Source organism: Achromobacter sp. GD03932 (genome assembly GCF_029839485.1).
GTDB lineage: Bacteria > Pseudomonadota > Gammaproteobacteria > Burkholderiales > Burkholderiaceae_B > Achromobacter > Achromobacter bronchisepticus_A.
In genome coordinates this window covers 1-55,792 of sequence record NZ_JAOCAT010000026.1, presented here as the reverse complement: position 1 = coordinate 55,792, position 55,792 = coordinate 1, and the positions used below count along the sequence as shown (strand labels likewise).

At 67.6% G+C, this 55,792-nt stretch carries 51 protein-coding genes (1 of these 51 cut by a window edge); 22 read left to right on the top strand and 29 right to left on the bottom strand.

What is annotated here, in order from left to right; all coding sequences use genetic code 11:
* Nucleotides 1–2,885 carry the 5' portion of a monovalent cation/H+ antiporter subunit A gene (locus N5C88_RS22550; RefSeq protein WP_251879934.1) on the bottom strand. Its footprint begins 31 nt before the window's first position, so only the first 2,885 of its 2,916 coding nucleotides appear in the window; its start codon is at nt 2,883–2,885; its stop codon lies beyond the left edge, outside the window.
* Between the two features lie 559 nt (nt 2,886–3,444).
* Here N5C88_RS22550 and N5C88_RS22545 point away from each other — a divergent pair.
* Nucleotides 3,445–4,425, top strand: coding sequence for a tripartite tricarboxylate transporter substrate binding protein BugE (locus N5C88_RS22545; protein ID WP_059380100.1), 981 nt, complete (start codon nt 3,445–3,447; stop codon nt 4,423–4,425).
* Nucleotides 4,426–4,881: 456 nt separating this feature from the next.
* Nucleotides 4,882–5,763 (top strand): hypothetical protein, encoded by an 882-nt coding sequence (locus N5C88_RS22540; RefSeq protein WP_059380064.1) that lies wholly within the window; start codon nt 4,882–4,884, stop codon nt 5,761–5,763.
* 34 nt (nt 5,764–5,797) lie between these two features.
* Here N5C88_RS22540 and N5C88_RS22535 read toward each other — a convergent pair whose 3' ends face one another.
* The 11 genes from N5C88_RS22535 to N5C88_RS22485 form a co-directional block, all read right to left on the bottom strand.
* Entirely contained in the window at nt 5,798–6,763 is a 966-nt protein-coding gene (locus tag N5C88_RS22535; RefSeq protein WP_059380063.1) for a tripartite tricarboxylate transporter substrate binding protein, read from the bottom strand.
* Between the two features lie 41 nt (nt 6,764–6,804).
* Complete coding sequence (locus N5C88_RS22530; RefSeq protein WP_280016290.1) at nt 6,805–7,947, bottom strand: CoA transferase; 1,143 nt, start codon at nt 7,945–7,947, stop codon at nt 6,805–6,807.
* Between the two features lie 24 nt (nt 7,948–7,971).
* Entirely contained in the window at nt 7,972–9,027 is a 1,056-nt protein-coding gene (locus N5C88_RS22525; RefSeq protein ID WP_251879929.1) for a hypothetical protein, read from the bottom strand.
* Nucleotides 9,020–9,703, bottom strand: a complete 684-nt coding sequence (locus tag N5C88_RS22520; RefSeq protein WP_280016289.1) for a TetR/AcrR family transcriptional regulator — start codon at nt 9,701–9,703, stop codon at nt 9,020–9,022. The genes N5C88_RS22525 and N5C88_RS22520 overlap by 8 nt, the downstream gene beginning before the upstream one ends.
* Nucleotides 9,700–10,881 (bottom strand): acyl-CoA dehydrogenase family protein, encoded by a 1,182-nt coding sequence (locus tag N5C88_RS22515; RefSeq protein ID WP_059380059.1) that lies wholly within the window; start codon nt 10,879–10,881, stop codon nt 9,700–9,702. The genes N5C88_RS22520 and N5C88_RS22515 overlap by 4 nt, the downstream gene beginning before the upstream one ends.
* A gap of 159 nt (nt 10,882–11,040) precedes the next feature.
* Nucleotides 11,041–11,922: a DMT family transporter gene (locus tag N5C88_RS22510; RefSeq protein WP_118932061.1), complete on the bottom strand. Its 882-nt coding sequence runs from the start codon at nt 11,920–11,922 to the stop codon at nt 11,041–11,043.
* Between the two features lie 373 nt (nt 11,923–12,295).
* Nucleotides 12,296–14,920: an AAA family ATPase gene (locus N5C88_RS22505; RefSeq protein ID WP_280016288.1), complete on the bottom strand. Its 2,625-nt coding sequence runs from the start codon at nt 14,918–14,920 to the stop codon at nt 12,296–12,298.
* Complete coding sequence (locus tag N5C88_RS22500) at nt 14,917–16,044, bottom strand: DNA repair exonuclease (protein ID WP_280016287.1); 1,128 nt, start codon at nt 16,042–16,044, stop codon at nt 14,917–14,919. Before N5C88_RS22500 ends, N5C88_RS22505 begins: the two co-directional genes overlap by 4 nt.
* A 40-nt stretch (nt 16,045–16,084) precedes the next feature.
* Nucleotides 16,085–17,878, bottom strand: a complete 1,794-nt coding sequence (locus N5C88_RS22495; RefSeq protein ID WP_280016286.1) for an acyl-CoA dehydrogenase family protein — start codon at nt 17,876–17,878, stop codon at nt 16,085–16,087.
* Nucleotides 17,879–17,950: 72 nt separating this feature from the next.
* Nucleotides 17,951–19,177 (bottom strand): CaiB/BaiF CoA-transferase family protein, encoded by a 1,227-nt coding sequence (locus N5C88_RS22490; RefSeq protein WP_280016285.1) that lies wholly within the window; start codon nt 19,175–19,177, stop codon nt 17,951–17,953.
* 31 nt (nt 19,178–19,208) lie between these two features.
* Nucleotides 19,209–20,177 (bottom strand): tripartite tricarboxylate transporter substrate binding protein, encoded by a 969-nt coding sequence (locus tag N5C88_RS22485; protein ID WP_059380053.1) that lies wholly within the window; start codon nt 20,175–20,177, stop codon nt 19,209–19,211.
* Between the two features lie 183 nt (nt 20,178–20,360).
* Here N5C88_RS22485 and N5C88_RS22480 point away from each other — a divergent pair, with 183 nt between their 5' ends.
* Nucleotides 20,361–21,245 carry a LysR family transcriptional regulator gene (locus N5C88_RS22480; protein WP_251879921.1) on the top strand — a complete coding sequence of 295 codons (885 nt, stop codon included), beginning with the start codon at nt 20,361–20,363 and terminating at the stop codon, nt 21,243–21,245.
* Between the two features lie 84 nt (nt 21,246–21,329).
* Here N5C88_RS22480 and N5C88_RS22475 read toward each other — a convergent pair whose 3' ends face one another.
* Nucleotides 21,330–22,631, bottom strand: a complete 1,302-nt coding sequence (locus N5C88_RS22475; protein ID WP_251879919.1) for a D-amino acid dehydrogenase — start codon at nt 22,629–22,631, stop codon at nt 21,330–21,332.
* 135 nt (nt 22,632–22,766) lie between these two features.
* Between N5C88_RS22475 and N5C88_RS22470 the strand changes: the two genes are divergently transcribed.
* From N5C88_RS22470 to N5C88_RS22450, 5 genes are all read left to right on the top strand, one after another.
* Nucleotides 22,767–23,234 (top strand): winged helix-turn-helix transcriptional regulator, encoded by a 468-nt coding sequence (locus N5C88_RS22470; RefSeq protein WP_013394098.1) that lies wholly within the window; start codon nt 22,767–22,769, stop codon nt 23,232–23,234.
* Between the two features lie 127 nt (nt 23,235–23,361).
* On the top strand, nt 23,362–24,021 hold the full coding sequence (locus N5C88_RS22465; RefSeq protein WP_059380050.1) for a DUF502 domain-containing protein: 660 nt from the start codon (nt 23,362–23,364) through the stop codon (nt 24,019–24,021).
* A 35-nt stretch (nt 24,022–24,056) separates the two neighbouring features.
* Nucleotides 24,057–24,302 (top strand): RNA-binding S4 domain-containing protein, encoded by a 246-nt coding sequence (locus tag N5C88_RS22460; protein ID WP_059380049.1) that lies wholly within the window; start codon nt 24,057–24,059, stop codon nt 24,300–24,302.
* Nucleotides 24,303–24,334: 32 nt separating this feature from the next.
* Nucleotides 24,335–24,910 (top strand): restriction endonuclease, encoded by a 576-nt coding sequence (locus N5C88_RS22455; protein WP_280016284.1) that lies wholly within the window; start codon nt 24,335–24,337, stop codon nt 24,908–24,910.
* 13 nt (nt 24,911–24,923) lie between these two features.
* On the top strand, nt 24,924–25,295 hold the full coding sequence (locus N5C88_RS22450; RefSeq protein ID WP_251879915.1) for a DUF2784 domain-containing protein: 372 nt from the start codon (nt 24,924–24,926) through the stop codon (nt 25,293–25,295).
* A gap of 8 nt (nt 25,296–25,303) precedes the next feature.
* Here N5C88_RS22450 and N5C88_RS22445 read toward each other — a convergent pair whose 3' ends face one another.
* From N5C88_RS22445 to N5C88_RS22435, 3 genes are all read right to left on the bottom strand, one after another.
* Nucleotides 25,304–26,431 (bottom strand): acyl-CoA dehydrogenase family protein, encoded by a 1,128-nt coding sequence (locus N5C88_RS22445; RefSeq protein WP_059380046.1) that lies wholly within the window; start codon nt 26,429–26,431, stop codon nt 25,304–25,306.
* Nucleotides 26,432–26,561: 130 nt separating this feature from the next.
* Nucleotides 26,562–28,379 (bottom strand): glycoside hydrolase family 15 protein, encoded by a 1,818-nt coding sequence (locus tag N5C88_RS22440; RefSeq protein WP_118932067.1) that lies wholly within the window; start codon nt 28,377–28,379, stop codon nt 26,562–26,564.
* Nucleotides 28,380–28,382: 3 nt separating this feature from the next.
* The gene (locus N5C88_RS22435; protein ID WP_251879911.1) at nt 28,383–29,204 is read right to left on the bottom strand and encodes a glucose 1-dehydrogenase; all 822 of its coding nucleotides are present in this window, start codon (nt 29,202–29,204) and stop codon (nt 28,383–28,385) included.
* 125 nt (nt 29,205–29,329) lie between these two features.
* On the opposite strand from N5C88_RS22435, the gene N5C88_RS22430 reads away from it, so the two are divergent.
* Nucleotides 29,330–30,406: a sensor domain-containing diguanylate cyclase gene (locus N5C88_RS22430; RefSeq protein ID WP_280016283.1), complete on the top strand. Its 1,077-nt coding sequence runs from the start codon at nt 29,330–29,332 to the stop codon at nt 30,404–30,406.
* 60 nt (nt 30,407–30,466) lie between these two features.
* Here the strand turns inward: N5C88_RS22430 and N5C88_RS22425 are convergent, their stop codons facing one another.
* The 6 genes from N5C88_RS22425 to N5C88_RS22400 all read right to left on the bottom strand — a co-directional run bounded on the left by N5C88_RS22425 (nt 30,467) and on the right by N5C88_RS22400 (nt 36,507).
* On the bottom strand, nt 30,467–32,197 hold the full coding sequence (locus tag N5C88_RS22425) for an ABC transporter substrate-binding protein (protein WP_280016282.1): 1,731 nt from the start codon (nt 32,195–32,197) through the stop codon (nt 30,467–30,469).
* Between the two features lie 116 nt (nt 32,198–32,313).
* A complete protein-coding gene (locus N5C88_RS22420) occupies nt 32,314–32,622 on the bottom strand; it encodes a DUF2160 domain-containing protein (protein ID WP_059380042.1) in 309 nt (102 codons plus the stop codon).
* 19 nt (nt 32,623–32,641) lie between these two features.
* Nucleotides 32,642–33,454: a carbohydrate ABC transporter permease gene (locus tag N5C88_RS22415; protein WP_280016281.1), complete on the bottom strand. Its 813-nt coding sequence runs from the start codon at nt 33,452–33,454 to the stop codon at nt 32,642–32,644.
* A complete protein-coding gene (locus tag N5C88_RS22410; protein WP_118932070.1) occupies nt 33,447–34,337 on the bottom strand; it encodes a sugar ABC transporter permease in 891 nt (296 codons plus the stop codon). Before N5C88_RS22410 ends, N5C88_RS22415 begins: the two co-directional genes overlap by 8 nt.
* The gene (locus N5C88_RS22405; protein ID WP_059380039.1) at nt 34,334–35,422 is read right to left on the bottom strand and encodes an ABC transporter ATP-binding protein; all 1,089 of its coding nucleotides are present in this window, start codon (nt 35,420–35,422) and stop codon (nt 34,334–34,336) included. Before N5C88_RS22405 ends, N5C88_RS22410 begins: the two co-directional genes overlap by 4 nt.
* A complete protein-coding gene (locus tag N5C88_RS22400) occupies nt 35,422–36,507 on the bottom strand; it encodes an ABC transporter ATP-binding protein (RefSeq protein WP_280016280.1) in 1,086 nt (361 codons plus the stop codon). Before N5C88_RS22400 ends, N5C88_RS22405 begins: the two co-directional genes overlap by 1 nt.
* A gap of 189 nt (nt 36,508–36,696) precedes the next feature.
* Between N5C88_RS22400 and N5C88_RS22395 the strand changes: the two genes are divergently transcribed.
* Nucleotides 36,697–37,509: a DeoR/GlpR family DNA-binding transcription regulator gene (locus N5C88_RS22395; protein ID WP_041653853.1), complete on the top strand. Its 813-nt coding sequence runs from the start codon at nt 36,697–36,699 to the stop codon at nt 37,507–37,509.
* 5 nt (nt 37,510–37,514) lie between these two features.
* Nucleotides 37,515–39,113: a glycerol-3-phosphate dehydrogenase/oxidase gene (locus tag N5C88_RS22390; protein ID WP_118932072.1), complete on the top strand. Its 1,599-nt coding sequence runs from the start codon at nt 37,515–37,517 to the stop codon at nt 39,111–39,113.
* A gap of 49 nt (nt 39,114–39,162) precedes the next feature.
* On the opposite strand, the gene N5C88_RS22385 is transcribed toward N5C88_RS22390, so the two are convergent.
* The 3 genes from N5C88_RS22385 to N5C88_RS22375 all read right to left on the bottom strand — a co-directional run bounded on the left by N5C88_RS22385 (nt 39,163) and on the right by N5C88_RS22375 (nt 41,655).
* Complete coding sequence (locus N5C88_RS22385; protein WP_059380037.1) at nt 39,163–39,762, bottom strand: HD domain-containing phosphohydrolase; 600 nt, start codon at nt 39,760–39,762, stop codon at nt 39,163–39,165.
* A gap of 166 nt (nt 39,763–39,928) precedes the next feature.
* Nucleotides 39,929–40,609, bottom strand: coding sequence for a type 1 glutamine amidotransferase domain-containing protein (locus N5C88_RS22380; RefSeq protein WP_059380036.1), 681 nt, complete (start codon nt 40,607–40,609; stop codon nt 39,929–39,931).
* Nucleotides 40,606–41,655: an NADP-dependent oxidoreductase gene (locus N5C88_RS22375; RefSeq protein ID WP_280016279.1), complete on the bottom strand. Its 1,050-nt coding sequence runs from the start codon at nt 41,653–41,655 to the stop codon at nt 40,606–40,608. The genes N5C88_RS22380 and N5C88_RS22375 overlap by 4 nt, the downstream gene beginning before the upstream one ends.
* A gap of 165 nt (nt 41,656–41,820) precedes the next feature.
* Here N5C88_RS22375 and N5C88_RS22370 point away from each other — a divergent pair, with 165 nt between their 5' ends.
* The 10 genes from N5C88_RS22370 to N5C88_RS22325 all read left to right on the top strand — a co-directional run bounded on the left by N5C88_RS22370 (nt 41,821) and on the right by N5C88_RS22325 (nt 51,906).
* Nucleotides 41,821–42,537: a TetR/AcrR family transcriptional regulator gene (locus tag N5C88_RS22370; protein WP_059380098.1), complete on the top strand. Its 717-nt coding sequence runs from the start codon at nt 41,821–41,823 to the stop codon at nt 42,535–42,537.
* Between the two features lie 2 nt (nt 42,538–42,539).
* Nucleotides 42,540–43,508, top strand: a complete 969-nt coding sequence (locus N5C88_RS22365) for an HlyD family efflux transporter periplasmic adaptor subunit (RefSeq protein WP_280016278.1) — start codon at nt 42,540–42,542, stop codon at nt 43,506–43,508.
* Entirely contained in the window at nt 43,505–44,470 is a 966-nt protein-coding gene (locus tag N5C88_RS22360; protein WP_118932074.1) for an ABC transporter ATP-binding protein, read from the top strand. The genes N5C88_RS22365 and N5C88_RS22360 overlap by 4 nt, the downstream gene beginning before the upstream one ends.
* Nucleotides 44,467–45,612: an ABC transporter permease gene (locus N5C88_RS22355; protein WP_059380032.1), complete on the top strand. Its 1,146-nt coding sequence runs from the start codon at nt 44,467–44,469 to the stop codon at nt 45,610–45,612. Before N5C88_RS22360 ends, N5C88_RS22355 begins: the two co-directional genes overlap by 4 nt.
* Before the next feature lie 6 nt (nt 45,613–45,618).
* Nucleotides 45,619–47,100, top strand: coding sequence for an efflux transporter outer membrane subunit (locus tag N5C88_RS22350; RefSeq protein ID WP_251879881.1), 1,482 nt, complete (start codon nt 45,619–45,621; stop codon nt 47,098–47,100).
* 131 nt (nt 47,101–47,231) lie between these two features.
* Complete coding sequence (locus tag N5C88_RS22345; RefSeq protein ID WP_118932077.1) at nt 47,232–47,954, top strand: response regulator transcription factor; 723 nt, start codon at nt 47,232–47,234, stop codon at nt 47,952–47,954.
* 118 nt (nt 47,955–48,072) lie between these two features.
* Nucleotides 48,073–48,555, top strand: coding sequence for a YbaK/prolyl-tRNA synthetase associated domain-containing protein (locus N5C88_RS22340; protein ID WP_059380030.1), 483 nt, complete (start codon nt 48,073–48,075; stop codon nt 48,553–48,555).
* 25 nt (nt 48,556–48,580) lie between these two features.
* Nucleotides 48,581–50,560 carry an FUSC family protein gene (locus N5C88_RS22335; protein WP_251879878.1) on the top strand — a complete coding sequence of 660 codons (1,980 nt, stop codon included), beginning with the start codon at nt 48,581–48,583 and terminating at the stop codon, nt 50,558–50,560.
* Between the two features lie 3 nt (nt 50,561–50,563).
* The gene (locus tag N5C88_RS22330) at nt 50,564–51,352 is read left to right on the top strand and encodes an NRDE family protein (protein WP_059380028.1); all 789 of its coding nucleotides are present in this window, start codon (nt 50,564–50,566) and stop codon (nt 51,350–51,352) included.
* Between the two features lie 119 nt (nt 51,353–51,471).
* On the top strand, nt 51,472–51,906 hold the full coding sequence (locus N5C88_RS22325) for a carboxypeptidase-like regulatory domain-containing protein (protein WP_059380027.1): 435 nt from the start codon (nt 51,472–51,474) through the stop codon (nt 51,904–51,906).
* Nucleotides 51,907–51,912: 6 nt separating this feature from the next.
* Here the strand turns inward: N5C88_RS22325 and N5C88_RS22320 are convergent, their stop codons facing one another.
* Together N5C88_RS22320 and N5C88_RS22315 are read right to left on the bottom strand one after the other, a co-directional pair.
* Nucleotides 51,913–52,890 carry a glycerophosphodiester phosphodiesterase family protein gene (locus N5C88_RS22320; RefSeq protein ID WP_280016277.1) on the bottom strand — a complete coding sequence of 326 codons (978 nt, stop codon included), beginning with the start codon at nt 52,888–52,890 and terminating at the stop codon, nt 51,913–51,915.
* Between the two features lie 11 nt (nt 52,891–52,901).
* Nucleotides 52,902–53,276: an MAPEG family protein gene (locus tag N5C88_RS22315; protein ID WP_280016276.1), complete on the bottom strand. Its 375-nt coding sequence runs from the start codon at nt 53,274–53,276 to the stop codon at nt 52,902–52,904.
* Nucleotides 53,277–53,471: 195 nt separating this feature from the next.
* Here N5C88_RS22315 and N5C88_RS22310 point away from each other — a divergent pair, with 195 nt between their 5' ends.
* Nucleotides 53,472–54,275 carry a CPBP family intramembrane metalloprotease gene (locus N5C88_RS22310; RefSeq protein ID WP_280016307.1) on the top strand — a complete coding sequence of 268 codons (804 nt, stop codon included), beginning with the start codon at nt 53,472–53,474 and terminating at the stop codon, nt 54,273–54,275.
* Between the two features lie 16 nt (nt 54,276–54,291).
* Here N5C88_RS22310 and N5C88_RS22305 read toward each other — a convergent pair whose 3' ends face one another.
* Both N5C88_RS22305 and N5C88_RS22300 read right to left on the bottom strand, forming a co-directional pair.
* Nucleotides 54,292–55,344, bottom strand: coding sequence for an alkene reductase (locus tag N5C88_RS22305; protein WP_280016275.1), 1,053 nt, complete (start codon nt 55,342–55,344; stop codon nt 54,292–54,294).
* A gap of 49 nt (nt 55,345–55,393) precedes the next feature.
* Nucleotides 55,394–55,741, bottom strand: a complete 348-nt coding sequence (locus N5C88_RS22300) for a metalloregulator ArsR/SmtB family transcription factor (protein ID WP_059380022.1) — start codon at nt 55,739–55,741, stop codon at nt 55,394–55,396.
* Between the last annotated feature and the right edge of the window lie 51 nt (nt 55,742–55,792).

Genomic DNA, 55,792 nt, shown 5'->3' with positions numbered 1-55,792 from the left:
TGGATTTCGGCGGCGGCCTTGCGTTGCGCGCGCAGCGATTGGTGAGCCAGCGCCACCAGCACCAGCACGGTGGATCCCACGACCAGCATGTAGACGCCCAGGTCGAACAGCAGCACGCTGGACAGGTGCACGTGGCCGATCAGCGGCAACGCCAGATCCCAGGACAGCGCCGCCAGGAAGGGCTTGTAGGCCAGCCACGCGGTCACCGCCGCGGCGCCGGCGAACAATAGGCCCAGGCCGATCCAATGCTGCGGGTTGAGCCGGCTGCGCGACTCCACCCAGTACACGCCGCCGACCATGTATTGCAGGATGACGGCGGTGGCGAAGATCAATCCGCCGACGAAGCCGCCGCCCGGCTCGTTGTGGCCGCGCAGCAGGAAGTACACGGAAATCAGCGCGGCGGTGGGCAGCAAGAGGCGCACCAGCACGGTGGGCACCATCATGGAACCGGCGGGCACCAGCGACTTGATGTCCGGCGCGTCGGGCACGCCGCCATCCTGGTCGAGCTGCTGGCGCGGCAGGTCCGCGCTTTCGGCGGCCGGACGGAAGCGGCGCAGCAGCGCGTAGACGGTCAGCGCCACGATGCCCAGCACCGTGATCTCGCCGAAGGTATCGAAACCGCGGAAGTCCACCAGGATCACGTTGACCACATTGGTGCCGCCGCCGTCCGGCAGCGCGCGGTCGACGAAGTACGAAGAAATGGTGTCGCCCTGCGGCCGCACCAGCACCGCGTAGGCCAGCGCGGCCATGCCGGTGCCGGCGGCGCCCGCCAGCAGCAGGTCGCGCAGGCGGCGTCCGCGGGCCCGCAGCGTGACCTTCAGGCTTTCGTCTTCATCCTGCGCGATGCGCCGCGGCAGCCAGCGCAGGCCCAGCAGCAACAGCACCAGGGTCACGACTTCGACCGACAGCTGGGTCAGCGCCAGGTCGGGCGCCGAGAACCAGACGAAGGTCAGGCAGGTGATCAGCCCTGCGCCCCCGGCCAGCGCCAGCGACGCCAGGCGGTGGTACTTGGCCTGGAAGGCGGCGGCCAGCGCGCAGCCCGCGCCCACCAGCCACAACAGCGCGAAGGCCGGATCGATCGGCGTCATGCGGCCGGCGCCATCCAGCCAGCCGCCCGCGCGCAGCGGCAGCCAGGCCACGAACAGCGTGCCCAGCACGATCAGCAGCATCTGCACCTGCAGGCGCGACGACGCCAGCCAGCGCAGCAGCCAGGCCGCGGCCACGCTGGAGCCGTCCAGCAGCGCCTCGAAGCTGCGGCGGCCGTCCAGGCGGTAGATGAACGGCACCCGGCCCGGATTGGCGCGCTGGTGGGCGCGCAGGGCCAGATAGAGCAGGACGCCGGCCGTGGTCGCGACCAGGCTCATGACCAGGGGCAGGTTCAGGCCGTGCCAGACGGCCAGGCTGTACTCCGGCATGTCCTGCCCCAGGATGCTCTGGGCCGCGGTCGCCAGGAACGGGCCGACCGTCAGGCCAGGCACCACGCCCACCAGCAGGCAGATCGCCACCAGCAGCGCGCTGGGGAACAGCATCCAGCGCGGCGGCTCGTGCGGGGCGCGCGGCAGGTCGGTGGCCGGCGGGCCGAAGAACACTTGCAGGATGAAGCGCAGCGAATAGGCCACGCTGAACGCACCCGCGATGGTGGCCACCAGCGGCAGGCCGATCTCGGTGATACGGTCGCCGCTGACGAAGGTGGTCTCGGCGAAGAACATTTCCTTGGACAGGAAGCCATTGAGCAGCGGCACCCCCGCCATCGAGGCGGCCGCCACCATGGCCAGCGTGGCGGTGATCGGCATGGCCTTGTAGAGGCCGGACAAACGGCTCAGGTCGCGCGTGCCGGTCTCGTGGTCCACAATGCCCGCCGCCATGAACAGCGAGGCCTTGAAGGTGGCGTGGTTGATCATGTGGAAGATGGCGGCCACCAGCGCCAGCGTGCTGTTCAGGCCCAGCAGCAGCGTGATCAGGCCCAGATGGCTGATGGTGGAGTACGCCAGCACCCCTTTCATGTCCTGCTGGAAGATGGCGGCATAGGCGCCCAGCACCAGCGTGATCAGCCCCGCCCCGCCGATGATCCAGAACCATTCGTCGGTGCCCGACAGCACCGGCCAGAAACGCGCCAGCAGGAACACCCCGGCCTTCACCATGGTGGCCGAGTGCAGGTACGCGGATACCGGCGTGGGCGCCGCCATGGCATTGGGCAGCCAGAAATGGAAGGGAAACTGGGCGCTCTTGGTAAGCGCGCCCAGCGCCACCAGGATCAGGACGGCCGGATACCAGGGGTCGGCCCGCACCAGGTCGCCCGCGGCCAGCACCCGGTCCAGGTCATAGCTGCCGACGATATGGCCCAGGATGAGCACCCCGGCCAGGAGGCACAGCCCGCCCCCGCCCGTGACCGTCAGCGCCATGCGCGCGCCGCGGCGCGCGTCCAGGCGGTGATGCCAGTAGGCGATCAGCATGAAGGACGCCAGGCTGGTCATTTCCCAGAACATGACCAGCTGGATCAGGTTGCCCGACAGCACCACGCCCAACATGGCGGCCATGAAGGCCTGGAAGAAGGAGAAAAAGCGCGGCACCGGATCTTCCGGCGACATGTAATAGCGCGCATACAGCACCACCAGCGCGCCCATGCCGGAGACGATCAGCGCGAACAGCCAGGCGTAGCCGTCCATGCGCAGGGTGAACTGCAGGCCCAGCGCGGGCGCCCAGGGCATGTCGAAGCGGACCACGCCGCCGTTGGCGACGTCCGGATAGAGGCTGATGACCAGCACCACACAGACCAGTGCGATGAGGCCCGCCAGCCACGCCTCGGCATTGCGGGCGTTGGATGGCAGAAGCGCGGCGCACAGGCTGCCGGCGAACGGCAGAGCGAGGATCAGGATCAGCGACATGGCGTTCCGAGAGTGTCCGGGCCCCCTCCCGCCAGCGCAAGGCAGCGAAAGACGAACAGACCGGGGATTGAAAAACGGACGGAACCCTGGCCCGGTGCGTCGCTGCACTACACGTTGCCCCGCGGGGGACATCAACCAACGCCATTGAACGGCGCAGACAGAAACAAACGCAATAGCTTTCTTGCAAGACCGGCCAAGAATCTCATACGAAAAATATCAGATTCTTGTAAGTTATGCAGAGATTTATGTGTTTACGATGCGGATGACGGCAAGATCGATGCGCAATCCTTGCGCAATTGAAATATTCCCGAAGCTGTTCATATCTTTGTCAGCATTGGATTTTTTGGTCTATTCCCGTCTTCTTCGGGCAACGGCGCCATAAAAAAATAACCCTGGACAAGCCAGGGTCTATCCGGGTTGACCGGCGGAAATTTACTGTGTGGAATGGCGCCCACGAGGCTCCGCCAAGCCAGCATCCCGGCGCGGCAGGCTTCACCGACGCCGGCCCAAGAAGCCGGCCGGGTCGGAAATTCAAATAATCTGGAGAAGACTCTTGACCATGCTGTCCCAAGCCAAGGCCGTCCTGGCCGCCGCCATCGCCGGCCTCTGCCTCACCACCGCCGCGCAAGCAGCCGACCCCTACCCCAACAAGCCCATCCGCCTGATCGTACCTTTCGCCGCGGGCGGCACTACCGACATCGTGGCGCGCATCGTCGCCGAAGGCCTGACCCGTGAGCTCGGCCAGGCCGTGGTGGTCGAAAACCGCGGCGGCGGCGGCGGCTCGATCGGCGCCGACGCCGTGGCGCGCTCCACGCCTGACGGCTACACCCTGGGCGTGGCCACCGTCAGCACCATGGCCACCAACCCGGCCACCAACCCCAAGAACCCGTACAACCCGTTGAAGGACTTCGTCCCCATCACCAATATGGTGAACGTCCCCAACGTGCTGACGGTGAACCCGGCGGTGCCGGCCAAGACCCTGGCCGAATTCATCGCCCTGCTCAAGGCCAATCCCGGCAAGTACGCCTACGCATCCTCGGGCGCGGGCGGCATCGGCCACCTGGACGGCGAACTCTTCAAGTCGCTGACCAAGACGGATATGGTGCATGTGCCTTACCGCGGTTCGGGCCCGGCCCTCAACGACGTGATCGCCGGCCAGGTCAACGCGCAGTTCGACAACCTGCCCTCGTCCATGCCCCACATCCAGGCCGGCAAGCTGCGCGCCCTGGCCGTGGCCGCGCCCAAGCGCCTGCCGGCGCTTCCGGACGTTCCGACCTTCTCCGAAGGCGGCCTGCCGGAAATGGATAACATGGCCTGGTACGGCCTGGTCGCGCCCGCCGGCACGCCGCAGGCCGTGATCGACCGCATCCATGACGCCACCGTCAAGGCGCTCAAGGATCCGAAGATCGTGCAGCGCCTGGCCGACGGCGGCTCGCTGGTGGACGGCAACACGCCCGCCGAATACGCCGCCCAGATCAAGCGCGAGCTGGAACTGCGCCAGCGCATCGCCAAGGAACGCAACATCCAGTCGACCAACTGATCGTTAGCGCACAACGCGCCGACCCAATCCGGCGCCCCGAGGCCGGCCTGTTTCCCAGGCCGGTTTTTTTTGCTTCTTCCACCGCCATCGTTCCAAGGGCCGCGCTTGACTGCAATCGTCCCGGTGGTAGCATGTGCGACCGTGCGATCCCATCTTTCTCCCCCTCCCTGCGCCGCCTGCGCGCTTTGCGCCCTGCGCTCGACCCTGTTGAGCTCGCAGGAAGTCGCCGCGCGCTCCGCCTACGCCCGCTCCAAGCCCGGCTAATCGCCCGCTTTCCCCCTTTCTGATTCCTGCACCGGCCCGCCGCCGGCTGCCTGCGCACATCCGCGCATCCGGCAGCCTTGCTGCCGGCCGGCGGACGCCCTGCCGCGTGGCCGGGCTCCGCGTCTCGTCCCTCTATCCGCAACGCCAACGGAGGCTTGCGGCCAGGCCACGCACCGACCTATTCCAAGCGCCATGCAACTCACCAAGAACTTCGTCAAAGCCAAGAACCCCTGCGCGGGCGGCTACAAATGGTTCATCCGCGACCACAACGGCCAGGGAGACTACCAGGCCGTGCTTGACGCCTTGGTCGCTGACGGCCGCGTCAGCGACGCCTGCTGGCTGCTGGACCAGTTCGGCCCCACCGACGCGGTGCTGCGGCTGGATTCGGTCGATGCCAATGCCATCGTCTTCGCCGGCACGCTGGAAGTGCGCATGGGCATCAACGTGGACAGCGTGGTGCGCGCCGGCCGCAGCATAGTCACCGGCGGCGGCATCCGCGCCGGCGAAACCATCCAGGCGGGCGAGAACATCACCGCCAGCGCCAACATCGCCTGCGGCGGCAATCTGCGCGCGGGCGGCGACGTCAGCGCCGACTGGGGCATCGAAACCGCCACGCGCCTGGATTGCGGCGGCAACGTGCGCGCCAAATGGGACATCTGCGCCGGCCAGGACCTGGCCGTGACCGGCCACCTGCATGCCGGACAGGACATCCAGACGCAAGGCGCCATCAAATGCGGCCAGGGCATCAAGGCCGGCGGCGACGTGCGCGCCGAAAAGGAAATCGACGCCGCCTGCGGCATCCAGGCCGGCGGCTCCATCCAGTGCGGCGAGCACCTTGCTTCCGGCTGGGGCCTGATCGCCGGCGAGGACATCCGCGCCGAAGGCGCGATCCGGGCAGGCGAAGGCGTACAGGCCGAAGGCGTGATCGAAGCCGGCGCGGGCCACGGCATCTACGCCGGCCTGAGCGTCCGCCTGGACGCCTGGGCCGCCTGCGCGCGGGTCGTCGCGCAGAGCCGGCCCGAGCAATTGGTCAGCGGGCATTGGGACGGCCAGGACAGCGCCGTCTACGCATAGCGGCAGCCCCGGCGCAGCCAGGGCGCAATGCCGCCTATTCCGGCTTGATGTTCGCTTCCTGCATGCGGCGGCCCCAGGTGCCCAGCTGCGCCTCGACGAACGCCTGCTGTTGCGCCTGCGTGTTCGGCGCGGCCGTCATGCCCAGGGTGGCGAACTTCTGCTGTACCTCGGGACGCGCCAGCGCCTCGTTCACCGCCTTGTTCAAGCGCTCCAGGATCGGCTGGGGGATGCCGGCGGGACCGGCCAGGCCCACCCACACCACCAGGTCGAAATCCTGATATCCCGTTTCGGCAAAGGTCGGCACATCCGGCAGGTCCGGCAGCCGGCGCTCGGTGCTGATGGCCAGCGCCCGCAGCTTGCCGCCTCGCAGCAACGGCGTCGCGACCGACAGGTCCGCCATCACGTAATCGACCTGCCCGCCCGCCAGATCCGTCAGCGCCGGGGGCTGGCTCTTGTACGGCACGCCTTCCGCCCGCACGCCGGCAATGCGGTTGAACGCCGCCGCGCCGACCTGCCCGCCCGGGGAACCGTAGCCGTAGTTCAAGGAGCCCGAGGCCGCTTTCTTCACGAACGTGGCCAAGTCCTTGTACGGGCCATCCGCGCGAACCAGCAGCAGCATGGGCATGGTGGTCAAGCGCGACACGTGGCTGAAGTCCTTCTGCGCATCGTAGGGCAGCTTCTTGAACAGCCCCGGATTGATCGAGTTCAACGAACTGCTGGAGATCGTCAGCGTGTAGCCATCGCCGGGAGAACGCACCGCGTATTCGGTGCCTATCAGGCCTTGGGCGCCGGGCTTGTTCTCGACGATCACGTTGGCGTTCAGATCACGGCGCAGTTCTTCCGCAATGATGCGGGCGCTGGTGTCGGTGGCGCTTCCCGGCGAGAAGGCCGCGACGATCTTGATGGGTTTGTCGCCCGGATAGGGTTCGGCCTGCGCCGCGCCCTGCGCGGACAGGCTCAGCAAGGCGCACGTCAACAGCGCGAATCGAATCGTTTTCATGGGTGTAGTCTCCTGGTTTTATGGGTACTGCCTGGTTTGCCTTACCGCTCTGACGGCGGTGTCGTGGCATTCATTTCGCCCAGGCGCGGCGGGCCTCGGCGTATGGCCGCCGGCGTGCCGGACAGCTTTATCGGTATGCCCGGACCGTGATAATCGTCGCGCCGGACCACCATCTGGCGATGTTCGGTATGGGCGGCCGCGGCCACCGATGCCATGTCCAGGATCGGTGCGGCGGGCACGTTCTGCGCCAGCAACTGCTTGCCGAACGCCTCGCCATCGACCTGCGCGAACGCCTGGGCCAGCGCCGCATCCACGGCTTCGCGGTTGACGACTCTTTGCCCGTTGGACTTATAGCGCTCGTCCTGCGCCATGCCGGCAATGCCCAGCTGCGCGCACAGCTTGGTGAAGAGGCGATCGTTGGCGACCGCGATGAACAAGGGGCAGGTCCGGGTCTGGTAGACGTTGTAGGGCACGATGTTGGGATGCCCGTTGCCGCTGGGCCGCGGCGTATTGCCCGACGCCAGGTAATTGGCCAGGAACGGATGCGCCACCGACACGGCGGAATCGTAGAGGCACACGTCCGCCATCTGCCCGCGCCCCGTGCGGTGCCGGGCCTGCAGGGCCAACAGCACGGCAATCGCGGCGTTCATGCCGGTAGTGAGGTCCACCACCGGCACGCCCAGCCTCAGGGGTTCGCCGCCCGCCTCGCCGTTGATGCTGAGCAGGCCGGCCATGGATTGCACGGCGGCGTCGTAGCCTGGCAATTCGCCCAGCGGGCCATCGTCGCCGAAACCCGTGATGCGGCAATGCACCAGCCGCGGAAAGCGCTCGGTGATGGCGGATGGTTCGGCCACGCCCCAACTGCGCAGCGTGCTGGCCTTGAAGTTTTCGATCAGCACGTCGGCCGTTTCCAGCAATTGCCAGAACGTCTCCCGTCCGGCCTCGCTGTTCAAGTCCAGCACCATGCTGCGCTTGTTGCGGTTCACGGCGCGGAAATAAGCCGAACTGCCATCCACGAACGGCGGGCCGAAGCCGCGGCATTCGTCGCCTTCCGGCGACTCGATCTTGATCACGTCGGCGCCGTGGTCGCCCAGCATCTGGCCGCAGAATGGCCCTGCCAGGACGCGCGACGCGTCGATGACGCGCAGGCCGGCGAGCGCGCCGCAGGCATCGCTGCTATGCATAGTCTGTCTCCTTCGAATCCAAGGTCAGGCCGAGGCGCGGGCGATCAGCCAGTTGAATTCCCTGCCCTGCGCGCCCGCTTGCGTGCTCATGCGCAGCGCAAGCCGGTGGTTATGCGCATCCAGCGCGCCTTCCAGCAGGCCGTTCCAGGCTTGCGCCACGCAAGGGTGCGCATCGGCCACGGCGTCCATCAGGTTCCAGCCTTTTTGCGTCACGCGCACGCCTTCCGGCGTTTCGCTCAACTCGCACGCGTCGCCCTGCGCTTGCGCCAGCGCCGCCATGAAGCGCCCGAACTGCAGCGCGGAGCCATCCTGCTCCACGCCCAGCGCCCGCGCCGTCTCGTGATAGAACTGCATGCCTATCATTCGTCCGGTCAGGTGCAATAGCCCGGTCGCTTCCTCCGGCCCCCACAGGTTCACCGCCACGGGCAAGGCGCTGCGCACGTACTCCATGGCGTAGTTGCGGCTGGCCTTGGCCAGGCGCGTCGCGGGCCAATCCACGGTGGGCAGCGTCGGCGCGGCCGCGGCGTCGAAATCGGGCGCGTCCTCATTGCGGCTAAAGCGCAGGCGTTCGTGCGGCTGCAGGTCGCGGTCGTATTCGTAGTAGTAGCCCTCCAGTCCCGACTGGCCGTCGACCGCCTGCTTGGTGCACACGAAACCCAGCCGCGGATTGTTGAGCGACACGCCGTTCTGCGCATGCCAGCCCGCCAGCATGGCGCGCGACACCTCCGACGGTATCGCGCACAGCGCGGTGCCCGACCAGATCCAGCGCGGCGCGGAATAGCGTATCCAGGCCTTGCGGTCGGACTCGTGCATGTACTGCACCGCCACGCCGCCAATATGGTTGGACAGATAGTGGTACTGAGCCGCCGCGACCGCGGGCGGCAGATGCGCGATGCCCAGCTTCTTCAGGCCTGGCAGGAAGCGCTCGTTGCGCTGGCGGCAGAAGATCTCGTAGACCAGTTCAGCCGCGCGCGCCGTGCCGCGGCGCGTCACGGCCGACAGGACGATGCCGGTGAAGAACGCGTGATACCACTCGGAAACCGCGCGCCAGCCGCGTTCCTCGGATTGCATTTCATGCATGGCCATTCACTCCAGTAGGAACCGCCACGGAACCGGGCAGCAGGGATTGCATGGACGCGACGGCGAAATCCGCAATGTCGCGCGCAATCGCCTCGCGATCCCCGTCGGATTCCCCGGCCCTGGGGCGATACCACATGGTGGTCCAGTTCAAGGCGCCCAGCAGCGGCTTGACCTGCAAGGCCGGCGGGCCTCGCCGGAAGTCTCCGGTCGCCATGCCCGCCTCGACCACGCTGCGGAACAGCGACTCGTAGCGGTCGCGCTGCCGCACCAATTCTTCCAGTTCGGCGCGCTGGCCCGCCGTGGTGCGTCCGGCCAGGTGCAGTTCGACGCCCTGCACGGTGACGCGCTGGTATGGCAGATGCGCCATCATCAGATGCGTGTGGGCATGGGCCATGTTCCAGAGCCGCTGGGGCGGCGACGTGGCGGCGTCCTCCGCCAGCGGCGTCACCGTGTCCAGGTTCAACTGCATCGCGCGCCGGTGCACGGCGAAGAATAGGTCGGTCTTGCTGCGGTAGTAGTAATAGACGCTGCCTTTCGTGACGCCGATCAGGTCGGCGACCGAATCGATCGTGGTCGCCGCGAATCCCATCTCGGTGAAGGCATGCGCGGCAGCGTCCAGCAACTCCACTTGCCGCAGCGGCATCTCGTCATAAGGAATGGCAGTCTTGGCTTTCATGCGAACTCCCGGCGCTGCGCCGCGGCGCCTGCGCTTTTCTTGATGGCGCGGGCCAGGACCACGCGCTGGATTTCGGAGGTGCCTTCGTAGATTTCAGTGATGCGCTGGTCCCGGTAGCAGCGTTCCACCGCGCTGGGCTTCACGTAGCCGCGTCCGGCCAGGATCTGCATCGCGTCGTCCACCACGCTGTGCGAGGTTTCGCTGGCCAGCAGCTTGGCCATCGCGCCCAGCGTGCCGATGTCCTGCCCGGCGTCGTAGGCGCGCGCCGCCTCGTAGGTCATCATCCGCGACGACGACAACGCGGTGGCGGCGTCGGCCAACTTGAAGCCCACGCCCTGGTGGTCGATGATGCTGCGCCCGAAAGTCTGGCGCCCCACCGCGAAGTCCCGCGCCTCGGCATAGCTGCACAGGGCGATGCCATTGGCCTGGGCAGCCACCACCACGCGGCCGATGCTCAGGGTCGCCAAGGCGAGCTTCAGCCCTTCTCCCAGCGTTCCGACCACGCTCTCCGCGCCGACCCAGGTGTCCAGTTTCAGGTTGGTCGTGGTGGTGCCGCGTATGCCCATCTTGTCTTCGTAGTGGTCCACCACTACGCCGCTGGCATCGCGGTCGACCACGAACGCGCTGATGTTGTTGCGCGCGCCAGGCTCGCCTGTACGGGCGAACACGATGAAATGGCGCGAATGCCCGCCATTGCCCAGCCAGCATTTTTCACCCCGGATGCGCCACCCGTCGCCTTCAGGCACGGCAGTGGTCAACAGGGCTGCCGCATCCGAACCCGCGCCGCGCTCGCTCAGGGCAAAGTTGACAGCGTGGCCGTCCCGCGCCAAGCCGCCCAGCAACACCATCTTCTGTTCGGCGGAGCCTCCCAGGATGACCGGAAACGCGCCCAGCGACAGCGCCGCCAGGATGGCGGCCGTGGAGGCGCAGCCCTGCGCCACTGCTTCCACCACCGCCACCAGCGAGGTCAGCGATGCCCCTGCGCCACCGTATTCGGCCGGGATGAAGAGTCCCGAGATTCCGCTTTCCCGCAACGGCGCCAGATGCTCCACGGGATAGCGCTGTTCCCGGTCTATGGCGGCGGCGGCCGGCGCAAACGCCTGCGCGGTCAAGTCTGCGGCCTTGTCGCGCCACGCGCTTGCTTGCGGGTCGAGCGAGGGATTCCAGATCACGGACATCATTGTCTCCAGCAACATACTAACGAGTATTTAATTGACTGGATGAGAACATACTACTTGGTATTTTTCTCCGATACCCAGGGAAAACCCGCAACACAAGAAGTTGTCCCGCGGGTGCACCGGAGTCCGCCCGCGGGGTCATGCCTCAATAGGCAACAGTCAGGTCTGCGCCGCTTTCGCCGCCGGCGCCGGACTGCGCAACACCAGCATCAGCCCCAGCAGGATCGCCGCCATCCCGCCCAGACTCAACGCCGACAACCGGTTGCCCAGGATGAGGTAATCCAGCGCCGCCGTGCCGGCCGGAACCAGATAGAACAAGCTGGTGACGTTGACCAGGTTGCCGGCCTGGATCATGCGGTAGAACAGCAGGGTCGCGCCCACCGAAATCACCAGGCCCATCCAGATCAGCGGCAGGATGAAGCCTGTCACCCACTCCACCCGGATGGGCTGGAACGGCACGAACAGCAGGCACAGCGCCAGGCTGACCAGGTACTGCAGCGGCATGACGTTCATGGGCGTCTGGCGCACGCGCTTCTGCAGCATGGCGCCGCTGGTCATGCAGAGCAGCGCGGCCAGCGCGTAGACCATGCCGGCCGCGGAGAAGCGCGCCATGCCTATGCTCTGGTAGACCACCATCACCAGCCCGCACAAGGCGAGGCCGAGGCCCGCCAGGCGCGGCAATGAATAGCGCCTTTCCATCACGGCCAGCGTCAGGATGGGCTGCGCGCCCAGCAGCGTGGCCAGCACGCCGGGCGTGATGCCGTGGTCCAGCGCCAGCAGATAGCAGATGGAATAGCCGCCGATGAGCAGCAGGCCCGTGGCCGCCACCGTCAAGCGCGTGCCCGGCGCTGGCAGCCAACGCCGCCGCCATGCGCACAACAGCAGCAGCACGGCCAACGCCAGGATGAAACGCAACAGCAGGAAGCCGAAGGCGGAGGCATGGGACAACCCCCATTTGGCGAAAATCGCGCCGCCGCTCCACAGCAGCACGAACAAGGAAGTGGAGCCATAGGAGGTCCACGCGGATCTATCGAAAGACATGAGGTTTCTACCTGTCGGGGTATGAACAGGCTCCAGCCCCGCCCGCGCGAGCGGGCATAGGCATGCGCTAGACGGATGCAATACGCATCAGGACGTCTGGCGCAGCTTTTGAAAAGAGGACTGGAGTCGCGTTGCGGACGGCGTCAGCCGACGACGACCGCGCAAGGCGGGTAAGCGCCCGAGACCACGCCGCAAGGCGGCGCGACCGGCGGCGATACCACCGTGGACACGACAGGAGAAAAACCGGGGGAAACTGCGGAGCGCCGGGACAGCACACGCGCACGCGTATCCGCTGCGCAGGCAGCGGACGCGAAATCGGCGAAGGACGTGTGGTCAGGCATGGGGCGTAGCCTACCGGCTGCGCGCGGCGCGGTCAAGCGATGCGCCGCTGCTCCACGCCCATGTCGCGCCATGCTTCGCCATGGCAGGTGAACATCAGGATCTGATGCCGCGTGGCCGCGTCGAATAGCGCGCGCTTCATGAAGTCGCGCCGCATGTCGTCCGTGTGGACCAGCGCGTCGTCGAGCAGCAGCAGCGTCGGCCGCCCTGCTTCGCGCAGCAGGTCGGCATAGGCGAAGCGGGCCAGGATGCCCAGCTGTTCACGCGTGCCGAAGCTGAGCGCGGACAGCTGGTCCTCGCCACCGGCGCGGCGCAACGCCATGGGCAACAAGGCATCGTCCAGCCGCAGGTCGGCTTCGGGGAACAGCAGCGCCAGGTAGTGGTTCAGCCGGCGCGCCAGCGGCGCCTGCAGGCGTTGCGTGGCTGCGGCGCGCTTGTCCGCCAGCAGCTTTTGCAGGAGTTCCAGCGCAGCGGCGCGGCGGGCAAAGTCGGCGCGCCGCCGTTCCAGGCGTTCGCAGGCGGCCTCGGCCTCGGACAGGCGTTCGCCCAGCCCCTGGGCGCCCGCCTGGTCCAGCTTGCCTTGCAACTGCAGGATTTCGCCGTGACGCTTGTGCTGCGCCTCGCGCTCGATGGCGGCGGACTTCTCGTAGCGCTGCACATCCTGTTCGACCAGTTCGGGGCGGTGGCCAGCCAATGCCGCCTGCGCGTCGCGCACGCGGCGCTCCAGCTCGTCGTGGCTGCTGCGCGCCTCGGCAAGCCGGCCCGCGCGGGCCTGCCGTTGCGCTGCGCGCTCCGGTGATTGAAGCTCGGCATTGCGCGCCGCCGCCTGGTTTTCCAGCAATTGGGCGCGCGCGCCGTCGGTATCCATGGCGCGCTGCGCGGCGGCCAGCGCGGTTTCGGCCTGCGCCGCAACCGCCTCGGCTTCACGCAGGGACTGCAGCGCCGCAGGCAGATCGCCGCCGTCCGCTGCGGGCGCAGCGGGCAGCTTGTCCAGTCGTTCCTGCAATTGCGCGCGGCGCGCCAGCGCGTCATCGCGCTGGCCCCGCAACACGTCCACGCCCTTGGGCGCATGGATGCCCAGCGTCTTGCGCATGCCTTCCAGTTCGCGCAGCAAGGCGCCGTAGCGGGCATGGCGTTGCTCGGCCTGCGCCAGGCTTTCGACGTCCAGGCGTTGCAGCAAGGCCGCGCTGGCCGCCCGGGCCGCGTCGATTTCGCGCTTGAGCGCGGGCAGGTCCTTGCCGCCCGGCTCGATGCGCAAGCGCCCGACGCCTGGCAGTTCCAGTTCGGCGGCTGCCGTCAGCAAGACCTCGTCGGCGCCGCTCAGCATCCGGCCGTCCAACAGCGCCCGGCCGCCCGCTTCCAGCTGATAGGACAGGCGCGTGGCGCTGGCCTGCTGCTGCAATTGCAGATTGGCCAGTTCGCGTTCGCGCTTGCGCAAGGCTTCCATGTCGGCGTCGGCGATTTCGAGACGCATGGTCTCGGCCTTGAGCGCGGAGCCCTGCTCGATCAATGCGGTGACTTCATTCAATGCGCCGTCCAGGCGTTCGATCTCCGCGCCCAGCTGGGCCAGTTGATGCTCCAGGTCGCGCCGGTCGGCCACGGCCTGTACCGCGGTGACGCGCTGGCGCGCTGCGTCCATCGCGGCGGCATGCGCCTGGCGCTGCTGTTGGGCTCGCGCCAGCGGTTCGCGCGCGGCCTCGACCCGGGCGCGCGCGGCGCGGGCCTCGTGGACCAGGGCTTGGAGTTCGGCCTCGTCCTGCTGGTCGCGCCGGACCTGGTCCTGCAACAGCGCCAGCGTCTGCGCGGCCTGCGCCTGTTCGCGGCGCAGACCGTCGAAGGCTTCGCGCTCCTTGGCCAGGGCGGCCAGGCGCGCGCGCGCTTCGGCCGCCTTGGCCTCGAAGTCCTTCCAGGGTTCGCCGGCCTGGGCGCGCTCGTGGTCGCGACGCAATTCGGCCAGGCGATCCACGTCGGCGTTCAGTTGCGCCATGGCCTGCGCGCATTCGTCGCGTTCGGCCGCGGCGCGCGCCAGCGCGTCCTCCGCTTCCTTGTAGGCGCCCTTGGGGCGGCCATTGCGCGCGTCCAGCAACGCGCCGCGCTCAGCGGCCACGCGCTCGTAGAGGCGGTCGCCATCGCCCGAAGCCAGTTCGCCGGACAGTTGCGTCAAGGCTTTGCGCAGATGCGCGCCCGCATGGCCGGCTGCTTCCTGCAGGTTCTGGCCGTCGCCCTGCTGGATCCACAACAGGCCGGGTATGCCCGCCAGGTCCGGCTTGCTCTGGCCGCGTCCCGGCAATTCAAAGCCCAGCAAGGCAGCCAGCGCGTTTTCGGCTTCTTCGCCGTCCAGGCGCTGCGCGCCGCCATCGATCAGCAGTTCGCAGCGGGCGCGCGACAGGAATTGCTTCTTCAGGACGTAGCTGTGCCCGGCATGCGTGAATTCCAGTTCCACGCTGGGCCGCGCGCCGGACTCGCCGTGCGGCGCCAGGTCGGCGACCTTGCTGGTGCTGTAGCGTTCGAGAAAGGCGGAACGGATGGCCGCGGCCACGGTGCTCTTGCCGGCTTCGTTCGGGCCCACGAACAGGTTCAGGCCATCCTGCAGCCCCTCCAGCGCCATGGGCTGGCGGAACTTGCGGAATTCTTCCAGGGCGATGCGCGACAGCTTCATTTGGCGGCTCCCGGCGCGGCGCTTTCGCGCTGGAACCGCAGCAGCAGCCGCAATGCCTCGCCAGCGACCGCGGATTGGTCCGGATCGGCCTGCAGCGCCTGCAATTGCGCCGCTACTTCACCCACGTAGCCACTGGCGCGCAGTTCAGCCAGGTCGGCTTCGTCCGGTTCCAGCATGAGGCCGGACAGGTCCGGCAACAGCGCGCGCACTTGCGCTGCGGCCTGGTCCACGGCGCGTTGCAGCGTCTCCCAGGTTTCCATGTTGACGTGCCCCTGCACTTCCAGCCGCAGGACATCTTCCGCACGCAGCGCTGCCATGCGCGCGGCCAGCGCCTGCGCGTCCGAGGGCAGGCTCAGCGTTTCCGTCCAGGCCGACCAGCGGTACTTGCCCGTGGCCAGCCGCTCGACGGCGGGCGTGGCGCCCGGCGCCTCGATGCGCACATGCAGCGCGTACCCGGGCTCGTTGCCGCGAAAGCGGTCCTGCTCCGGCGTGCCGGCATACCAGGTGCGTTCGTCAATGGACAGGCAGCCGTGCCAGTCGCCCAGCGCCAGGTAGTCCAGGCGGGCGCGCGCCGCACGGTCCGGGGCGATGGGATTGGTGGCGTCTATGGTGTCCGGCAGGCGGCCCGCCACGCTGCCGTGCGCCAGGCCCACGCGGATGCGGCCGGCTTCGGTTTCCAGCGCGTCGAAGGCCTGGGTCACGTCGTCGTAGGTATGGCGTTGCGTCAGGGGCGCGGCCAGCACGGCGAGATTGATCGCCGCCAGATCGACCACGCCGGTGCGCAGCGGCACATGCACGTTGGATGGAATGCAGCCCAGCTGCATCGCCCGGCTCCAGACGCTGTCGGCCAGCGCGGCGTCATGGTTGCCGGCGATCATGACCCAAGGCCCGGCGTAAGCGGCCATGGCCGCGAACAGCCGGCGTATCGTGCGGTCCGACACGCCCTGCGTGTCGAACACGTCGCCCGCCACCATCACGGCGTCCACGCCGCGTTCGGCCGCCAGCGCGGCGATGCGGGCCACGACGTCGAAGCGCGCCTCGGCCAGCATGGCGGCGTCGTCGGTTTCAAACTGGCCGTATTGTCGGCCGATCTGCCAGTCGGCGGTGTGCAGGAAATGGGTCATGCGCGGAATTGTAAGAGCAAGACCCCTGCCGCGGCTCCTCTCAGGATGACAAAGCCAGCACCGGCAGAACTTGCGCCAGCGTCAAGGGCTCGGTTTGCAGCATCAGTCTGTCTCCCTGCGTCTCTGCGTCCGCCTCGGCGTCGCGCAGGGGATCGGCGGGCAGCAGATAGTGGCGCAGCACCGCGTCGGCAAGCAGCAGGCGGCGCGCATCCACCCCGGGCTGGCAGCTCTCCCAGGCCATGAACACCGCCGCCGATGCGTAATAGAGTGCGGATGCCGCGCGGCGCACCTGCGCCTCATGCTGTTCGTCCGTCCCGACGGCCTGGGCCAGGCTGACGGCGCGGCGCAGGCAGTCCCGCGCCGTAGCGCGCCAGGCGCGGGGCAAGGCGGACGCCTCCTCCAGCTTGCTCTCCAGCAAGGCCGACAAGGCCTCGTGCGCCCGATCCTTGCGCACGGCGCGCTGGATCGCGTCGAGCGCGTTGATGTTGCTGGTTCCCTCCCATAGCACGCCTATGTGCGCGTCGCGCACCAGCCGGGCATTGACGAAGTCTTCGATGTAGCCGTTGCCGCCGCGTATCTCCATCGCGCCCGTTGCCACGGCGATGTTGTCCCGGCACGTGCGCAGCTTGAGCAGCGGCGTCAGCAGCCGCAGCGCCTGGGCGGCGTGCGCGGCGCCCTCCTGCGCCCGCCGCATGATATCGGCCGTCGCCATGACCATCGACAACGCCGCTTCCGTCGGCGTCAGCAGTTTCAACAACTGGCGGCGCAGCAGCGGATAGGCGATGACATCGCGTCCGAACGCCCGCCGATGGCGCGCGGCCAGCATGGCCTCGTTGAGGCAGCGCCGCATCATTGCCGCCGCGCGCACGCCGTGCGACAAACGCGACAGGTTGACCTGCTCCATCATGTGCTTGAGCCCCTGGTCCGCCTCCCCCACCAGGTACGCCTGGGCGCCTTCCAGGCGAATCTCGCCGCTGGCCATCGAGCGCGTGCCCAGCTTGTCCTTCAGCCGGACGATGCGATAGGCATTGCGGCTGCCGTCTTCCAGGCGCCGCGGCATCGCAAACAGAGCCAAGCCGCGCGTGCCCGCCGGCGCGCCTTCGGGACGGGCCAACAGCAAGGCGATGTCCGCGTCGGTGTGCGAGCAGAACCATTTTTCCCCGTACAGGCGCCAGATCCCGTCAGTCTGGCGGGCCACGGTTTCCAGGGCACCCACGTCGGACCCGCCGGTCTTCTCCGTCATGAATTGCGTCCCCTTCCAGAGCACGGCCGGGTCGCTGGACAGCATGCGCGGCAGCAGCCTTTCCTGCAACGCCGGACTGCCGAATTTCCTGATCAGATGTATGGAGGTATCCGATACGCTGATCGGACACATCTGGCCGAATTCGGCCTGGACAAACAAGTATTGCAGCGCATACTTCGCCACCGGCGGCAGCGGCGCATCGCAGCCCAGCACGCCGGCGCGATGGCTCATGGCATGGAACTGGAAATCCGCGAACGCGATATGTTCCATCTCCTGATAGGCCGGGTGGTACTCGATCCAGTCTTCGTCCTCGCCCCAGCGCGTGCGCGCGTGCAGCACGGGCGGGTACTTGTCCGCCACGGTTGCCAAGGCATTGAGGCGCCCCCCCGCCAATTGCCCCATGCGCTGGAACTGCGGCAGCAGCTGCGCATGCGCGGCAGCGGGCAGGTACAGCCTCAGCAGGTCCTGCAGACCCCGATCCAGCGCGTAGAAATCCAGGCCTGCGCAGTCGGGTGCGAGGAAATGGGAGCTCTGCGAAGAGCGCTCTGGACGCGGGCGTACGTATTCATCGTATCTGGCTGAAAATGACATGGACAGCTCCTGAAGGTCGTGGACGGACGCCGCGCCTGAAGCGGCGCGCGGGCATGCGTCGGCAATGGAAAATCAGATGACGCCGGCAGCGCGCAAATGCGTCAGCGCGGCATCCGAGTAGCCAAGACGCTGCGTCAGCACGTCTCTTGTGTGCTCGCCCAGCACGGGCGGACCCACGGCATGGTCCAGCGGCGTCGCCGAAAACCGCATGGGGCTGGCGATGCCCGGGCAGGTTCCGCCCGTCGACAAGGGCAAATCCACGCGCAGGCCACGGTGCACGACCTGCGGGTCGGCGAAGGTCTCGGCGTAGGTGTTGATCGGTCCGCTGGGCACCCCCGCAAGTTCCAGCCGCTGCTGCCACGCCGCGCTGGTATCCGTCTTCATGATTTCAGCCAGCAGGGGCAACAGCGTGTCGCGATGGGTCAGACGCCCGCTTACCTTGGCATAGCGCGGGTCTTGCGCCAGGTCCGGCCGCCGGATCTCCTGGCAATAGGCCGCGAACTGGCTGTCGTTGCCCACGGCCACGATCAAGCGCCCATCCGCTGTGTCGAACACCTGGTATGGCACTGCGTTGGCGTGCGCGTTGCCATAGCGCTTGGGCGCCTTGCCGGACACCAGGTAGTTCACGGCGGGGTTGCTGCCGAACGCCAGCACGCAGTCCAGCAAGGCCATGTCTATGTGCTGCCCCTGCCCGCTGCGTTCGCGCCAGGCCAAGGCGGCCGCAATCGCCAGGCTGGCGTACATGCCCGTGGTGATGTCCGCCACGGCGACCCCTACTTTCTGCGGCCCTGCGCCGGGCAGGCCATCGGCCTCGCCGGTGACGCTCATCAAGCCGCCCATGCCCTGAAAAATGAAGTCGTACCCCGGCCGGTGGCGATACGGCCCGGTCTGCCCGAATCCCGTGATCGAGCAATAGACCAGCGCGGGGTTGTCGGCGCGCAGGTCTTCATAACTCAATCCATAGCGCGCCAGGGTGCCGACCTTGTAGTTTTCCACCAGCACGTCCGAGTCCGCCGCCAGCCGGCGGACGATGTCCTGGCCTTCGGCGGTGGAAATGTCCACCGTCACGGATTTCTTGCCGCGATTGGTCGACGCGTAGTAGCCCGAATCCTCGCGCGGCCGCTCTCCCGCATCAGGCATCCAGGGCGGCCCCCAGCCGCGGGTATCGTCGCCAGCGCCAGGGCGTTCGATCTTGATCACGTCCGCGCCCAGGTCGGCAAGGTTCTGCGTGCACCAGGGCCCTGCCAGCACGCGGGTCAGGTCGAGCACGCGAATATGGGATAACGGTTTGATTGCCATGTGTCTTGAGCCTCGATGCCGATGCGGCGCTTTAATCGATGCGGATGTCCGCGTCCTTGATGACCTGCCCATAGCGCGCGCTTTCCTCGCGCATGTACGCGCTGAAGGCGTCGCCGAAGTACCCCACCGGCTCTCCCCCGGTGCGCAGCAGGGCTTCGCGCACGTCGGCCTGGGTCATGATCTGTTCGATGGCGCCGCTCAGCGACTTGACGATGGCCGGCGGCGTGCCCGATGGCGCCAGGATGCCGACCCACGCGGACATCCTCATATCCGGGTAGCCCAGTTCCGCCGTGGTCGGCAATTGCGGCAGCACCGCGGAGCGCTTGTCGCTCATGACGGCCAGCGCGGTCAGCTTGCCGGCCTGGATCTGCGGCAAGCCCGTGAATGCGGGTTCGAACGTGACGGAGACTTCGCCGCCCATCACCGCCGCCTTGGCAGGCGCGCTGCCCTTGTACGGCACATGCAGGAGATTGACGCTGGCCCGGGATCGCAGCATCTCGCCGGCCAGGTGCGCCGTCGAGCCAGCGCCGTACGAGGCATAACTGAACTCGCCCGGCTTGGCCTGGGCCAGGCCCACAAACTGCGCCAGCGTCTGCGCCGGGACCTTCGGGTTGACGACGATGACGCTGGGCGTGCTGGCCACCAGCGCAATCGGCGCAAAGCTCTTGACCGCGTCATACGGCAATTTCGGGTACAGCCAGGGATTGATTGTCAGCGTGGTGTTGGTTGCCGCCAGCAAGGTGTAGCCGTCGGGCTTGGCGTTGGCCACCATCTCCGCGCCGATGATGGTGGCGGCGCCCGCGCGGTTTTCCACGATCACCGGCTGGCCCAGCCGTTCGCCAAGCTTCTGGCCGATGACGCGCGCCACTACGTCGGTCATGCCGCCGGCCGAGTACGGCACGATCAGACGGATGGGCATGCGGGGATAGTCCTGCGCTTTTGCGGCGCTGGCGGCAAGCAATGCGCTGGCGGCCAGCGCGATGAGGCTAGGGATACGCACGAGAGTCTCCTTGGGGGATCGATCGCGGGTCTGTGCCCGGATTCATAGCCGCGTGTCGCCGCGGTGAAACCCATTATTGGCAACGTGATTTTTCTCGTCCAATATATTTTTTTGTGCTATTCATACAGATATTGGATCAATCTTTTCCAGCCTGTCAGAGTCCCCTAGTCCGCGAGCCTCTCCATGGATCTGCGTCAACTCCGCTACTTCGTGGCCGTCGCCGAGGAGCTGCATTTCGGCAGGGCCGCCAAGCGCCTGTCCATCAGCCAGCCTCCCCTCAGCTTCAACATCCGCCAGTTGGAATCCTCGCTAGGCATGGAACTGCTGCGGCGCACCACGCGCGAAGTGGCGCTGACCGAGGCCGGCAAGGTGATCTATCGGGAAGCGTTGAAACTGCTGGCGCTGGCGCGCGACGCCGAGGAACAGGCGCGGCGCGCCGCCAATGGCGAAGCCGGCGCCGTGCATATCGGATTCGTGGGCTCGTCGTTCCTGACACGGCTGGCGTCCGACGTCCGGGCCTTCTGCGTGGCGCGGCCGGACGTCGAGGTGGTGCTGTACGAACTCAGCAGCTACGAACAAATCGACGCGCTGCTGCGCGGCCAGATCGATATCGGGATCGTGCATCCCCGGGTGATGCCATCCGGCGTCGCGTCACGCGTACTGCACCGCGAGGACTTCGTCTGCCTGCTGCCGGCAACGCATCCCCTGGCCGGACTCCAGACGATCGCCGCGCAGCAGTTGCAACACGACGACTTCGTGCTGTTTCCCCGGGATTTCTCGCCGGGCTACTACGACAAGATACTGGCGCTTTGCCTACAGGCCGGCTTCACGCCACATATCCGGCACAAGGTCCGCAACATGCTGACGATCGCCACCCTGGTATCGCATGAATTCGGCGTGTCGCTGGTTCCAGCTTCGCTGGGAAAGGTGCAATTGCCGAATCTGGTTTGCCGTCCCCTGACGCATGCGTCGACCCCGTCGGATCTGCGCGGCATCTGGCGTCTCGATGAAACGCAGCCCGCCGTACTGGCCATGCTGGAGCAATTGGCGCAAGCGCAGCAGCCGTGAAGACAGCGGCCCCGCCGGCGTTCTGCGCTGGCGGGGCCGCTGCAGGCCAGGCTTGCGGCCTGGGCCGAGGGGAGGAAACAGTAATCAGGCGCTCTTGCCGTCCAGCACCAGCGACTGGCTGGACACGGCCTTGCGGTCGTAGCGCGACAGGTCCAGGCCATCGGTGCGGATGGCGGGACGCTGGCCCATGACCTGGTCGGCCACCAGCTTGCCCGAGCCGCAGGCCATGGTCCAGCCCAGCGTGCCGTGGCCGGTGTTCAGGTACAGGTTGCCGTAGCGGGTCGCGCCGACCACCGGGGTGCCGTCCGGCGTCATGGGACGCAGGCCAGTCCAGAACTCGGCCTGAGCCACGTGGCCGCTGCCCGGGAACAGGTCGTTGACGACCAGCTCCAGCGTCTTGCGGCGGGCCTCCTTCAGGCGCAGATCGAAGCCCGCGATCTCGGCCATGCCGCCCACGCGGATGCGCTGGTCGAAACGCGTCACGGCGATCTTGTAGGTTTCATCCAGGATGGTCGAAACCGGCGCGGCCGATTCGTCCGCCATGGGGATGGTCAGCGAGTAACCCTTGAGCGGATACACCGGCAGGTCCAGGTCCAGCGGCTTGAGGAAATCGCGCGTGTAGCTGCCGAAGGCGGCGACATAGCGGTCGGCGGTCAGCACTTCATTGCCCACGCGCACGCCGGTGATCTGGCCGCCGGCCGTGTTCAGGCCCGACACCGTCTGGCCGAAACGGAACTCCACGCCCAGACCCTTGGCCAATTCGGCCAGGCGCGTCGTGAACAGCTGGCAGTCGCCGGTTTCGTCATTGGGCAGGCGCAGGCCGCCGCTCAGCTTGTGCAGCGAGCGCGCCAGGGCGGGCTCGGCCGTCACCAGGCGATTGCGGTCCAGCAGTTCGTAGGGCACGCCCACTTCTTCCAGCACCGCGATGTCGCGGCGGGCGGCTTCCAGCTGGGCCTCGGTGCGGAACAGCTGCAGCGTGCCGCGGGTGCGCTCTTCGTAGTGGATGCCGGTGGACTGGCGCAGTTCGCGCAGGCAATCGCGGCTGTACTCGGACAGGCGCAGCATGCGCTCCTTGTTCACCGCGTAGCGTTCGGCCGAACAGTTGGCCAGCATGGACGCCATCCATTTCAGCTGGAACAGGCTGCCGTCCAGGCGGATCGCCAGCGGGGCATGCTTCTGGAACAGCCACTTGATGGCCTTCAGCGGAATGCCGGGCGCGGCCCAGGGCGTGGAATAACCCGGCGAAACCTGTCCGGCGTTGGCGTAGCTGGTCTCCTGCGCCGCCGAAGGCTGGCGGTCCAGCACCGTGACTTTGGCGCCCTGGAGGGCCAGATAATAGGCGGTGGTGGTGCCGATGACGCCGCTGCCGAGGACGATGACGTGCATGATTCTTTCCGGTGATTGGTTTTGTTCAGGAATTTCGGTAGTCTATGGGCCTCTCAGCAGTGAAAAGCACTGAAGATTTTGCTTTGCCAGTGCTTTTTCCCGGCCACCTCCTGTTTTTCGATCGCCAAAAGTGAAATGCGCGAGCTAGACCGTATCGACCTGAAAATCCTGGATATCCTGCAGCGGGAAGGCCGCATTTCCGTGACCGAACTGGCCGACCGGATCAGCCTGTCCGCCACCCCCTGCTCCGACCGCGTCAAGCGCATGGAGCGCGAAGGCGTCATCACGGGTTACCATGCGCGCGTCAATCCGGCTGCGCTGGGCAAGAACCTGCTGGTCTTCCTGGAGATCAAACTGTCGGCCAAGTCCGGCGACGTGTTCGACAAGGTCAAGAAAGAACTGCTGTACGTGCCCGAAGTCATGGAATGCCATCTGGTATCCGGCGACTTCGACTATCTGGTCAAGGCCCGCCTGACCGAAATGAACGAATACCGCCGTCTCCTCGGCGAAATCCTCAAGCGCCTGCCCGCGTCCGCCGAATCTCGCAGCTACGTGGTCATGGAGGAGATCAAGGAGACGCTGTACCTGCCCGTGGACCGCTAGGCGCGCGCCGCTTCCGCTGGCCGCACGCCGATTGTTACCGGTCGGGTCCGCGCTGGCTGCTATGCTGGCGGCCCCTCGGCGCGTGCCTTTGCCGCGTAATCCGACCCTAATTTATTTGCCTATGTCTATGACCCGTCTCTACAAGTACTTCTTCCGCGGACTGATCACGGTCCTGCCGCTGGCCCTGACGATCTACCTGCTCTACATCTTCCTGGCGTGGACCGAAGCCGTGGCGCTGACATTCCTGCGCCCCTTCATCGGCGGGTTCTACGTGCCGGGCATGGGCCTGGCGCTGGGCATCCTCGGCATCCTGGCCATCGGCTACCTCGTATCCAAGGAACGCGTGCAGCGCGTGCTGGTGCTGCTGGAAATGCCGTTCACCAACCTGCCGGTGGTCAAGAGCATCTATTCGTCGCTGAAGAGTTTCGCGGACTATTTCTCCCCCAGTTCCAAGAACACCGCCCAGCAGGTCGTGATCCTGCGCGTGCCTGGCCAACAGCTGGAGCTGGTCGGCCTGGTCACGCGCCGCAACATGGAAGGCTTGCCCGAAGGCTTCAGCCAGGGCGAGCGCGTGGCCGTGTACCTGCCGATGGGCTACATGATCGGCGGCTATACCGTGTTCGTGCCGCAGGAATGGGTCCAGCCCATCCAGATGTCGGTCGAGGAAGCCATGCGTTCGTCCCTGATCGCCTGGATGGCTCGCGCCGAAACCACCAACAACCGTCCCGCCGCGCAGGAGCCTCCCGCCCCCGCGCAGGACGGCGCCAACGGCGGCGGCCAGGCCTGAGCGCCCCGCCCTCACCTCTCTACCAAACTCTCGCTATGCCCATCATCGAATTCACGCTGGCCGAAGGCAGCCCCTATATTGAAGTGAACCAGCTGCTCAAGGCCACCGGCGTGTGCGACAGCGGCGGCGCGGGCAAGATGCTGGTGGCCGAAGGCCACGTCAGCGTGGGCGGCGTGGTCGAAAGCCGCAAGACGGCCAAGATCCGCGCCGGCCAGATCGTGACCTGCGGCGACGTGCGCATCGTCGTGCGCGGCCCCGACGCTGGCGGCCAGGACGCCTGAAGCCCTCACAACCCGCCCGACCGCGAGCCGCCATGAAACTCAAGATGTCCCAGAACTCCATTTTTGCCGTGCTGCTGCGTTCGCCCTGGTGGATGAGCGCCGGCGTGGCCGTGCTGCTGTCGGCCGCCGGCTTTGCCGCGCTGCCGCTGGAGTACGCCGCGATGGGTGTGTTCGCGGCGGTGCCGTTCGCGGTCATCGCCATCATGGCGGCCTACAAGCAATTGCGCGCGCCCTCGGGCGCGCGGGTGCAGGCCGTGGCCGAAGCCGCTGCCGGCATGTCCTGGGCGGATTTTTCCAAAACCGTCGAAGCGGGCTTTCGCCGCGACGGCTGTGAAGTGCAGCGCCTGCAACTGCCCGGCGCCGATTTCGCGCTGACCAAGGACGGCCACGTCGCGCTGGTCAGCGCCAAGCGCTGGAAAGCCGCGCGCGTCGGCGTCGAACCGCTGCGCGAGCTGCAGGCCGCGCGCGAAAAGCGCGGGGCGCGCGAAGCGATATACATCGCGCTTGGCGAGATCTCGGACAATGCGCTGCAATACGCCAAGTCGCAGGGCGTGTCGCTGATGACGGCGCCCGAACTGGCCAAGCTGCTGCGCGACCTCAAGCCCTGAGCCGGGTGCGGTCATGAGCTACCGCCTGCTTGCAGACCTTGTGCTGGCCGTGCATGGCCTCTTTGTTGCCTTCGTGGTGTTCGGCGGACTGCTGGCGCTGTGGAAGCGCTGGATCGCCTACCTGCACCTGCCGGCGCTGGCCTGGGGCGCGCTGGTGATAGGCATGGGCTGGATCTGCCCGCTGACGCCGCTGGAGATTTCGCTGCGCCAGCAGGCCGGCCAGCAAGGCTATGGCGGCGGCTTCATCGAACACTACGTGCTGGCGCTGATCTACCCCGAAGGCATCACTCGCGGCACGCAGATCGTGCTGGCGGCCTTGCTGATCGTGGGCAACATCATCGTCTACGCGCTGTGGGCGCGGCGCGGCCGGCGCCAGCCGGCCTAGTCTACCGTTTACAAGGCCCGGGCGATCACCAGGCGCTGGATGTCGCTGGTGCCCTCATAGATCTGGCAGACGCGCACGTCGCGATAGATGCGCTCGACCGGAAAATCCTTCAGATAGCCGTAGCCGCCCAGCGTCTGGATGGCGGCGGAGCAGACCTTTTCGGCCATCTCGGAGGCGAACAGCTTGGCCATGGACGCTTCCGTCAGCGCCGGCCTGCCGGCTTCGCGCAAGGCTGCCGCATGCAGCACCATCTGGCGCGCCGCATGGATCTGCGTGGCCATGTCGGCCAGGCGGAACGCGACCGCCTGATGCTCCATGATGGGTTTGCCGAAGGCCTGCCGGTCGCGCGCATAGTCGCGCGCGCATTCGTAGGCCGCGCGCGCCATGCCCACGGATTGGGACGCGATGCCGATGCGCCCGCCCTCCAGGTTGGACAGGGCGATCTTGTAGCCCTCGCCCTCCGCGCCCAGCCGGCAGGCCGCCGGAATGCGCATGTCCTCGAACGCGATCTGGCAGGTGTCGGAAGCATGCTGGCCCAGCTTGTCTTCCACCCTCAGCACCTTGTAGCCCGGAGTATCGGTAGGCACGATGAAGGCCGAGATGCCGCGCTTGCCGGCATCCGGGTCGGTCACGGCGAACACGATCACGACCTGGCCGCTGCGCCCCGACGTGATGAACTGCTTGGCGCCATTCAGGATGTAGTCGTCGCCATCGCGGCGCGCCCGGGTGTGCAGGCTGCTGGCGTCCGAGCCCGCCTGCGGCTCGGTCAGCGCAAATCCGCCGATATGCTCGCCCGTTGCCAACGGACGCAGGAACTGTTCTTTCTGCGCGTCGGTGCCGAACTTCAGGATGGGCATGCAGGCGACCGAATTGTGCACGCTCATGATGGTGGAGCAGGCGCCATTGCCAGCCGCGATTTCCTCCAGCGCGACGGCGTACGAGATATACCCGCTGTCGTTGCCGTCCCAGGCTTCGGGCACCAGCATGCCGAAAAAGCCCAGCTGCGCCATTTCGGCGATGGCGTCGGCGGGATAGTGATGCTCGCGGTCCCAGCGTTCCGAGTTGGGCGCCAGGCGCTCCTGCGCGAAGCGGCGCGCCATTTCCTGGACGCTGAGCTGTTCTTCGGTCAAAAGCATGCTTGTCTCTCCTGGATGCGGTGGCGGCCGACGCGCGGCCTGCTCTGTTCTGCGGTTCGGCCCGCCTTGGGGCGACCGTTAGATCGCCAGAATACACCGGGCCAGCAAACGCGGGACGCCGCTGCGCGGCCTATTCCCGCGGCGCGTCCTGCTCGGAACGCTGACGCGCCGGACCGCTGGCGCGGCTCAGGTTGTAGGCGGTATTGACCAGCCCGATGTGCGAGAACCCTTGCGGGAAGTTGCCCACCAGGCGGCGCCGAGTCACGTCGTATTCCTCGGCCAGCAGGCCCAGGTCGTTGCGCAGCCCCAGCAGCCGCTCGAACAGGCGTTCGGCGTCATCGATGCGCCCCTGCATGACGTAGGCGTCGGCCAGCCAGAAGCTGCAGGCCAGGAACACCCCTTCGTCGCCCGGCAAGCCGTCGCTGGCATGCTGGTTGGAATAGCGCAGCAGCAGGCCGTCGCGCAGCAGTTCGCGCTCGATAGCGCGCACCGTGCCAGTGACGCGCGGATCGTCCGCGGGCAGGAAACCCACCTGGGGGATGAGCAGCAGGCTGGCATCCAGCTCGTCCGACCCATAGCTCTGCACGAAGCTGCCGCGGGCCTGGTTGTAGCCATGCTTGCAGATGTCCGCCCGGATGCGGTCGGCCAGGCGCTGCCATTCATCGCGCGGCCCGCGCAGGCCGAAGCGATCGCAGGATTGCACCGCGCGGTCGAAGGCCACCCAGCACATCAAGCGCGAATGGGTGAAGGCGCGGCGCTCGCCCCGCACTTCCCAGATGCCGTGGTCCAGATCCTGCCAACGGCGCTTCAACGGCTCCAGCAGCACGTTCTGCAGGCGCCAGGCCTCGGCCAGCGGCGCCAGGTCCGCGGCGCGCGCCGCATACAGGGTTTCGATCAGTTCGCCATAGACGTCCAGCTGGCTCTGGCCGGCGGCGCCGTTGCCGCGGCGCACCGGCAGGCTGCCCTCATAGCCCGGCAGCCAGGGGATTTCAAGTTCGGGCAGCCAGCGTTCGCCGGCGATGCCATACATGATCTGCAACTGGTCGGGATGCCCGGCCACCGCGCGCAACAGCCATTGGCGCCAGGCCTCGGCCTCCTCTCGGTAGCCTGCATTGAGCAAGGCGTACAAAGTCAGCGCCGAATCGCGCAGCCAGCAGTGCCGGTAGTCCCAGTTGCGGCTGCCGCCCAGGGCTTCCGGCAGCGAGGTCGTGGGCGCGGCGATGATGCCGCCGGTCGGGTGAAAGGTCAGCAGCTTCAAGGTAATCAGCGAGCGCACCACGGCGTCGCGGCCTTCCTCGCTGCCCTCCCAGCGGCAGCGCTTGGCCCATTCCTGCCACCAGGAAATGGTGCGGTCCATGCTTTCCACGCGGTCCGGCACGAAATGCGGAGTGCGGTGCGAACGGTGGTAAGACAGCGTGAACGGCACCACCCGGCCCGGATGCACGGTGAAGCGCGCCGTGGTGGTGAGCTCGTGCCCCGCCAGGTCCACCGGCGTGTGCAGCTCGACCGCGTCGGGGCCCGCGATGGCGCTCAGGCCATAGTCACGCCGGCGCACCCAGGGCACGGCCTGCCCATAGTTGAAGCGTAGCTCCATCTCCATGTCCATCTGCACGTGTCCGGATTCGCCGCGCACGATGCGCACCACGTCGGCGCGCTCGTCGTCGTCGCTCAAGGGCATGAAGTCGTACAGCAGCGCCGTGCCCGAGCCGGTTTCGTAGCGCGTTTCCAGCACCGCGGTATCCGGCACGTAGCGGCGCGATACCGTGCAGTTCCGTGCGTGCGGCGCGATGCGCCAGCGTCCATGCCGTTCATCGCCCAGCAGCGCCGCGAAGCAGGCGGGCGAATCGAAATGCGGCAGGCACAGCCAATCGATGGAGCCGTCGCGCGCCACCAGCGCGGCGGACAGCATATTGCCGATCAGGCCATAGTCTTCCAGGGGCTTGGACATGGCCTAGCCCGCGCCACGGAATTCGGGATACAGCGTCATGCCGCCGTCGACGAACAGGGTCGTGCCGGTGACGTAATCGGACGCGTCGCTGGCCAGCCACACGGCGGCCCGCGCCACGTCTTCGGGTTCGCCGATGCGGCCGTAGGGAATCAGCTGCAACAGCCTGGCCAGGCTTTCCGGCGTATCCCAGGCCGGCTGGTTGATGGCTGTGCGTATGGCGCCCGGCGCAATCGAATTGACGCGTATCCGGGCCGGCGCCAGCTCCTGCGCCAGCGATTTCATCAGCATCGACACGCCCCCCTTGGATGCCGCGTAGTTCACCTGGAAGGCCCAGGGTATGGCCTCGTGCACGGAACTGATGAAAACGATGTTGCCCGCCGCCAGCCTCTGCCGCGCCGGGTCGACCGGTTGCGACTGGAACTGCCGCGCAGCGGCGCGCGCACATAGGAACTGCCCCGTCAGGTTCACGTCGATGACGCGCTGCCAGTCGGCCAGCGTCATGTCCGCAATCGGCGCGGGATGTTCTATGCCCGCGTTGTTGACCAGGATGTCCAGCCTCCCGTAATGCTGCAGCGCCTGCGCAAACAGGTGCTCCACCTCGGACTCCTTGCTGATGTCGGCGGCCGCGGTGACGGCCGAACCGCCCTGCCGCTGGATCGCTTCGGCGACGGCCGCGGCCCGCCCCTGCGAATCGCCGCCCGCGCGATGATTCACCACCACCTGCGCGCCAGCCGCCGCCAGCCCGATCGCGATGGCCCGGCCGATGCCGGAGGATGCGCCTGTCACCACGGCCACCCGGCCGCGCAGTTCGCTCGCGTGATGCATGCCTGCCTCCCTGGCGGCCGCTACCCGTCGAGCCCGGCCGCCGCGTGTGGAAAGTCCAGGGTAGTCCTGCGCGACGGTTCCATGCAAGCCGCTGCGCAGCGTGCATAATGCCCACCCATATGCCCATGCTTCCTGGAGACGCCGTGCTGGATCCGATACTTGCAGAACTGTCGACCACCCTGCCCGAGGCCAAGTCGGTCGAACAGCTGACCCGCCCGCTGCTGGACATGCTGGGCGCAGTGACCGGGCTGGAATCCACCTACCTCACGTCCATCGACCTGAAGGCCGATCTCCAGCGCATCCGCTACGCGCGCAACGCCGGAACACTGCAAATCCCCGAAGGCCTGTCCGTGCCCTGGGACGACACGCTGTGCAAACGCGCGCTGGACGAAGGCCGCATGTGCACCAGCGACGTCTCCAGCTGCTGGCCGGATTCCGACGCCGCCCGGCAACTGGGCATCCAAACCTATCTGAGCGCGCCGGTGCGCACGGATGAGGGCATGCTGTTCGGCACCCTGTGTGCCGCCAGCGCCACGCAGCACCGGATCGAGCCGCAGGCCGAATCGGTGCTGAAACTGTTCTCCAGCGTGATCGCCCGCTTCCTGGAACGCGAAATGCTGATGGAACAGCTCCATGCCGCCAACGTCCAGCTCATGTCGTATGCGCTGACCGACGCGCTCACCGGCCTGCCCAACCGCCGCGCGCTCTACGAGGCGCTGGACCGCCTGCAGGCGCGCGCCATCCGCGAAGGCGGCAGCGTGCTGGTGGGCGTGATCGACCTGGACGGTTTCAAGGGCATCAACGACGTCTATGGCCACCAGCAAGGCGATGTGTTCCTGCAGGAAGTGTCGCGCCGCATCTCCGCGGCGCTGCGCGGTTCGGACATGCTGGGTCGCATGGGCGGCGACGAATTCGTGCTGATCGGCCCCGGCCCGGCCCTGGCTGCGGGCGACGGCCCCCATGGCGTGCACGCGCCGCGCGGCGATGCCGAGGAAGCCGCCCGTTCCCTGGAAGAGCGCGCCACCGCCGCCACCGTGGGCCGCTACCAGCTCGGCGACGCAACCGTCCCGTACGAAGGCGCCAGCGTCGGCGTGGTGGCGCTGGACCCGCGTGGCCTGGACGCCGAAGCCGCCGTGCGCCTGGCCGACACCCGCATGTATGAAGTCAAGCGCGCGCGCAAGGCGGCGCGGGTCATACACTGACGGGAAAAAAAAGGACCCGGCGCATTGCCGGGTCCGGGCCGTCTGCAGCGTTCGGCCGGCTTACCTCACCTTGCCCTGCTTCCACGCATCGAGCAGCTTCTCATAGGCGATCGTCTCGCCCTTGGGCTTTTCGTTGGCCAGTTTCTTCCACGGCGCATGCTGGTCCGACAGCCACTTGCTGGGGTCGCTCTTGGGGTTGAGCTTGGGCGCGCACTGCGCCATGCCGGCCCGCTCCAGCCGCGCCATGACCTGGTCCATTTCATTGGCCAGGTTGTCCATGGCGGCCTGCGGGGTCTTTTCGCCGGTGACCGCGGTGGCGACGTTCTTCCACCACAGCTGCGCCAGCTTGGGATAGTCAGGCACGTTGTTGCCGGTGGGCGTCCACGCCACGCGCGCCGGGCTGCGGTAGAACTCGATCAGGCCGCCGTAGTTCGCCGCGTTCTTGGTGAAGAACTCGCTGTTGATGTCGCTGTCGCGGATGAAGGTCAGGCCGGTGATGGACTTCTTCAGCGACACCGACTTGGACGTGACGAACTGCGCGTACAGCCAGGCCGCCGCCATCTTGTCCGGGTTGGTGGACTTGAAGAAGGTCCACGAGCCCACGTCCTGGTAGCCGTTCTGCATGCCGTCCTTCCAGTACGGGCCGTAGGGCGACGGGGCCATGCGCCACTTCGGCGTGCCATCATCGTTGACCACCGGCAGGCCCTTCTTGGTCATGTCGGCGGTGAAGGCCGTGTACCAGAAGATCTGCTGCGCGATCTGGCCCTGGGCGGGCACCGGGCCGGATTCCGAGAAGGTCATGCCCATGGCCTGCTGCGGCGCATACTTCTTCATCCAGTCCACGTACTTGGTCAGGGCATAGACCGCGGCCGGACTGTTGGTGGCGCCGCCGCGCGCCACCGACGCGCCGACCGGCGTGCACTTGTCGTCCGCCACGCGGATGCCCCACTCGTCCACCGGCATGCCGTTGGGCAGGCCCTTGTCGGCGGCGCCGGCCATGGACAGCCACGCGTCGGTGAAGCGCCAGCCCAGCGACGGGTCCTTCTTGCCGTAGTCCATGTGGCCATAGACCTTCTTGCCGTCCAGTTCCTTGACGTCGTTGGAGAAGAAGTCGGCGATGTCTTCATAGGCGGACCAGTTGGTGGGCACGCCCAGCTCGTAGCCGTACTTGGCCTTGAACTTGTCCTTCAGGTCCTGCCGCGCGAACCAGTCGGCGCGGAACCAGTAGACGTTGGCGAACTGCTGGTCGGGCAGCTGGTAGAGCTTGCCGTCTGGCGCGGTGGTGAACTTGGTGCCGATGAAGTCCTTCAGGTCCAGGTTGGGATTGGTCCATTCCTTGCCCGCACCGGCCATATAGTCGGACAGGGGCAGGATGGCGCCGTAGCGGTAGTGCGTGCCGATCAGGTCGGAATCCGAAATCCAGCCGTCATAGATGGATTTGCCGGACTGCATCGAGGTCTGCAGCTTCTCGACCACGTCGCCTTCCTGGATCAGGTCGTGGTTGACCTTGATGCCGGTGATCTCCGAAAAAGCCTTGGCCAGCGTCTTGGACTCGTACTCGTGCGTGGTGATGGTTTCCGACACCACGCTGATCTCGTTCACTCCTTTGGCCTTGAGCTTGGCGGCGGCCTCGATGAACCATTTCATCTCGGCCATCTGCTGGTCCTTGGACAGCGATGAAGGTTGGAACTCCGATTCGACCCACTTCTTCGCTTCCGGTTCGCCAGCCCAGGCCGCCGAAGTCCCGATCAGGGCGATGGCGGCTGCCATGGCGTGCATGCGCAATTTCATGACCTGTCTCCTCGATAAGTCTTCCCCATCGTTTGCTGCGGACCGCTGGCCGGGGAAGACGCTGGCCGATAGTCCTTACCAACCTCTTGAATACGCGAAGGGTCTGACGCCCCTCTTCAGCCTTTCCTCATGACGAATGCCAGCAGCAGCATGGACGCGATGAAACTGATCCAAACCGATGGCGGCTCGTCCAGCGAAAACCATTCCGCAGCCTTTTGGCCTAACCCCAGGAACGCAAGATTGAGCCAGGCCGCGGCCATCAGGCCGATGAAAAGCCGGTCGCCGCGCGTGGTGCGCAGGGGCAGGAAGCCCTTGCGCTCGGCCGTGGGCGATTTCAGTTCCCACACCGTCATGCCGACCAGCATCAGCACGATGCAGGAAAAGAACACAGCGACGGGAGTGGTCCATACCATCCAGCTGAACATGAGCGCGCTCTCCTTGCCTCTACACCCGGCCCATCGCGAAGCCCTTCGCGATGTAATGCCGCACGAACCAGATGACGATGCCGCCCGGCACGATGGTCAGCACGCCCGCCGCGGCCAGCACGCCCCAGTCCATGCCGGAAGCCGACACGGTGCGGGTCATGGTGGCGACGATGGGCTTGGCGTTGACCGAGGTCAGCGTGCGCGCCAGCAGCAGCTCCACCCAGCTGAACATGAAGCAGAAAAATGCCGCCACGCCCACGCCCGACTTGATCAGCGGCAGGAAGATCGTCAGGAAAAAGCGCGGGAAGGAATAGCCGTCGACATAGGCGGTCTCGTCGATCTCGCGCGGCACGCCGGACATGAAGCCCTCCAGGATCCAGACCGCCAGCGGCACGTTGAACACCAGGTGCGCAAGCGCCACGGCCAGGTGCGTGTCCATCAGGCCGAAGGAGCTGTAGAGCTGGAAGAACGGCAGCAGGAACACCGCGGGCGGCGTCATGCGGTTGGTCAGCAGCCAGAAGAACACGTGCTTGTCGCCGATGAAGCGGTAGCGCGAAAAGGCGTAGGCCGCCGGCAGCGCCACGGCCAGGGAAATCACCGTGTTGATGACCACGTAGATCAGCGAATTGATGTAGCCGGAGTACCAGGCCGGGTCGGTGAAGATGGTGCGATAGTGCTCGAAGGTGAAGTCGCGCGGCCACAGCGTCAGGGTGCTGACGATCTCCGTGTTCGTCTTGAACGACATGTTCAGCATCCAGTACAGCGGCAGGATGGCGAAGATCAGGTACAGGGTCAGGAAGACGCCGCGCCAGCCGGAATTTTTCTCACGCATTTGCGCGCTCCTCGTCAAAGCCGCCAGTGGTTCCGGCGCGCTGCATCCAGTTGTAGAGGATGAAGCACAAGAGCAGGATGATCAGGAAATAGATGATGGAGAACGCGGCCGCCGGCCCCAGGTCGAACTGGCCCACCGCCTTCTGCGTCAGGTACTGCGACAGGAAGGTGGTGGCGTTGCCCGGCCCGCCGCCCGTCAGTACGAAGGGCTCGGTGTAGATCATGAAGCTGTCCATGAAGCGCAGCAGCACCGCGATCATGAGTACGCCGCGCATCTTGGGCAGCTGGATGTAGCGGAACACCGCCAGGCGCGAGGCGCCGTCGATGCGGGCGGCCTGGTAATAGGCGTCCGGTATGGCGCGCAAGCCCGCGTAGCACAGCAGCGCCACCAGCGGCGTCCAGTGCCATACGTCCATGATCAGCACCGTGACCCAGGCGTCGAAGTCGTTGCCGGTGTAGTTGTAGTCCACGCCCAACCACGACAGCGTGGCCCCCAGCAGGCCGATGTCGGTGCGCCCGAACACCTGCCAGATGGTGCCCACCACGTTCCAGGGGATCAGCAGCGACAGCGCGATGATCACCAGCACGGCGGAAGCGCGCCAGCCGCTGGCGGGCATGGACAGGGCCAGCAGTATGCCCAGCGGGATCTCGATGGCCAGCACGGCCAGAGAAAAGCCGATCTGGCGGAACAGCGCGCCATGCAGTTCTTCATCCTGCAGCACGGCGGCGTACCACTCGGTGCCGACGAAGACGCGGCGCTCGGGCGAGATGATGTCCTGCACCGAATAGTTGACGATGGTCATCAGCGGCAGGATGGCCGAGAACGCCACGCACAGCACCACGGGCAGGACCAGGAACCAGGCCCGGTGATCTATGGGTTTCATCGGATCAGCTCCTCGTCGCGGTAAAAGCAGGTGTGCGGATTCAGCACCGACAGCCAGACCGTGCCGCCGGCCGCGGCCGGGACGATGTTGCTGGCCAGCCGGGCGCGCACCGGCGCGCCCTCGAAGTCCGCCACCAGCAGCGTGTAGGTGCCCACGTCCTGCACCCGCTCCACGCGCATGGCCACGGCGCCGGGCGCGCCCGGCTCGGTGATGCGCAAGTATTCGGGGCGCACACCCAGCTTCACGGGACCCGCGCCGTCCAGCTTTGCCGCCATCTCCGCCGGCAGCCCGGCGACGCGGCTCTTGCCCACTTCCAACCCGCCGTCGCGCCATTGCGCCGGCAGGAAGTTCATGCCCGGCGAGCCGATGAAATGGCCCACGAAGGTATGCGCCGGCCGCTGGAACAAGTCATCCGCGGTCCCGACCTGCACCGCCCTGCCGCGCGCCATCACCATGACCTCGTCGGCAAAGGTCAGCGCCTCGGTCTGGTCGTGCGTCACGTAGATCAGCGTCAGCTTGAACTCGTGGTGGATTTCCTTGAGCTTGCGCCGCAACTCCCATTTGAGCTGCGGGTCGATCACGGTCAGCGGCTCGTCGAACAGGATGGCCGACACGTCGCTGCGCACCAGCCCGCGTCCCAGCGAAATCTTCTGCTTGGCGTCGGCGGTCAGGCCGCTGGCGCGCCGGTCCAGCACATGCGACATCTCCAGCATCTCGGCGATGCGCCCGACGCGTTCGCCGATGAGCTTGGGCGCCATGCCGCGGTTGCGCAGCGGAAACGCCAGGTTCTCGGCCACGGTCATGGTGTCGTACACCACCGGAAACTGGAATACCTGGGCGATGTTGCGCGCCTGCGGGGTCTTGTCCGTGACGTCCTGGCCGTCGAACAGGATGCGCCCGTGCGACGGCCGCAGCAGGCCCGACACGCAATTGAGCAGCGTGGTCTTGCCGCAACCGGACGGCCCCAGCAAGGCGTAGGCCCCGCCGTCCTTGAAGGTGAAGGAAAGCGGCAGCAGCGCATAGTCCTCGTCGGTCTTGGGGTCTGCAACGTAGGAATGGGACAGGTCCAGCTCGATCTGCGCCATCAGGCCGCCTCCCCCGCGCCCGCCGGCTGCCGCGGCGCCGCCAGCAGCGCGCCGCCCGCGCCGAAGGCATAGGTCTGCGCCGGGTTGAAATAGAACTGCACGCGGTGGTCCAGCGTATAGCGGTGGACCCCGGGCAATTGCGCCACCACGTCGCCCGCCTCCGTCTGGGCGTGCACGAAGGTGTCGGACCCGGAGATCTCGGCCAGCTTCACCACCCCGGGCAGCACGATGTGGCCAGGCCGCGGCTCGACATCGAGGGCGCCGGCGCGCAGGCCGGCGGTAATCTCCGTATCGGCGCCTTGCGGCAGCGCCCGTTCCACCGCCAGGTCTCCGTGCAGCACGAAGCCGGATGCCGTGCGGCGCGCGGCAAACAGATTCATGGGCGGATCGCTGAAGGCGCGGGCCACGCGGATGGAATTGGGGCGGTGAAAGACCTCGGCCGTGGGACCGTATTGCAGCAGTTCGCCCGCATCCAGCACCGCGGTGTGGCCGCCCAGCAACAGGGCCTCGCCCGGCTCGGTAGTGGCATAGACCACCGTGGAGCGTCCTTCGGCGAACAACTCGGAAAGTTCGTCGCGCAGTTCCTCGCGCAGCTTGTAGTCCAGGTTCACCAGGGGCTCGTCCAGCAGGATGAGCGGCGCGTCCTTGGCCAGCGCCCGGGCCAGCGCCACCCGCTGCTGCTGCCCGCCGGACAGCTCCGAGGGATAGCGTTCCAGCAGATGATCGATGTGCAGCCGCGCCGCCATGGCGCGGACTTTTTCGCCGATGTCCGCCGCCCCGCGCAGCTTGAGCGGCGAAGCGATGTTGTCGTAGACCGACATGGAGGGGTAATTGATGAACTGCTGGTAGACCATGGCGACATTGCGCTGGCGCACTGGCACGCCGGTCACGTCGGCGCCGTCGACCAGCACGCGGCCTTCGGTGGGCCGGTCCAGCCCGGCCATGATGCGCATCAGCGAGGTCTTGCCCGCCAGGGTGGCCCCCAGCAATACCGTCATGGCGCCCTCGACGGGGGCCAGGCTCATGGGATACAGGTGCGTCTGCGAGCCGGCCCGCAAACCTACCCTGTCCAAGTTCAGCTGCATCTGGTCTCCTCTACCTACTAATACGTCCCTGTTTTTTACGGCGGACTTCGGTATTCGGTACAGCGGCTCGGCCTGCATTCAAGCGAACAGCAGGATGAGCATACTCTTTCAGATAGCTTTCGTTTATTGTGCGTTTTACTCAAGAAGCGAACAAAAAACAATCTTGCGGCGCGGCATTATTTTTCGCTTTTGTTGTTTTACTATACGAACATGACACTGAACCCCAGACAGAGCGCCTTGATCGAAATGGTGCGGGCCCAAGGCTCGGCCTCGATCGAGGAGCTCGCCAAACGCTTTGACGTCACGCTGCAGACGGTGCGGCGCGACGTCAATATTCTTTCCGAAGCGGGCCTGCTGTCGCGCTTTCACGGCGGCGTGCGCATCGAAGCGTCCACCATCGAGAACATCGCCTACCGCAAGCGCCAGGGCCTGCACGCCGCCGGCAAGCAGCGCATCGCCGAGGCCGTGGCGCGCGCCGTGCCCGACGGCTGTTCGCTGATCCTGAACATCGGCACCACCACCGAAGCGATTGCGCGCGCCCTGCTGCGCCATCGCGGCCTGCGCGTCATCACCAACAACCTGCACGTCGCCGACATCCTCTCGGACAACCCGGATTGCGAAGTCATCGTGGCCGGCGGCGTGGTGCGTTCGCGCGACCGCGGCATCGTCGGCGAAGCCACCATGGACTTCATCCGCCAGTTCAAGGTCGACATCGGCCTGATCGGCATTTCCGGCATCGAGGCCGACGGCACGCTGCGCGATTACGACTTCCGCGAAGTGCGCGTGGCGCGGACCATCATCGAACAGTCCCGCGAAGTCTGGCTTGCCGCCGACAGCAGCAAATTCAAGCGCCAGGCCATGGTGGAACTGGCGCACATCTCGCAAATCGACCGCTTCTTCACCGACGCGCATCCGCAAGAGCCGCTGGCGCAAGTCCTGCTGGACGCGGGCGTGCGCTGCGACGTCGCGGCCGCCCCGAATACCTTGAAGCAAACACCTTGAATCCCATGAACCAACCGCTAGCCTCCGTCGCCCCGCCCGACCGCAACCGCCTCCTGAACACGCTGGACAACACGCACTCCTGGGACGTGATCGTCATTGGCGGCGGCGCCACCGGCCTGGGCACGGCCGTCGATGCCGCCTCGCGCGGCTATCGCACCCTGCTGATCGAAGGCGCGGACTTCGCCAAGGGCACGTCCAGCAAGGCCACCAAGCTGGTGCACGGCGGCGTCCGCTATCTGGCGCAGGGCAACGTCAGCCTGGTGCGCGAAGCGCTGCACGAACGCGGCCTGCTCAACCGCAACGCGCCGCACCTGGTGTGGCCGCTGGGATTCGTGGTGCCGGCCTACAACCTGTTCGACCAGCCCTTCTATGGCATCGGCCTGAAGATGTACGACATGCTGGCCGGCAAGCTGAACCTGGCGCCCAGCCGCTGGCTGTCGCGCCGCGACACGCTGGCCAACGCGCCGACGCTGGCCGAGAACGTGCAGGGCAAGAATCTCAAAGGCGGCGTGCTGTATTACGACGGCCAGTTCGACGATGCGCGCCTGGCGGTGAGCCTGATGCGCACGCTGTTCGACCTGGGCGGCACCGCGGTGAACTACATGCGCGCCACCGGCCTGACCATGACGGGCGGCAAGGTCGACGGCGTTACCGTGCAGGATGCGATCGGCGGCGCCAGCTTCACGCTGCGCGCGCGCTGCGTGGTCAACGCCACCGGCGTATGGGTGGACGCGGTGCGGCGCATGGAAGACAAGAACGCGCAGACCATGGTCGCGCCCAGCCAGGGCGTGCACCTGACCTTGCCGCAGGATTTCCTGCCGGGCAAGCGCGCCATCCTGATTCCCAAGACCGACGACGGCCGCGTGCTGTTCGTGGTGCCATGGAATGGCCACACCATTGTCGGCACCACCGATACGCCGCGCGACGATCTGCCGCTGGATCCGCAAGCGGGCGCGCAGGACGTGGATTTCATCCTGAGCACCGCGGCGCGCTATCTCAGCCGCAAGCCTACGCGCGACGACGTCACCAGCGTCTGGGCCGGACTGCGTCCGCTGGTCAAGGCCACCGGCGAAGCCTCCACCAAGTCCTTGTCGCGCGAGCACACCATCCTGGTGTCCAAGGCCGGACTGGTAACCGTCACCGGCGGCAAGTGGACCACCTACCGCCGCATGGCGCAGGACGTGGTCGACACGGCCATCCAGCATCAGCTACTGACGCAGGCCACCTGCCGCACCGAATCGCTGCCGCTGCATGGCGCTGCGGGCCTGGCTCCGTCGCAGGAACATGCCGGCACGCCGGACAGCTACTACGGCAGCGACCTGCCGGCTTTGAAGGCGCTGCCCGGCGCCGACCGCATGCTGGTCAAGAGCAGTGGCTTGTCGGAAGCGCACGTGCGTTTCGCTGCGCGGTACGAACTGGCGCGCAGCGCCGAGGATGTGCTGGCGCGACGCAACCGCGCCTTGTTCCTGGACAGCGAGGCCGCGATGCTGGCGGCGCCCGAAGTGGCGCGCATCCTGGCCGAAGAGCTGGGGCATGATGCCGCGTGGCAGCAGCGCACGCTGCAGGAATTGGCGTTGGTGGCGGCGAATTACCGCTTGAAGTGACCCGCCGCCCGACTTGCGCAACCCGCCGGCGGTGCTGGCGGGGTCTGTGCTACGGAACCCTTAGCGGGCTCTTCGCGATCATCGATTCGAATGTGCGCAACAGCGCCGGGTCGCATTTGGCGCCGGCTTCCTGGTGCAGGATGCGCATGATCTCCGCGTGCGTGCGCGCGGGGTGATAGGGACGCGCATCGCCCAGGGCATCGTAGGAATCGGCCAGGGAAATGATGCGCGAATGCAGCGGGATGTTCTCGCCGCGCAGGCCTGCGGGATAGCCTGATCCGTCAAAATGCTCGTGGTGATGGCGCACCGCCCGCGCGATCAGCTCGCGTTGCGGGATGTCGCTGTGCATGATGATGTCGGCGCCCACCGCGGCGTGCGCCTTCATGATTGCCCAATCGTCCGGGTCCAGCCGCTTGGGCGAATACAGCACTCGGTCCGGCGTGCCGATCTTGCCGATGTCATGCAGGCGGGCAGCGACCGCGACCACCTCCTGCTCGGATTCCGGCAGGCCGCAGGCCCGGGCCAGCGCCACGCTCAGCGCAACAACTCTTTCGGAATGGCGGCCGGTGGCCGGGTCGCGCGCCCGCATGGCGGCAAACAAGGCCGCCACGCAGGAGCCTGCGGGATATTCGGGTACGTCTGGAGGCATCGGTCATCGCGCGCAAGTGGGTCGTGCCGCATTGCGCTGTAGCAAAAGGTCGCGATTCTGACACATTGCGCAGCAATCCTTGCCGATCAGATGCCGCGCCCCGGGGCAAAGCAGTGCCGGCCCCGTCCCGCGCATGCCGCAGGATCCGGGTCCGGCACGCCAGGACTCAATCCTTCAACCGGTCCAGCAGCGCCTGCGCCACGCCCACGGAAGACGCTGGATTCTGGCCCGTGACCAGCAGGCCGTCGCCGACCACGTGCGGCTGCCAGTCCGGGCCGCTGGTGTACTGCCCGCCCAACTGCTTCAGTTCATCCTCGACCAGGAAGGGCACCACGTCGCTCAATTGCACAGCCGCCTCTTCGGCATTGGAAAAGCCGGTGACCTGCCTGCCCTGCACCAGCGGCTTGCCGTCGGCCGTCTTGGCGTGGCGCAACACGCCGGGCGCATGGCAGACGGCCGCGACGGGCTTGCCCGCCGCCAGCATGGTTTCGATCAGCGCAACCGAATTGGAATCTTCCGCCAGGTCCCACAAGGGGCCGTGGCCCCCGGGGTAGAACACGGCGTCGTAGTCGGCCGCCTGCACCTGCGCCAGCCGCAAGGTGGCGGCCAGTTGCCGCTGCGCGTCCGCATCCTGGCGAAAGCGCCGCGTGTCGTCGGTCTGGGCGTCGGGGTCGTCGCTCTTGGGGTCCAGCGGCGGCTGGCCGCCCGCGGGCGAAGCCAGCGTGACCTTGGCGCCGGCGTCGACGAAGGCGTAGTACGGCGCAGCGAACTCCTCCAGCCAGAAGCCGGTCTTGCGGCCGGTGTTGCCCAGCGTGTCGTGGGAAGTCAGCACGATCAGGATGTTCATGTGGCGCTCCTTTCGTCCGGGCCGACGCGCACGATGCGCTTGCCGGCGTTTTCACCCCTGAGCAGCCCCATCAGGCCGCGCGGCGCGTTCTCCAGCCCATCGACCACATCCTCGCGGTACTTGATGCGGCCTTGCTTGATCAAGTCTTCCATCGCCTCGCGGAATTCGCCGTAGCGGTGCGCGTATTCGTTGAAGATGATGAAGCCCTGCATCTTGAGGCGCTTGGTGAGGATGGCGCGCATCAGCAGGCCCAGGCGGTCCGGCCCTTGCGGCTGGCTGGTGGCGTTGTAGGCCGAAATCAGGCCGCAGACCGGTATCCGCGCGCGCGGGTTCAAGAGCGGCAGCACCGCGTCGAAGACCGCGCCGCCGACGTTCTCGAAATACACGTCGATGCCCTGCGGCACGGCGCGCGCCAGGCGGCCCGGCAGATCGGGCGCCTTGTGGTCCAGGCAGTCGTCAAAGCCCAGTTCCTGGACCACGTAGCGGCACTTGTCCGCGCCGCCCGCGATGCCGATCACCTTGCAGCCATGGATCTTGGCGATCTGGCCGACCACCGCCCCGACCGCGCCGCTGGCCGCGGCCACCACCACGGTTTCGCCCGCCTTGGGCTGGCCGATGTCCAGCAAGCCCATGTAGCCGGTGAACCCAGGCATGCCCAGCACGCCCAGCGAGTAGGACGGATGTTCGGGATTGGGCCCCAGCCGCAGCAGGCCGGCGCCATCCGACAAGGCGTAATCCTGCCAGCCGGATTGCGCCAGCACCCACTCCCCCGCACGGTAGTCGGGATGATTCGAGGCTTCGACCCGCGTGACCGTGCCGCCGACCATGACGGCGCCGACCTGCACCGGTTCGGCATAGGACGGCGCGTCGCTCATGCGGCCGCGCATATAGGGATCGAGCGACAGGTACACGGTGCGCAGCAGCACCTGGCCGGGGCCGGGTTGCGGCACCTCGCCGGTTTCCAGGCGGAAATCGCTGTCCGCCGGCTCGCCCTGCGGGCGTGCGGCGAGCACGATGCGGCGGTTGATGGAAGACGATTGCGGCATGACGGTCCAGCCTCCTGCAAGTAAGCCGCCCGGGCCTGGCGCACACGACCCGGGTGGCGGGATGGGGTACCGATCCATTACACCATCGAAGCCCGCGCATCCGGCGCGTAACCCTGAAGAGCGCCCCTCTTTTAATTAATTAATAATTTAATTAACATACGCCGCATGCGTTCCGCTCCCTCTGCCCCCTCCCGCCGGCCCGGCCGTCCGCCGCGTCCCGACAATGCCGCCGCCCGCGCCAACCTGCTGGACACCGCCACCGGCCTGTTCGCGGCCCAGGGCGTCGCCGCCACCACGCTCACGCACATCGCGCAACGCGCCGGCGTCACCACGGCGATGGTGCATTACTACTTCAAGAGCCGCGACCAGCTGATCGACGCGGTGGTGCAAGAGCGGATCGTGCCGGTCATCGGCTACGTCTGGTCGCCGCTGCCGCAGGCGCAGACACCCGCGTCCGACCCCGCCGCAGCCGCGCGCGCCTTCATCGCAGAGGTCGTGGGCCGACTGGTGCAGAGCGCGGTCGAACGGCCCTGGCTGCCGGCCCTGTGGTTGCACGAGGTCGTGAATGAAGGCGGTCAGCTGCGCGAACGCGTGCTGCGCCATCTGCCCGCCGAACGCCTGCAGGCCTTCATCGGCCTCATCACCGAATGCCAGCTTGCGGGCGCCATCACCCCCGGCGTGGAGCCGCGGCTGGTCTTTCTTTCCGTCCTGGGACTGACCCTGCTGCCGCTGGCCACCTCCGGCCTGTGGCAGCGCGTCCTGCAGGACGCCGCGCAGCCGCAAGCCATAGACACCCGCGCGATCGCGGCCCACGCCATCGCCATGCTCACCGGCGGCCTGTTCTCGCCTTCCGCCCCGACTCCCGCCATTCCAGGACGCTGACCATGCGCATCCCTCCCGTCTTGCGCCGCCCCCTGCCCGCCTCGGCGCTGGCCTTGCTTGCCCTGGGCGGCTGCGGCAAGGACAGCGGCGCCTTCTTCCAGGGCTACGCCGAAGGCGAATATGTCTACGTGGCGTCGTCCGAGGCCGGCCGGTTGGCCGAGCTGCCGGTACGGCGCGGCCAACAGGTGGAAGCCGACGCGCCGCTCTTCGCGCTGGAGGCCACGCGCGAAACCGCGGCGCGCGACCAGGCCAGCGCGCAGCTGGCCGCCGCCGTGGCCCAGGAAGAAGACATCGCCACCGGCAAGCGTCCGCCCGAAGTGGACGTCAGCCGCGCCCAGCTGGCGCAGGCCGAGGCGGCCAGCCGCCGCTCGGCGGCGCAATTGCGGCGCGATACCGACCAGTTCCGCATCGGCGGCATCGCGCGCGCGCAGCTGGACGACAGCCGCGAACAGGCGCAATTGGATGCGGCGCGGGTGCGCGAATTGCAGGCCCAGCTGGAAGTGGCCCGCCTGCCCGGCCGCGACGACCAGCGGCGCGCCCAGGCCGCCCAGGTCGACGCGGCCCGCGCCGCGCTGGCCCAGGCGGAATGGACATTGGCGCAGAAGCGCCTGGCGGCGCCGGCCGCCGGGCTGGTGTTCGACACGCTCTACCGCGTGGGCGAATGGGTGCCTGCCGGCAGTCCGGTGGTGAGCCTGCTGCCGCCGGGCAATATCAAGGTGCGCTTCTTCGTTCCGGAAACGGCGCTGGGCGCGCTGAAGGTGGGGCAACAGGCGACGGTGCGCTGCGACGGCTGCGGCGATCCCATCCCTGTCCGCATCGATTACATATCGGCCCAGGCCGAATACACGCCGCCGGTGATCTACAGCCGCGAAAGCCGCAGCAAACTGGTCTACATGGTGCAGGCGCGGCCAGCGCCCGAAGCCGCCACGCGGCTGCACCCGGGGCAGCCGGTGGAGGCGGTGCTGCAATGAGCGCGCCCGCCGCCACTCAGGAAGCTTCCGCCGGGCAGTACGTCATCGACGTGCACGGGCTGAACAAACGCTTTGGCAACAAGCACGTCGTCAACGACGTGTCGCTGCAGGTGCGCGAAGGCGAGATCTTCGGCTTCCTCGGCCCCAACGGCAGCGGCAAGACCACCTGCATCCGCCTGATGTGCGGCCTCTTGACGCCGGACTCGGGCAGCGGCACCTGCCTGGGCTACGACATCCTGCGCGACAGCGCGCAGATCAAGCGGCACGTCGGCTACATGACGCAGAAGTTCTCGTACTGGGACGACCTGACCATCCGCGAGAACCTGGACTTCGTGGCGCGCATGTACGGCATGCCCGAGCGCAAGGCAACGGTGGAGCGCGCGCTGGAAGACCTGGGCCTGCAAAGCCGCGCCAAGCAATTGACGGGTTCCTTGTCCGGCGGCTGGAAGCAGCGCCTGGCATTGGCGGCCTGCCTGCTGCACCAGCCCAAGCTGCTGCTGCTGGACGAACCCACGGCGGGCGTGGACCCGACCGCGCGGCGCGACTTCTGGGAGCAACTGCATGAGCTGGCGGCGCGCGGCATCTCGGTGCTGGTCAGCACGCACTACATGGACGAAGCCGAGCGCTGCCACAAGCTCGCCTACATTTCCTACGGCCGCCTGCTGACGCAAGGCACGGCCGAGGACGTCATCGCCGAGCAGCACCTGACCACCTGGGCCATCCATGGGCACAACCTGGTGCCGCTGGCGCAGCGCCTGCGCGACGCGCCGGGCGTGGACCAGACCGTGGCGTTCGGTTCCGCGCTGCACATCAGCGGCCGCGACGCGGCCTTGCTGGAACGCACGCTCAGGGACGCCATCGCCGGCCAGGACCTGAGCCTGGAGCCCATCGACACCAGCCTGGAGGACGTCTTCATCTATCTGATGAAGCGCTCCACCGACAACTTCGCGAGCCCGCCATGATGCGCCATCTGCAAGGCTTTTCCTGGTCGCGCTGGTGGAGCATGGTGCTCAAGGAGTTCCTGCAGCTGCGCCGCGACCGCATCACCTTCGGCATGATCGTGGGCCTGCCCATCATGCAGCTGGCGCTGTTCGGCTACGCCATCAACACGAACCCGAAACAGATGCCCACCGCGGTCATCACCGCGGACCACAGTCCGTTCACGCGCAGCTTCGTCGCGGCGATGAAATCGTCGGACTACTTTCACATCATCGAGGAACTGGACAACGAAGAAGCTGGACGCACGGCGCTGGCCCAGGGCCGCGTGCTGTTCGTCCTGACCATCCCGCCGGACTTCAGCCGCAAGCTGCTGCGCGGCGAGCGCCCCGCGCTGCTGATCGAGGCCGACGCCACCGATCCCATGGCGACCGGATTGGCCATAGGCGCGGCCACGCAGTTGTCGCAGGCCGTGGCGCAGAAGGACTTGACCGGACCGCTGGCCAGCCTGGCGGGCGGCCAGCCGCCCTTCGACGTGCTGGTGCACCAGCTCTACAACGAAGAGCAGATCTCGCAATACAACACGGTGCCGGGCCTGATGGGCGTGATCCTGACCATGACCCTGGTGATGATGACCGGCCTGGCCATGACGCGCGAACGCGAACGCGGCACGATGGAAAACCTGCTGGCGATGCCGGTACGGCCCCTCGAAGTGATGACGGGCAAGATCGTGCCGTACATCGCGATAGGCCTGATCCAGTCCAGCATCATCCTGCTGGCCGCGCACTTTGTTTTCCACGTGCCGTTCCTCGGGTCGCTGCTGGCCGTGTACCTGTCGGCGCTGGTGTTCGTGGCCGCCAACCTGACGGTGGGCATCACCCTGTCGTCGTTGGCGCAGAACCAGTTGCAGGCCATGCAGCTGACCATGTTCTATTTCCTGCCCAACATGCTGCTGTCCGGTTTCATGTTCCCGTTCCAGGGCATGCCGATGTGGGCGCAGTACCTGGGCAACCTGCTGCCGCTGACGCATTTCAACCGTTTGATCCGCGGCATCCTGCTCAAAGGCAACGGCTGGTGGGACTTGTGGCCCAGCATCTGGCCGCTGCTGGTGTTTACCGTGGTCGTCATGACCGCCGCCGTGAAGTTCTACCGCCGCACCCTGGATTGAACCGCCATGTCCCGCTCCACGCCTTTACCCCTCCCGCCCACTGCGCCGCCGCGCCCGGCCGCGCTGGTCCTGTGCGCGCTGCTCGCGGGCTGCGCCGTGGGGCCGGACTTCGAACGCCCGGCGCCGCCGCAGGTCGACGCCTATGCCGCGCCCCGCGATGCTTCTGCGCCCATCGGCGCGCAACGCCTGCAAGAAGGCGCCGACATCCCTGCGCAATGGTGGCAGCTGTTCCGCTCCGAAGCGCTCGACCAGCTGGTGCGGCAGGCCCTGCAGGCCAGTCCCACGTTGGAGCAGGCGCGCGCCCGCTTGCGTCAGGCAAACGAAGACCTGAACGCCGAAACCGGCGGCCGCATGCTGCCCCAGGTCAATGGCAACCTGTCGGCAACGCGGCAGAAGGTGGACCCCGCGGCCTTCGGCGTGCCGGTGGCCGAACAGCCCCCGCCCTTCACGCTCTACAACGCGTCCATCGACGTGTCCTACACGCTGGACGTATTCGGCGGCAACCGCCGCGCGCTGGAAGGCCTGGGCGCGCAGGCGGACTACCAGGCGCATGAGCTGCAGGCCGCGCGCATGTCGTTGGCCGCCAACGTGGTCACCGCCGCCATCCGTCAGGCCGACCTGAGCGAACGCCTGACCGACACGCGGGCGCTGCTTGCGGCGCAGGAGCGGCAGCAGGACATCATGCGCCAGCGCCAACAGGCGGGCGGCGTGTCCGAGGCCGATCTGCGCAATCAGGAGCTGCTGGTCGCGCAGACCCGGGCCACGCTGCCGCCGCTGGAATACCAGCTGGCGCAGGCCACGCATCAACTGGCCGCTTACCTGGGCCTGGCGCCGGCCGAACTGCGATCCGCGCCCCTGCGGCTGGCCGACCTGACGCTGCCCGCCGACGTGCCCACCGGCGTGCCGTCGGCGCTGACCCGCCAGCGGCCCGACATCCTGGCCGCGGAAGCGCTCTGGCATCAGGCCTCGGCCAATGTCGGCGTGGCCGTCGCCAACCAGTATCCCCAGTTCACCCTGACCGCCAGCTTCGGCTCGCAACGCACCCGCGTGGGCGACCTGTCCAATGGCCTGAACGTCTGGAGCCTGGGCCTGGGACTGGTCCAGCCGCTGTTCCACGGCGGCGAGCTGCGCGCGCGCACGCGCTCGGCCGAGGCCGCCTACGATGCGGCCGCGGCCGGCTACCGTCAAACAGTGTTGGAGGGCTTCCGGCAGGTCGCCGACGCCTTGCGCGCCGTACAGACCGACGGCGACGCCTACCTGGCCAGCGACGAGGCATGGCGCCGCGCCGATGAAGCCGAACGCATCGCGCAAGGCCGCTACCAGGCCGGCGGCATCAGCCACCTGAGCCTGCTGGACAGCCAGCGCCAACTGTTGCAGACACGCATTGCGCGCACCGCGGCGGACGCGGCGCGCCACGCCGACACCGCTGCCTTGCTGCAGGCGCTGGGCGGCGGCTGGTGGAACGAAACGCCCGCCGACGCACCATAACGGTGCTGCGACACGCCTCGCGTAACCATGCCCGAGAATTCGGGTCATAAAGTGGCGTTGTGCGAGGTTTAGGAAATCGCTGTATCCGATGCATCATGCATGCGCCCATGCTGCACAGATCACAACGATTCATGAATGACCTACTAGACCTGATCGTCTTCTCGCCCGATCCCGGCGTGCGCGCGCACCGCGGCGCCGCGCTGACGGAAATGGGTTTCTCGCCCCGGCTGTGCGAAGACTCCAACAGCCTGTTCCGCCTGTTTCAGGCCCGCCGCACCCCTTTGCTGGTGATGGAAACCGAACTTTCCGATCTCTGCATGGCCGTGGCCGGCCTGCGCGCCCTGGACACCACCGCGGGCATCGTCGCCATATCCAACTTCGACTCCCCTGAAAGCCGCATACTCGGGCTGCATTGCGGCGCCGACGTCTGCCTGCCGCCAGACGCGGGCGCAACGGAAATCGCCGCCGCGCTGCAGGCGCTGGTGCGGCGCATACCCGCGGCCGGCCGGCGCGCCGCAGATGCCGAGCCGCGCCCGGCGCAACCGGCGCCGGCAGGCGAAGCGATGGCCAAATGGCAATTCCACGACGCGGCCTGGACGCTGGTCAGCCCGCAAGGCAAACGCCTGGCCCTGACGCTGGCCGAGCGCGAATTCCTGCTCAAGCTGACGGCTTCCGCCGACAAGCGCCTGCCGCGCGCCGACGCAGCCATCACGGACTCGCATGGCGGCCACGAATCGATGCGCCGCACCGACGTGCTGGTCAGCCGCCTGCGCCGCAAGGCCCAGGACCTGAACCTGGAGCTCCCGATCCGCACCGTCTGGGGCTGGGGTTACGCCTTTACCGGAGAAATCTGAGGCGGCTGGCCGCGATCGGCGCACGCGCCGCCGCAGCGCTGCGCGGCGGGCGTATCATGCGGCGTACGAGGCCGACTCCCGGCCTGCGCCCGCCACATCCCGATCTACACGCCCCGACATGGAAGTCTTCGAACGCCTGCAAGCCCTGCTTGCCCAGAACCAGGCCCGCTACCGCCTGATTGAACACGCCGCAGCCGGCCGCTCCGTCGAAGTCGCGGCGATCCGCGGCACCGAGGTCAGCCAGGGCGCCAAGGCGCTGGTCTGCCGCGTCAAGATATCCTCCAACCAGCGCCGCAATGTGCTGGCCGTGTTCCCGGCCGACAAGCAGGCCGACCTGGACGCAATCGCCCGCGCGGCCGGCGGCAAAAAGGCGTCGCTGGCGTCGCAGGACCTGGCGCGCGAACTCACCGGCTGCGAGATCGGCGCCATCCCGCCCTTCACTTTCAATCCCGACCTGCACCTGCTGGTGGATCCCAGCCTGCGCCAGCGCCACGATGAAATCGTGTTCAACGCCGGCCGCCTGGACGCCTCCATCCTCCTGAACACGGAAGATTACTTCCGGCTGGCCGCGCCCGACGAGGCGCCGCTGATCAAGGCCTGATTCCGGGCCGCGCCACGAGGCTGCCGTGTTCCGTTCCTCGCTGAAACATGCCGCGCGCAACGCCAACATGCGTTGGCTGATGAGCCTGGCGCACATGGAACCTTCGCCCGTCAGCCGCTGGGTGGCGCTGCGTGCCGCCCTGGCCATCGGCTTGCCTTCGGCGGTCGGACTCGCGCTGGACCAGAGCGCGGCGGCGGCCCTGGTCGCGCTGGGCGCGCTGCCCGCCATCACCGGCGACAATGGCGGCCCTTACCGCAACCGCGCGCTGTCCATCGGCGCCACCGTGTTCGGCGGCGCGTTTGGGTACTTCCTCGGCACGATGATTGCCGGACACGGGCTATGGACCTCCGCGGCCATGACGCTGCTGGTGCTGGCGGCCAGCCTGGTCGGCACCTTCAACAACATCGCCGCCGTTTCCACGCTGCAATTCGCCACCTACGTCATCGTCGGCGCCAGCCTGACTTCCAACCTGCCGTCCTGGCTGCCTTCCGTGCTGGTGGGAGCCGGCGGCCTGTTCGGGCTGGCGCTGACGCTGACGGGCTGGGTGGTCAACCCGATAGCGCCCGAACGCGCCGCCGTCGCCATGGCCTACCGCAAGCTGGCCGCCATGTTCGCCGCCATCGGCACCTCGCACACCATGAGCGCGCGGCGCGACATGGAAGCGGCCATGACCACCGCCTACGACACCGTGCTGGCTGCCCGCCGCGGCGCGGCCGGCCCCTCCCCCCGGCTGGCGCGGCTGGCGGCGCAGCTGCAAGCCTGTACGCCGCTGACCAATACCGCGCTGGAGCTGGCCCGCGCCGGCCGGGTGCTGCCGCACGATTGCGCACGCGTCATGAACCGGTTGGCCGACCGCGTGGAGAACGATGCGACGCCGGACCCGCGCGAGGACATCGCGGCCTTGCGCCAGGCGGACATGGCACCCTTGGCCGACGCGCTGGCCCAGGTGCAGCCCCTGCTGGACGGCGCCACGCTATCCGAGGCCGACGCCTTTGCCGGCCTGCCCCCCGCGCGGCCGCGCACGCCCTGGCGCGTGCTGGCGCGCACCTACCGGCCGGGGCCGACCACCGTGCGCTATCTGGTGCGGCTGGGGCTGTGCCTGATCGCCGCCGAGGCCGTGTCCATGGCGTTCTCGCTGCCGCGCTCCTACTGGGTGCCGCTGATCGTGGTGGTGGTGTTCAAACCCAACTTCGGCTCGGTGTTCGCGCGGGCGCTGCAAAGCTGCGCGGGCAGCGTGGTCGGCGTGGCGATCAGCGCGACCGTGCTGGCGCTGGACCGCAACGGCATCGTCAGCCTGCTCACGGTGGCCGGGCTGGCGTCCCTGCTGCCCTGGTCGGTGCGGCGCAACTACGGCTTGTTCTCGGCCATCCTGCTGCCCATCCTGATGCTGCTGATCGGCGCGCTGCAACCAGGCAGCTGGCCCATCGCGCTGGCGCGCCTGATCGACGTGGCCGTGGCCGCGGGCATCGTGCTGCTGGTGGGCTACCTGCCGTGGATACGGATCGAGCGCAGCAACCTGGACCACACCGTCGCCGCCGCCATGGACACGCTGGCCGCCTACCTGAACACCGTGTTCCAGGCAGATCCCACCAGCCGCCACGACCTGCGCGCCAGCGCCTACGCGCGCCTGTCCGACCTGCGCATCGCCTTGCAGCGCGGGCTGTCGGAACCGCGCCTGGTCAGCCGCCGCGCGCTGGCCTGGTGGCCGGTGGAGGTCGCGCTGGAGCGCGTGGCCAATGCCATTTCCGACACCGCCTGGTCGCTGCCAGCCGACCAGCCAGCGCCCAGCGCCGCGGAGCTGGCGCAACTGGCGGCCAGCCTGCACCAGATGAGCGCCGCTGTTGCGCAAGGCGCGGCCATGCCGGCCGCCGCCATCGCGTCGCCCGCGCCGGCGCTGCGCGACGTGGCCGCCCAGATCGAAGCCTTGCGCGCCGCGCTGGCCGGCCCGGATTTCGCGGCTGCGCCAGGCAAAGCCATTCCCGACAAACCCGCCAACCAGGTCTGAACCATGTGTCTTGCCGTACTGGCCCTGCACGCCCTGCCGGGCATCCCCGTCCTGATCGCCGCCAACCGCGATGAATTCCACCAACGCCCCACCTTGCCCGCCGCGCAATGGCCCGATGCGCCCGAGGTCTACGCCGGCCGCGACGGCCTGGCCGGCGGCAGCTGGATGGGCGCGACGACCGGCGGACGCCATGCGCTGGTCACCAACTTCCGCGAACCGGGCCGGATCATCGAGAACGCGCCTTCGCGCGGCGCGCTGGTCGAAGACTATCTGCGCGGCACGGCCTCCGCGGCCGACTACCTGGCGCAAGTGCATGCCAAGGGCCAGGCCTACAACGGCTTCAACCTGATCGTGGGCGATGCGCGCGAAGCCTGGTATCTCAGCAACCGCGATGGCGGCCCGCGCCGCCTGGCTCCAGGCGTCTACGCCCTGTCCAACCATCTGCTGGACACGCCCTGGCCCAAGCTGGCGCGCACCAAGGCGGCTTTCGAAGCCGTGCTGCGCAGCGGGCCGCAGCCCGACCTGCCCGCGCTGATGGCCGCGCTGGCCGACCGCCAGCCCGCCGACGACGCCGACCTGCCCGCCACCGGTCTGCCGCTGGATCGCGAAAGGCTATTGAGCAGCCCGTTCATCGTCAGTCCGAACTATGGCACCCGCAGTTCCAGCGTACTGGCGCTGCGCGACGGTGGCGCCGGACAGCTGGATGAAAGGCGCTTCGCCCCGGACGGCTCGGTCAGCGGCGAAAGCCGGCTGACATTTTCCTGGCGCGCGGCACGCAGTACGCTTACCTAGGCTGCGGAAACAATCGGTTGATATCGGAGACCCGCCGGCGCGAACTCCGCGCCGGCATGCGGGTCGAAATGTTCATGCGCGTACAAAACCGCGCAGATCGTCCTATCCAGGAGAGTCTCATGAACAAGCGTATAGAACGCTGCACCATGGCCGCCGCGATGGCGCTGGGCAGCATGGCCTTTGCCGGCATCTTGTCCACCGCCCAGGCGGGCATGCCGCCGGTGCAGCAGCAGGGTTCGGTGCAGTATGTCAGCGGCGGCATCGGGCTGGACGAATCCGAAGCCATGAAGGCCGCAGCCAAGGACTATCCGCTGGCGCTGACGTTCGCGGCGCAACGCGACGGCCAGGCGGACTACGTTGCCAATGTCTCCGTCACCATCAGCGATGCGCATGGCAAGTCCGTGCTGCAAACCACTGCCGAAGGCCCGTACATGCTGGTCAAGCTGCCGGCCGGCAACTACAAGATCTCGGCCACCTACAACGGCCAGGCGCAGAACCGCAACGTCGCGGTGCAAAACACTGGTACCGCGCGCGCCGTGTTCGAATGGAAGTAGCGGCTTTCATGGCCCGCGCTTGAACGCGCGCGCCACGGCTTCGATTTCGTTGGTCCAGATCCCGCCCGCGTATCCCGCCGGCACGCGGCGTATGTCCTCGGGCGTGTCGATGCCCGTGGAATGGCCATCGCCGGCGTAAGGACCGAGCAGGAACACGCTGCTGCCCGCCGCCTCCATGCGGTCCAGGAAGCGGCCGGGCCAGCCCCACAGCCAGGGCGCGACATTCACCGGCACTGTCAGCGCCATGCCACGGCAGACTTGCGGCACATGGCCGGTCCAGCCCGCCGCCGCATAACGCAACAGGCAGGATTTCAGATCCGCGCGCGTCAGCGTGCGCACGCCCGGCGCCAACTCGCGCAGCCGGCCTACCGGCTCCTCGCCTCCGTACACCATGAAATCGGCGCGCCTGGCCGGCGGCAAGCCGTTGAGCACCGCCGCCAACGCCGCGCCTTCCTCCGCGTCGCGGCTCTTGACGTTGATGAGAAAGCGCTGGCGCGGAAACGCCTCCAGCACTTCGGACAGCGTGGGCATCAGGCCCACGCCGCGCCCGCGGAACGGAAAGGTCTTGCCGCCATCCGCGGTGTAGCCATAGCCGATGTCCAGCGCCTTGAGTTCGGCCATCGTGTGCTCGCGCGTCGCGCCGCGGCCCTCGGTGCGGCAATCGACCGTCCAGTCGTGGAACACGGCGAACTGGCCGTCGGTGGTGGGATGGACGTCGATCTCGACGATGTCCGCGCCGGCCTCGAAGCTGGCGCGCATGGAGGCGATGGTGTTTTCCAGATAGCCGTGCGTGGGTTCGACGATGCGGGTCGCGGTGCAGGTGTCCCGCTCCATGCCCACCGTGTCGTAGCGTTGCGCGATGCCGCGATGCGCGAGCAGCGTCGCCCGCGCGCCGGGATCGGACACCGACCAGTCAGCGTTGTTGACGTAGATGAAGCCCGGCAGCGCAATGGCCGCCAGCGCCGCGACACGCCACTTGCGCATGGCGCCGCCCGTTAAACGCCTGCGAACAGGATCGCAATGATGAAGCCCACGCTGATCGCCCACACCAGCGAACGCAGCGCGCCCCAGCCCGCCAGGTACATGGCCAGATAGCCCAGCCGCACGCCCAGCCAGCAGGCCATCAGCGTGGCCACGTGCGCGGGCGGCGCCTGGGTATACAGCGCGAACAGCACCGCCGCGTAGAAGAACGGCAGCGATTCGAAGGTATTGGTCTGCGCCGCGTTGGCGCGCGCCCGCCAGCCCTCCTGCCGCGCCAGCCAGGCGCGCGGATCGTTGTTGTCGAATTTCTTTCCGCCCGCCTTGGCGACGATCGCCGACACGAAAGGCAGCACCGCCGCCGCCAACATCAACCACGCGATCAATTTCATAGTCTGGCTCCCAGGTATCCGGCAGGCGCCAGGATACCTGGGTTCGCCGCGCGGCGTCAGCACACGCGCTCAGCGGCCCGGCGCGCATGCCGTGCGGCTTGCACAGAGCGGCGCGTTTACACTCAGCGCTTTCAACGCCCGTCCACGCCCGTGCCCCTGCTCAGCCCCTGGTCCGCACTGTTCATCGCCGCCGCCATGCTGTGGCCGCCCGCCACGCGCCGCTGGGCGCTGGCGCCGCTTGCCGCCGCCTACGCCTGGGCCTGGACCGATGGCACGATAAACGCCGTGGCGCTGGTCTGGCCGGCGTTGCTGATCGCGGCGGCCGTGCTGGTCCAGCCCGCATCGGGCGCAATGGCGCGCACCGCCGGCCATGCGCTCTTCATCGCACTGGCCGCGCTGCTGTTCCTGCACTGGCTGCCGGGCTTCCACAACCCGCAAGTCATCGCGCCGGCGCCCCTGAGTCCGGACGCCGTGCCTTTCGGCATGTACCTGAACCTGGACAAGCCGCTGGTGGCGTTCTGGGTGGTGCTGGCGCTGGCGCCGCCGATGGCGGGGCCGACCCCGCGCGCCACGCTGTCGGCCGCGTTCCTGGCCTGCGCGGGCGCGCTGGCCCTGTGCCTGGGCTGCGCGCTGGCGCTGGGCGTGGTCGGCTGGACGCCCAAGTGGCCGCAATCGGGCTGGATCTGGCTGATCAACAATGCCTTGCTGGTGACCTTGGCCGAGGAGGCGCTGTTCCGCGGCTACCTGCAGCAGCGGCTGACGGACCTGTGGCGCGGCCGCGCCTGGGGTTCGTGGGCGGCCTTGATCATCGCGGCCGCGCTGTTCGGCCTGGCGCACTACGCAGGCGGCTGGCAATGGATGCTGCTGGCCGGCCTGGCGGGCGCGGCCTACGGCCTGGCCTACAAATACGGCGGCCTGGCCGCGGCGATGCTGGCGCACCTGGGCCTGAACGCGGCGCACTTCGGCTTGTTCACCTATCCGATGCGCGCCGTGCTCTGAAGGCCGGACCAGCCGGTCAAGCCAGGGCCGGATAGTCGGTATAGCCGCCCGGGCCAGGCGCATAGAACGTGGCCGGGTTGGGCCGGTTCAGCGGCGCCTTGAGTTCGAAGCGGCGCGCCAGGTCCGGGTTGGCGATGTATTGCACGCCGAAGGCCACGGCATCGGCCCGGCCCGCGGCGATGGCGGCCTCGGCCGACTCGCGGCCGAATCCTTCGTTGGCGATGTACGTGCCGCCGAACTCGGCCTTGAGCATCGGGCCCAGGCTGTCGGCGGCTTCATACTCGCGCACGCACAGGAAGGCGATGCCGCGCTTGCCCAGTTCACGCGCCACGTAGCCGAAGGTGGCGGCCGGGTTGGAATCGCCCATGGTGTGGATTTCCCCGCGCGGCGACAGATGCACGCCCACGCGGCCCGCGCCCCACACCGACACGCTGGCGTCCACCGCTTCCAGCAGCAGCCGCGCGCGGTTTTCGAGCGAACCGCCATAGGCGTCAGTGCGGTGGTTGGTGCTGTCCTGCAGGAACTGGTCCAGCAGATAGCCGTTGGCGGCATGCACTTCCACGCCGTCGAAACCGGCCTCCATGGCCATCTGCGCGCCGTGGCGGTAAGCCTCGACCACGCCCGGAATCTCGGCGGTTTCCAGCGCGCGCGGCGTGACGTAGGCGCGCTGCGGCCGCACATGGCTGACGTGGCCCTTGGCCGCAATGGCGCTGGGCGCCACGGGCAGTTCGCCGTCCAGGAACATGGGATCGGAGATCCGGCCCACGTGCCAGAGCTGCGCCACGATCAGGCCGCCGGCCCGGTGCACCGCGGACGTGACCTTGCGCCAGCCCTGGACCTGTTCGGGGGTCCACAGGCCCGGCGTATCGGCATAGCCCACGCCTTGCGGGGTGACCGCCGTGGCTTCGGTCAGGATCATGCCGGCGCCGGCGCGCTGGGTGTAATACTCGACCATCAGGTCGTTGGGCACGCGGCCCGGGCTGGCGTGCATGCGCGTCAAGGGCGCCATCACGATGCGGTTGCGCAGCGTCAGATCGCCTGCGCGCAGGGGTTCGAAAAGTTGGCTCATGCGTAAATCCTTGGCCCCGGATGAAGGGGCCGCTGGCGGCGTAGCGGGGCTACATATCCTGGTTCAATTGCCGCAGGAACGCGGCAATGGCGGCTTCGTTGCGACGGTAAAAAATCCACTGCCCCACCTTGGTCGCCGAGATCAGGCCCGCGCGCTGCAGAACGGCCAGGTGCGAGGACACGGTGGACTGGGACAGTCCGCAGCGTTCATCGATGTGGCCCGCGCATACGCCATGCTCGAAGGTATGGCCCGGGCGTACCTCGAAGTACGCGTGCGGCGTCTTCAGCCAGGCAAGAATGTCGCGCCGCACCGGATTGGCCAGCGCCTTGAGGATGGCGTCGGCGTCGATGGCAGGTAGCGAGGCGGCAGGGTCGGGGCTGGAAGTTGAGACCGTCATATTGAAGTATCGCAATTTATCGAATCTTATATCGGAACTATTCGATATATA

Excerpts from the sequence above, each read along its gene's own strand:
- N5C88_RS22490 (WP_280016285.1), bottom strand. The coding sequence starts at position 19,177 with ATGGCAATCAAACCGTTATCCCATATTCGCGTGCTCGACCTGACCCGC.
- N5C88_RS22460 (WP_059380049.1), top strand. The coding sequence starts at position 24,057 with ATGCCCATCATCGAATTCACGCTGGCCGAAGGCAGCCCCTATATTGAA.
- N5C88_RS22340 (WP_059380030.1), top strand. The coding sequence starts at position 48,073 with ATGGAAGTCTTCGAACGCCTGCAAGCCCTGCTTGCCCAGAACCAGGCC.
- N5C88_RS22535 (WP_059380063.1), bottom strand. The coding sequence starts at position 6,763 with ATGAAAACGATTCGATTCGCGCTGTTGACGTGCGCCTTGCTGAGCCTG.
- N5C88_RS22520 (WP_280016289.1), bottom strand. The coding sequence starts at position 9,703 with ATGAAAGCCAAGACTGCCATTCCTTATGACGAGATGCCGCTGCGGCAA.
- N5C88_RS22410 (WP_118932070.1), bottom strand. The coding sequence starts at position 34,337 with ATGAAACCCATAGATCACCGGGCCTGGTTCCTGGTCCTGCCCGTGGTG.
- N5C88_RS22530 (WP_280016290.1), bottom strand. The coding sequence starts at position 7,947 with ATGCATAGCAGCGATGCCTGCGGCGCGCTCGCCGGCCTGCGCGTCATC.
- N5C88_RS22350 (WP_251879881.1), top strand. The coding sequence starts at position 45,619 with ATGTCCCGCTCCACGCCTTTACCCCTCCCGCCCACTGCGCCGCCGCGC.
- N5C88_RS22320 (WP_280016277.1), bottom strand. The coding sequence starts at position 52,890 with ATGCGCAAGTGGCGTGTCGCGGCGCTGGCGGCCATTGCGCTGCCGGGC.
- N5C88_RS22435 (WP_251879911.1), bottom strand. The coding sequence starts at position 29,204 with ATGCATCACGCGAGCGAACTGCGCGGCCGGGTGGCCGTGGTGACAGGC.
- N5C88_RS22545 (WP_059380100.1), top strand. The coding sequence starts at position 3,445 with ATGCTGTCCCAAGCCAAGGCCGTCCTGGCCGCCGCCATCGCCGGCCTC.
- N5C88_RS22380 (WP_059380036.1), bottom strand. The coding sequence starts at position 40,609 with ATGAACATCCTGATCGTGCTGACTTCCCACGACACGCTGGGCAACACC.
- N5C88_RS22440 (WP_118932067.1), bottom strand. The coding sequence starts at position 28,379 with ATGTCCAAGCCCCTGGAAGACTATGGCCTGATCGGCAATATGCTGTCC.
- N5C88_RS22370 (WP_059380098.1), top strand. The coding sequence starts at position 41,821 with ATGCGTTCCGCTCCCTCTGCCCCCTCCCGCCGGCCCGGCCGTCCGCCG.
- N5C88_RS22495 (WP_280016286.1), bottom strand. The coding sequence starts at position 17,878 with ATGTCATTTTCAGCCAGATACGATGAATACGTACGCCCGCGTCCAGAG.
- N5C88_RS22420 (WP_059380042.1), bottom strand. The coding sequence starts at position 32,622 with ATGTTCAGCTGGATGGTATGGACCACTCCCGTCGCTGTGTTCTTTTCC.
- N5C88_RS22450 (WP_251879915.1), top strand. The coding sequence starts at position 24,924 with ATGAGCTACCGCCTGCTTGCAGACCTTGTGCTGGCCGTGCATGGCCTC.
- N5C88_RS22390 (WP_118932072.1), top strand. The coding sequence starts at position 37,515 with ATGAACCAACCGCTAGCCTCCGTCGCCCCGCCCGACCGCAACCGCCTC.
- N5C88_RS22480 (WP_251879921.1), top strand. The coding sequence starts at position 20,361 with ATGGATCTGCGTCAACTCCGCTACTTCGTGGCCGTCGCCGAGGAGCTG.
- N5C88_RS22515 (WP_059380059.1), bottom strand. The coding sequence starts at position 10,881 with ATGTCCGTGATCTGGAATCCCTCGCTCGACCCGCAAGCAAGCGCGTGG.
- N5C88_RS22345 (WP_118932077.1), top strand. The coding sequence starts at position 47,232 with ATGAATGACCTACTAGACCTGATCGTCTTCTCGCCCGATCCCGGCGTG.
- N5C88_RS22475 (WP_251879919.1), bottom strand. The coding sequence starts at position 22,631 with ATGCACGTCATCGTCCTCGGCAGCGGCGTCATCGGCACCACCACCGCC.
- N5C88_RS22405 (WP_059380039.1), bottom strand. The coding sequence starts at position 35,422 with ATGGCGCAGATCGAGCTGGACCTGTCCCATTCCTACGTTGCAGACCCC.
- N5C88_RS22445 (WP_059380046.1), bottom strand. The coding sequence starts at position 26,431 with ATGCTTTTGACCGAAGAACAGCTCAGCGTCCAGGAAATGGCGCGCCGC.
- N5C88_RS22455 (WP_280016284.1), top strand. The coding sequence starts at position 24,335 with ATGAAACTCAAGATGTCCCAGAACTCCATTTTTGCCGTGCTGCTGCGT.
- N5C88_RS22330 (WP_059380028.1), top strand. The coding sequence starts at position 50,564 with ATGTGTCTTGCCGTACTGGCCCTGCACGCCCTGCCGGGCATCCCCGTC.
- N5C88_RS22385 (WP_059380037.1), bottom strand. The coding sequence starts at position 39,762 with ATGCCTCCAGACGTACCCGAATATCCCGCAGGCTCCTGCGTGGCGGCC.
- N5C88_RS22400 (WP_280016280.1), bottom strand. The coding sequence starts at position 36,507 with ATGCAGCTGAACTTGGACAGGGTAGGTTTGCGGGCCGGCTCGCAGACG.
- N5C88_RS22500 (WP_280016287.1), bottom strand. The coding sequence starts at position 16,044 with ATGACCCATTTCCTGCACACCGCCGACTGGCAGATCGGCCGACAATAC.
- N5C88_RS22470 (WP_013394098.1), top strand. The coding sequence starts at position 22,767 with ATGCGCGAGCTAGACCGTATCGACCTGAAAATCCTGGATATCCTGCAG.
- N5C88_RS22510 (WP_118932061.1), bottom strand. The coding sequence starts at position 11,922 with ATGTCTTTCGATAGATCCGCGTGGACCTCCTATGGCTCCACTTCCTTG.
- N5C88_RS22465 (WP_059380050.1), top strand. The coding sequence starts at position 23,362 with ATGACCCGTCTCTACAAGTACTTCTTCCGCGGACTGATCACGGTCCTG.
- N5C88_RS22415 (WP_280016281.1), bottom strand. The coding sequence starts at position 33,454 with ATGCGTGAGAAAAATTCCGGCTGGCGCGGCGTCTTCCTGACCCTGTAC.
- N5C88_RS22325 (WP_059380027.1), top strand. The coding sequence starts at position 51,472 with ATGAACAAGCGTATAGAACGCTGCACCATGGCCGCCGCGATGGCGCTG.
- N5C88_RS22365 (WP_280016278.1), top strand. The coding sequence starts at position 42,540 with ATGCGCATCCCTCCCGTCTTGCGCCGCCCCCTGCCCGCCTCGGCGCTG.
- N5C88_RS22505 (WP_280016288.1), bottom strand. The coding sequence starts at position 14,920 with ATGAAGCTGTCGCGCATCGCCCTGGAAGAATTCCGCAAGTTCCGCCAG.
- N5C88_RS22430 (WP_280016283.1), top strand. The coding sequence starts at position 29,330 with ATGCTTCCTGGAGACGCCGTGCTGGATCCGATACTTGCAGAACTGTCG.
- N5C88_RS22525 (WP_251879929.1), bottom strand. The coding sequence starts at position 9,027 with ATGCATGAAATGCAATCCGAGGAACGCGGCTGGCGCGCGGTTTCCGAG.
- N5C88_RS22425 (WP_280016282.1), bottom strand. The coding sequence starts at position 32,197 with ATGAAATTGCGCATGCACGCCATGGCAGCCGCCATCGCCCTGATCGGG.
- N5C88_RS22310 (WP_280016307.1), top strand. The coding sequence starts at position 53,472 with ATGCTGTGGCCGCCCGCCACGCGCCGCTGGGCGCTGGCGCCGCTTGCC.
- N5C88_RS22300 (WP_059380022.1), bottom strand. The coding sequence starts at position 55,741 with ATGACGGTCTCAACTTCCAGCCCCGACCCTGCCGCCTCGCTACCTGCC.
- N5C88_RS22315 (WP_280016276.1), bottom strand. The coding sequence starts at position 53,276 with ATGAAATTGATCGCGTGGTTGATGTTGGCGGCGGCGGTGCTGCCTTTC.
- N5C88_RS22540 (WP_059380064.1), top strand. The coding sequence starts at position 4,882 with ATGCAACTCACCAAGAACTTCGTCAAAGCCAAGAACCCCTGCGCGGGC.
- N5C88_RS22355 (WP_059380032.1), top strand. The coding sequence starts at position 44,467 with ATGATGCGCCATCTGCAAGGCTTTTCCTGGTCGCGCTGGTGGAGCATG.
- N5C88_RS22375 (WP_280016279.1), bottom strand. The coding sequence starts at position 41,655 with ATGCCGCAATCGTCTTCCATCAACCGCCGCATCGTGCTCGCCGCACGC.
- N5C88_RS22305 (WP_280016275.1), bottom strand. The coding sequence starts at position 55,344 with ATGAGCCAACTTTTCGAACCCCTGCGCGCAGGCGATCTGACGCTGCGC.
- N5C88_RS22360 (WP_118932074.1), top strand. The coding sequence starts at position 43,505 with ATGAGCGCGCCCGCCGCCACTCAGGAAGCTTCCGCCGGGCAGTACGTC.